At 64.5% G+C, this 42,565-nt stretch carries 37 protein-coding genes; 14 read left to right on the plus strand and 23 right to left on the minus strand.

The window, feature by feature from the left end; translation table 11 throughout:
* Nucleotides 1-650: 650 nt before the first annotated feature.
* On the minus strand, nt 651-1,034 hold the full coding sequence (locus AX729_RS36680; RefSeq protein ID WP_082770643.1) for a hypothetical protein: 384 nt from the start codon (nt 1,032-1,034) through the stop codon (nt 651-653).
* 281 nt (nt 1,035-1,315) lie between these two features.
* Between AX729_RS36680 and bamA the strand changes: the two genes are divergently transcribed.
* A complete protein-coding gene (gene bamA, locus AX729_RS36685) occupies nt 1,316-3,826 on the plus strand; it encodes an outer membrane protein assembly factor BamA (protein ID WP_061029611.1) in 2,511 nt (836 codons plus the stop codon).
* 12 nt (nt 3,827-3,838) lie between these two features.
* On the opposite strand, the gene AX729_RS36690 is transcribed toward bamA, so the two are convergent.
* The 6 genes from AX729_RS36690 to AX729_RS36715 form a co-directional block, all read right to left on the minus strand.
* On the minus strand, nt 3,839-5,071 hold the full coding sequence (locus AX729_RS36690) for a Zn-dependent hydrolase (RefSeq protein ID WP_061029613.1): 1,233 nt from the start codon (nt 5,069-5,071) through the stop codon (nt 3,839-3,841).
* Nucleotides 5,064-5,849, minus strand: a complete 786-nt coding sequence (locus AX729_RS36695; RefSeq protein WP_061029615.1) for an ABC transporter ATP-binding protein — start codon at nt 5,847-5,849, stop codon at nt 5,064-5,066. The genes AX729_RS36690 and AX729_RS36695 overlap by 8 nt, the downstream gene beginning before the upstream one ends.
* Complete coding sequence (locus AX729_RS36700; protein WP_061029617.1) at nt 5,846-6,619, minus strand: ABC transporter permease; 774 nt, start codon at nt 6,617-6,619, stop codon at nt 5,846-5,848. Before AX729_RS36700 ends, AX729_RS36695 begins: the two co-directional genes overlap by 4 nt.
* 71 nt (nt 6,620-6,690) lie before the next feature.
* Nucleotides 6,691-7,635 carry an ABC transporter substrate-binding protein gene (locus tag AX729_RS36705; RefSeq protein ID WP_061029619.1) on the minus strand — a complete coding sequence of 315 codons (945 nt, stop codon included), beginning with the start codon at nt 7,633-7,635 and terminating at the stop codon, nt 6,691-6,693.
* Between the two features lie 105 nt (nt 7,636-7,740).
* Nucleotides 7,741-8,469: a histidine utilization transcriptional repressor HutC gene (gene hutC / locus AX729_RS36710; RefSeq protein ID WP_061029621.1), complete on the minus strand. Its 729-nt coding sequence runs from the start codon at nt 8,467-8,469 to the stop codon at nt 7,741-7,743.
* Nucleotides 8,466-9,824, minus strand: coding sequence for a formimidoylglutamate deiminase (locus tag AX729_RS36715; protein WP_061029623.1), 1,359 nt, complete (start codon nt 9,822-9,824; stop codon nt 8,466-8,468). The genes hutC and AX729_RS36715 overlap by 4 nt, the downstream gene beginning before the upstream one ends.
* Before the next feature lie 99 nt (nt 9,825-9,923).
* Between AX729_RS36715 and hutI the strand changes: the two genes are divergently transcribed.
* From hutI to hutU, 3 genes are read left to right on the plus strand one after another with little or no spacing between them, the layout of a single operon-like run.
* Nucleotides 9,924-11,138 (plus strand): imidazolonepropionase, encoded by a 1,215-nt coding sequence (gene hutI, locus AX729_RS36720; protein WP_061029625.1) that lies wholly within the window; start codon nt 9,924-9,926, stop codon nt 11,136-11,138.
* Complete coding sequence (gene hutH / locus AX729_RS36725) at nt 11,135-12,694, plus strand: histidine ammonia-lyase (RefSeq protein WP_061029627.1); 1,560 nt, start codon at nt 11,135-11,137, stop codon at nt 12,692-12,694. The genes hutI and hutH overlap by 4 nt, the downstream gene beginning before the upstream one ends.
* A 12-nt stretch (nt 12,695-12,706) precedes the next feature.
* Complete coding sequence (gene hutU, locus AX729_RS36730; protein WP_061029629.1) at nt 12,707-14,377, plus strand: urocanate hydratase; 1,671 nt, start codon at nt 12,707-12,709, stop codon at nt 14,375-14,377.
* Nucleotides 14,378-14,384: 7 nt separating this feature from the next.
* Here hutU and AX729_RS36735 read toward each other — a convergent pair whose 3' ends face one another.
* The 3 genes from AX729_RS36735 to AX729_RS36745 all read right to left on the minus strand — a co-directional run bounded on the left by AX729_RS36735 (nt 14,385) and on the right by AX729_RS36745 (nt 18,355).
* Nucleotides 14,385-16,403, minus strand: coding sequence for a putative bifunctional diguanylate cyclase/phosphodiesterase (locus tag AX729_RS36735; RefSeq protein WP_061029631.1), 2,019 nt, complete (start codon nt 16,401-16,403; stop codon nt 14,385-14,387).
* A 264-nt stretch (nt 16,404-16,667) separates the two neighbouring features.
* Nucleotides 16,668-17,798 (minus strand): hypothetical protein, encoded by a 1,131-nt coding sequence (locus AX729_RS36740; RefSeq protein ID WP_061029633.1) that lies wholly within the window; start codon nt 17,796-17,798, stop codon nt 16,668-16,670.
* A gap of 269 nt (nt 17,799-18,067) precedes the next feature.
* A complete protein-coding gene (locus tag AX729_RS36745) occupies nt 18,068-18,355 on the minus strand; it encodes a hypothetical protein (RefSeq protein WP_061029634.1) in 288 nt (95 codons plus the stop codon).
* Nucleotides 18,356-18,507: 152 nt separating this feature from the next.
* Between AX729_RS36745 and AX729_RS36750 the strand changes: the two genes are divergently transcribed.
* The gene (locus AX729_RS36750) at nt 18,508-19,317 is read left to right on the plus strand and encodes an ABC transporter substrate-binding protein (protein WP_061029636.1); all 810 of its coding nucleotides are present in this window, start codon (nt 18,508-18,510) and stop codon (nt 19,315-19,317) included.
* On the opposite strand, the gene AX729_RS36755 is transcribed toward AX729_RS36750, so the two are convergent.
* Nucleotides 19,291-19,989 (minus strand): ABC transporter permease, encoded by a 699-nt coding sequence (locus tag AX729_RS36755; protein WP_061029638.1) that lies wholly within the window; start codon nt 19,987-19,989, stop codon nt 19,291-19,293. The two genes, AX729_RS36750 and AX729_RS36755, sit on opposite strands and share 27 nt — an antisense overlap.
* 316 nt (nt 19,990-20,305) lie before the next feature.
* Here AX729_RS36755 and AX729_RS36760 point away from each other — a divergent pair, with 316 nt between their 5' ends.
* From AX729_RS36760 to AX729_RS36775, 4 genes are all read left to right on the plus strand, one after another.
* Nucleotides 20,306-21,157: a 3-hydroxybutyryl-CoA dehydrogenase gene (locus AX729_RS36760; RefSeq protein WP_061029640.1), complete on the plus strand. Its 852-nt coding sequence runs from the start codon at nt 20,306-20,308 to the stop codon at nt 21,155-21,157.
* Between the two features lie 136 nt (nt 21,158-21,293).
* Nucleotides 21,294-21,758: a group III truncated hemoglobin gene (locus AX729_RS36765; RefSeq protein ID WP_061029674.1), complete on the plus strand. Its 465-nt coding sequence runs from the start codon at nt 21,294-21,296 to the stop codon at nt 21,756-21,758.
* Between the two features lie 232 nt (nt 21,759-21,990).
* Entirely contained in the window at nt 21,991-22,644 is a 654-nt protein-coding gene (locus AX729_RS36770) for a Rieske 2Fe-2S domain-containing protein (RefSeq protein ID WP_061029642.1), read from the plus strand.
* 125 nt (nt 22,645-22,769) lie between these two features.
* Nucleotides 22,770-24,494 carry a methanol/ethanol family PQQ-dependent dehydrogenase gene (locus tag AX729_RS36775; RefSeq protein ID WP_156457410.1) on the plus strand — a complete coding sequence of 575 codons (1,725 nt, stop codon included), beginning with the start codon at nt 22,770-22,772 and terminating at the stop codon, nt 24,492-24,494.
* Between the two features lie 154 nt (nt 24,495-24,648).
* On the opposite strand, the gene AX729_RS36780 is transcribed toward AX729_RS36775, so the two are convergent.
* From AX729_RS36780 to xoxF5, 7 genes are all read right to left on the minus strand, one after another.
* On the minus strand, nt 24,649-24,906 hold the full coding sequence (locus AX729_RS36780) for a hypothetical protein (RefSeq protein ID WP_061029646.1): 258 nt from the start codon (nt 24,904-24,906) through the stop codon (nt 24,649-24,651).
* Nucleotides 24,907-24,960: 54 nt separating this feature from the next.
* Nucleotides 24,961-27,273 (minus strand): xanthine dehydrogenase family protein molybdopterin-binding subunit, encoded by a 2,313-nt coding sequence (locus AX729_RS36785; RefSeq protein ID WP_061029648.1) that lies wholly within the window; start codon nt 27,271-27,273, stop codon nt 24,961-24,963.
* Between the two features lies 1 nt (nt 27,274).
* Complete coding sequence (locus AX729_RS36790) at nt 27,275-27,727, minus strand: (2Fe-2S)-binding protein (RefSeq protein WP_061029649.1); 453 nt, start codon at nt 27,725-27,727, stop codon at nt 27,275-27,277.
* A 629-nt stretch (nt 27,728-28,356) separates the two neighbouring features.
* Nucleotides 28,357-28,920 carry an S-(hydroxymethyl)glutathione synthase gene (gfa, locus tag AX729_RS36795; RefSeq protein ID WP_061029651.1) on the minus strand — a complete coding sequence of 188 codons (564 nt, stop codon included), beginning with the start codon at nt 28,918-28,920 and terminating at the stop codon, nt 28,357-28,359.
* A gap of 32 nt (nt 28,921-28,952) precedes the next feature.
* Entirely contained in the window at nt 28,953-30,062 is a 1,110-nt protein-coding gene (locus AX729_RS36800; RefSeq protein WP_061029653.1) for an S-(hydroxymethyl)glutathione dehydrogenase/class III alcohol dehydrogenase, read from the minus strand.
* 64 nt (nt 30,063-30,126) lie between these two features.
* A complete protein-coding gene (locus AX729_RS36805) occupies nt 30,127-30,615 on the minus strand; it encodes a c-type cytochrome, methanol metabolism-related (protein ID WP_061029655.1) in 489 nt (162 codons plus the stop codon).
* Between the two features lie 111 nt (nt 30,616-30,726).
* Nucleotides 30,727-32,532 (minus strand): lanthanide-dependent methanol dehydrogenase XoxF5, encoded by a 1,806-nt coding sequence (gene xoxF5 / locus AX729_RS36810; RefSeq protein WP_061029657.1) that lies wholly within the window; start codon nt 32,530-32,532, stop codon nt 30,727-30,729.
* A gap of 515 nt (nt 32,533-33,047) precedes the next feature.
* Here xoxF5 and AX729_RS36815 point away from each other — a divergent pair.
* Nucleotides 33,048-34,013, plus strand: coding sequence for a helix-turn-helix domain-containing protein (locus AX729_RS36815; RefSeq protein WP_061029659.1), 966 nt, complete (start codon nt 33,048-33,050; stop codon nt 34,011-34,013).
* Between the two features lie 55 nt (nt 34,014-34,068).
* Here AX729_RS36815 and AX729_RS36820 read toward each other — a convergent pair whose 3' ends face one another.
* The 5 genes from AX729_RS36820 to AX729_RS36840 all read right to left on the minus strand — a co-directional run bounded on the left by AX729_RS36820 (nt 34,069) and on the right by AX729_RS36840 (nt 39,897).
* Nucleotides 34,069-35,112 carry an HD-GYP domain-containing protein gene (locus tag AX729_RS36820; protein ID WP_061029661.1) on the minus strand — a complete coding sequence of 348 codons (1,044 nt, stop codon included), beginning with the start codon at nt 35,110-35,112 and terminating at the stop codon, nt 34,069-34,071.
* Between the two features lie 562 nt (nt 35,113-35,674).
* Nucleotides 35,675-36,664 (minus strand): Bug family tripartite tricarboxylate transporter substrate binding protein, encoded by a 990-nt coding sequence (locus tag AX729_RS36825; RefSeq protein WP_061029663.1) that lies wholly within the window; start codon nt 36,662-36,664, stop codon nt 35,675-35,677.
* Nucleotides 36,665-36,939: 275 nt separating this feature from the next.
* Nucleotides 36,940-37,869, minus strand: coding sequence for a substrate-binding periplasmic protein (locus AX729_RS36830; protein WP_061029664.1), 930 nt, complete (start codon nt 37,867-37,869; stop codon nt 36,940-36,942).
* Nucleotides 37,866-38,222 (minus strand): c-type cytochrome, encoded by a 357-nt coding sequence (locus AX729_RS36835; RefSeq protein WP_061029666.1) that lies wholly within the window; start codon nt 38,220-38,222, stop codon nt 37,866-37,868. Before AX729_RS36835 ends, AX729_RS36830 begins: the two co-directional genes overlap by 4 nt.
* A gap of 10 nt (nt 38,223-38,232) precedes the next feature.
* Nucleotides 38,233-39,897: a methanol/ethanol family PQQ-dependent dehydrogenase gene (locus tag AX729_RS36840; RefSeq protein ID WP_061029668.1), complete on the minus strand. Its 1,665-nt coding sequence runs from the start codon at nt 39,895-39,897 to the stop codon at nt 38,233-38,235.
* A 342-nt stretch (nt 39,898-40,239) separates the two neighbouring features.
* On the opposite strand from AX729_RS36840, the gene lanM reads away from it, so the two are divergent.
* The 4 genes from lanM (at nt 40,240) to AX729_RS36860 (ending at nt 42,500) form a co-directional block, all read left to right on the plus strand.
* On the plus strand, nt 40,240-40,632 hold the full coding sequence (lanM, locus tag AX729_RS36845; protein ID WP_061029676.1) for a lanmodulin LanM: 393 nt from the start codon (nt 40,240-40,242) through the stop codon (nt 40,630-40,632).
* A gap of 139 nt (nt 40,633-40,771) precedes the next feature.
* The gene (locus AX729_RS36850) at nt 40,772-41,107 is read left to right on the plus strand and encodes a hypothetical protein (RefSeq protein WP_061029670.1); all 336 of its coding nucleotides are present in this window, start codon (nt 40,772-40,774) and stop codon (nt 41,105-41,107) included.
* Nucleotides 41,108-41,332: 225 nt separating this feature from the next.
* Nucleotides 41,333-41,413 (plus strand): pyrroloquinoline quinone precursor peptide PqqA, encoded by an 81-nt coding sequence (gene pqqA / locus AX729_RS36855; protein WP_008562446.1) that lies wholly within the window; start codon nt 41,333-41,335, stop codon nt 41,411-41,413.
* A 262-nt stretch (nt 41,414-41,675) separates the two neighbouring features.
* Nucleotides 41,676-42,500: a DUF6662 family protein gene (locus tag AX729_RS36860; RefSeq protein WP_245325521.1), complete on the plus strand. Its 825-nt coding sequence runs from the start codon at nt 41,676-41,678 to the stop codon at nt 42,498-42,500.
* Nucleotides 42,501-42,565: the final 65 nt, after the last annotated feature.

The following is a 42,565-nucleotide window of genomic DNA, read 5'->3' on the forward strand; positions in this document are numbered from 1 at the left end:
GTGTGGTCCTGGCCGTCGTTGCTACGGTCAAGCCCTTGCGAATGCGGCAGTCGCGCCAACCGGCGCGGTGCCGGCGACTTTCGCCGGGGCGAGGGAGGCCAGAAGGAACTCGGCTCCCGGGAGAGCACGGCATAAGCCGTCCGACCATCGCGCAGGGAAGGCCGAGTGATCGGCACCACCTGTATGCTGCTGTGCGGTTCTTCTGCGTGTGCATTTTGCGCAGCAGACCGCGGGTGCGTTGTCAGCACCCGGCCTTCCCTGCGCTCTCTTGGCTCAAGAGGGTGAGCGATGAAGCAAAGCTCGGGTGAAACAAGCCGCGAGAGCGCGAAGGCGTGTGCCTGCGGGCGGAAATGTGCATTGAAGGATGGCGATGCTGCCCCTTGCTCCGTCATTGCGAGGAGCCCTTGCGACGAAGCAATCCAGAATCTTTCCGCGGAAAGACTCTGGATTGCTTCGCTGCGCTCGCAATGACGGTGGAGGCAGCGCGGCGTCTTACCTCGCTTCCGTACCCCGGACGCAGCGCAGCGTTCCTTCGACGGTGCGCTGCAGGGCCGGGGCTCATGTTGCGGCATCGTACCGAGGCCCCTCGGTCCCGGTTCAGCCCCGCAACGCTTGCGCGTTGCAGCTTGTCCGGGACGCGAGAGAGCGGATCACCACGAAATCGGAATCCTCTGCGCGAATCCGCCCAGATCCGAGTCCGGGCTCAGGGGCTGGCGATCGAGCGGCCGGTTGTTGTTGCCGCGCGCGAACGAAGCGCCCGGCGGCAAGGCGTAGTCGGTGAACTTGCGCTCGCCGGGCAGCACCTCGGTCCCGCCATCCAGCCAAGATCGCTTGCTGACATAGATGCGCGTATGCGGACCGGACTGATAGGAGCGGTTGGGTCCGCGCGGACCGTATTCATAGACGGCAGTTTGGGCGGTCTGCTGTCGATCGCGCTTGCCGGTGGTTGCTGCATGCGAGGTGAGGGTAGAGGCGAGGAGGGCGACCAGCACCGTTCCGGTCATGACGAGCGCGTTCATCGGCGAATGCCTCATGCGGGTTCCTGATGACGCCGCCTCTCGCACCGGCTTGAGAGGCTGTAAAGAATTGAGGCGTTGCGCGATGTTGCTGCGCGCTAGCGCGGCCGGGCCGCGAGCGCGGCGACCCGCATGCCGCTCATTCGCCCCTGAAAGCCCGCGGGGTCGTCATGGCGGCCGTACGCTTGCGGCTGATCGGCCAATCAAATTCAACGACCGGAAACAGTACAGCAACATCAAAGCCACACCGCAGCCACAGGCGTCTCGTTTCAGAGTGGGAGGTGCTCTTGAGGTGTGGAATGTCGGTGTTGCGGGCCTTTCTGATCGCGGTGGTGATGGGTGGTGTAACGATTGCGAGTTCAATTCCCGTCGTGTTGCCGCAGCCGGCGGCCGCGCAGACCGTGGAGACGATCGTGGTCGAAGGTAACCGCCGCGTCGAGGCCGAGACGGTCCGCTCGTACTTCCGGTCGGCGGCCGGCGGGCGCCTCGATCAGGCAGCCATCGATGACGGGCTCAAGGCGTTGATCGCGACCGGCCTGTTTCAGGATGTGAAGATCGATCGGGCCGGCGGTCGCATCGTGGTGTCGGTCGTGGAAAATGCCGTGATCGGCCGCATCGCTTTCGAAGGCAACAAGAAGATCAAGGACGAGCAGCTCTCGGCCGAAATCCAGTCCAGGCCGCGCGGGACCTTCTCGCGGGCGTTGGTGCAGTCGGACACGCTGCGGATCGCCGAGATCTATCGGCGCTCGGGACGCTACGACGTGCGGGTCACGCCTGAAATCATCGAGCAGCCGAGCAACCGCGTGGACCTCATCTTCACGGTCGAGGAGGGCGTCAAGACTTCGGTGAAGTCCGTCGAGTTCATCGGCAACAGCGCCTTCTCGGCTTCGCGCCTGCGCGACGTCATCAAGACCCGTGAGAGCAACCTGCTCAGTTTCCTCGGCAGTAACGACATCTACGATCCCGATCGCGTCGAGGCGGATCGCGACCTGATCCGCCGCTTCTACCTCAAGAACGGCTTCGCCGACGTCCAGGTCGTCGCCGCACTCACCGAATACGATCCGGAGAAGAAGGGCTTTCTCGTTACATTCAAGATCGAGGAAGGCCAGCAATATCGGGTTGGATCGGTCGATTTCCGCTCCAGCATTCCCAATTTCGATGCGGGCTCGCTCCGCACTTATTCGCGCGTCGGCGTCGACTCGCTCTACAACGTCGAATCGGTCGAGAAGTCGACCGAAGAGATGCAGATCGAGGCCTCGCGCCGCGGCTATGCCTTTGCCGTGGTTCGTCCCGCCGGGGACCGCAATTTCGAGGCACACACCGTCTCCGTCGTGTTCAACGTCGACGAAGGCCCGCGGACCTATATCGAACGCATCAACCTCCGCGGCAACACGCGCACGCGCGACTACGTGATTCGCCGCGAATTCGATCTCTCGGAGGGCGATGCCTACAACCGCGCGCTGGTAGACCGCGCCGAGCGGCGGCTGAAGAACCTCGACTATTTCAAGAGCGTCAAGATCGTCACCGAGCCGGGCTCCTCCAGCGACCGCGTGATCCTGGTCGTCGACATGGAAGAGAAATCGACCGGCGACTTCTCGATCTCGGGCGGCTACTCCACGACCGACGGTGCGCTGGCCGAGGTCTCTGTCTCCGAGCGCAACCTGCTCGGTCGCGGCCTCTACGGCAAGGCCTCGGTCAGCTATGGTCAATATTCCCGCGGCGTCTCGCTGTCCTTCGTCGAGCCCTATCTGCTCGGCTACCGGCTGGCGCTCGGCCTCGACACCTATTGGCGCGAGCAGAAGTCGAACAGCTATACGAGTTACGGCGTGACCACGCTGGGCTTCTCCCCGCGCCTCGGACTGGCATTGCGCGAGGACCTCACGCTCCAGCTCCGCTATTCGCTGTATCAGCAGAGCATCTCGCTCGCCAGCGCCTACAACAACTGCAACAACAATGCGGCGAATTCCTCGCTGGCCTACAACCCCACTCCCGCCTACATCCAAAACGTGCTGGGCGGCGTCGACCCGACCAACTCAACCAGCTCGGGCGTCTACGGCTATGGCTGCTACGGCGACGGCGAATCCAGCCTGCCGGTCCGCAAGGAGCTCGCGAACGGCGCGACCTGGACTTCGACGCTCGGCTACACGCTGAGCTACAACACCCTCGACAACACCAAGAACCCCACCGACGGCCTGCTGGTCGATTTCAAGCAGGATTTCGCGGGTGTCGGCGGCGACGTCACCTATCTGAAGACGGCGTTCGATACCAAATACTACACGCCGCTGGTGTCCGAGATCGTCAGCGTGATCCACCTTCAGGGCGGCCTGCTCAGCAAGATCGGCGATCAGGACCTGCGCATGCTGGATCACTTCCAGATGGGCCCGAACCTGGTGCGCGGCTTCGCCTCCAACGGCATCGGCCCGCGCGACATTACGTATTGGAGCCTGGGTTCGAGCGGCGACGCGCTCGGCGGCACCAAATATTGGGGCGCCTCGATGGAGCTGCAGATGCCGTTCTGGTTCCTGCCGAAGGAAGTCGGGCTGAAGGGCGCGGTCTACGCCGATGCCGGATCGCTCTGGGGTTACCAGGGGCCGACCTCCTGGTCGGCCACGGGCGAAGTCAATACCAAGGCCTGTCCGACCTGCGGACTGCAATATGACGACGGCAGTGTGGTGCGATCGTCGGTCGGCGTCGGCCTGATCTGGGCTTCGCCGTTCGGGCCGCTGCGCTTCGACTACGCCGTGCCGCTCACGAAGGGCAAATACGACATGGTTCAGGAGTTCAGGTTCGGCGGGGGCACGTCGTTCTAGCAGGCTGTTGCTCTAGCCGCCGAGAATGCGGCGGCAGGCGTCGACGAAGACCTCTGCGCCGGTGACGATATCGGCATCCGCGGTGTTCTCGGTCCAGTGATGGCTGATGCCCCCGATCGACGGCACGAACAGCATGCCCGCGGGCATGACGGTCGCGAGCATCTGCGCATCGTGGCCGGCGCCGCTCGGCATGCGGATGGATCGGCCCCCGGCCAGAGCCTTGCTCGCGGCCTCGATCGCATCCTGGAAGCCGGAATTCATCATTGCGGGCGCACCGGTGCGCAGCTTTTCCACGGTGACGGTGCAGGGACCCTGCGCGTTGACCTCGTCCGCCATCGTGTGCAGCAGCGCTTCCAGCCGCGCGATGACGGCCGGATCGTCGTCGCGGATCTGGAACAGCATCTCTGCGCCGCCCGGAATGATGCTCGGTGCGCCCGGATCGAGCGTGATGCGCCCGGTGGTCCAGACCGTGCGCGGACCGCAGGCGGCCGGGAAGCGTTCGTCGATCGCCACACAGAATTTCGCCAGCGCCAGCCCGGCGTCCTTGCGTACCGCCATGCGCGTGGTACCGGCGTGGTTCTGCTCGCCGGCAAAATTGATCTGGTACTGCCAGATACCGACGATGGAGGTCACGACGCCGATCGCGAGGCGGCCGCTTTCGAGCGTGTCGCCCTGCTCGATGTGCGCCTCCAGATATCCAACGTGCCGGCCCGGCTCGACGCTGACGCGCGGGCGTCCGGCGAGACCCATGTCGGCAAGCGCATCGCGCATGGTGCGGCCGCTGGTGCGGTCGCGCGCGGCGTCGATGTCTGCCTCGGTCACCTGTCCGACATAGGAGCGCGAGCCGAGGAAATGGCCGAAATGTCCCTCCTCGTCGCACCAGGCGGCGACTTCGACCGCGCCTTGGAACGAGGGATCGGTGTTGAGCACGCGTGCGGCTTCGAGCGCGTAGACGACGCCGAGCGGACCATCGAGCCAGCCGGCGTAGTTCTGGCTCTCCAGATGCGAGCCCGCCAGCAGCTTCGGCCCGGGCTTCGTGCTGGTGCCGAGCACGTTGCCGATGCCGTCGATCGTCGCGGAGAGGTTGGCCTCGGGCAGCTTCTGAACGAGCCACTCCAGCGAAAGCTTGTGCGGCTCGGAGAAAGTCGGCTTGTGCACGCCGGTCTTGTAGGCACCCATGGCGCGGAGCGCATGGAGGTCGGCGAGGACGCGATTTCCGTCCGCGCGGGGCTGGGTGTCAGGCATGTTCGGCAACTTTCAGCGCCTCGGTGCGGATCTCCTCGACCAGCCGCTCCTTGAGCTGGACGAATTCCGGCGTGGTCTTGATCTTGTAGGAGCGTGGATGCGGCAGGTCCACATTGATCTCGGCCTTGATGCGGCCGGGGCGCGCGCTCATGACGATGACGCGGCTGCCGAGGAATATGGCCTCCTCGATGTCGTGGGTCACGAACAGCACTGTCTTCTGGTCGCGTTCCCAGATCCCGAGCAGCATCTCCTGCATCAAGGCGCGGGTCTGGTTGTCCAGCGCGCCGAAGGGCTCGTCGAGCAAAAGGATCTTCGGGTCGTTTGCGAGCGCACGCGCGATTGCCGTGCGCTGCTGCATGCCGCCGGAGAGTTGCTTCGGCCAGTGGTTCTCGAAGCCGGACAATCCGACCCGGCGGATGAAGGCGTCGGCGATCTTGTTGCGCTCGTCCTGGGCCACGCCGCGCTCACGCAGGCCGAAGGCGATGTTCTCGCGCACGGTCAGCCAGGGGAACAGCGTGTAGGACTGGAACACCATGCCGCGATCGGCGCCGGGGCCAGTCACCTCGCGCCCGTCGAGCGTGACGCGCCCGCTGGTCGGGCGATCGAGGCCGGCGACGATGCGCAGCAGCGTGGACTTGCCGCAGCCGGACGGACCGAGGATGGTGACGAAGTCGTTGTTGCCGATGGTGAGGTCAGTCGGCTCCAGCGCTCTCGTCGGCGCGTTGCCATGGCGTGCGGGGAAGGTGCGTGAGACCTGCTCGATCTTGAGAATCGTCATGCGAGCTTCCACGGGAACAGCCACGCGTTGAACGCCTTGAACAGGAAGTCCGAGATCAGCCCGATCAACCCGATCACGATGATGCCGAAGATGATCTGGCCGGTGTTGAGCAGCGCCTGGCTGTCGGTGATCATGTGGCCGATGCCGGAGGACGAGCCGATCAACTCGGCGACGATGACGTAGGTCCAGGCCCAGCCCAGCACCAGCCGCAGGATTTCAGCGATCTCGGGGGCGGAGGACGGCAGCAGCACGCGGCGGATGATGCCCCGGTCGCCGGCGCCCAGCGTATAGGCCGCCTCGACCAGGTCGCGCCGCGTGGCGCCGACGGTCACTGCGACCATCAGGATGACCTGGAACACCGAGCCGATGAAGATGACGAGCAGCTTCTGCAACTCGCCGATGCCCGCCCACAGGATCAGGAGCGGAATGAAGGCGGAGGCGGGCAGATAGCGCGCGAAGGAGACGAACGGCTCGAGGAATGCCTCGACCGGCTTGTAGGCGCCCATCAGCACGCCGAGCGGCACCGCAATGATTGCCGCGAGCCCAAAGCCGCCCACGACGCGCCAGATCGTCATGCCGATGTCGAACAGGAAGCCGTGCTTGGTGAGCAGCTCAACGCCCTCCTGCACCATGGTCAGGGGATTGGCGAGGAAGGTTTTCGACACATGGCCGCCAAACGTCGCCCAGGACCAGAGGGCGACGAACAGCGCGAAGAACGCAAGGCCATACGCCGCGCGCTGCCTCGATGTAACAGGGTCCAGGGGACGCATCAGACTGTCTATCCGAGAAGTCGATCATGTGCCGGTCCCGCGCTTCAGCGGAACCGGCGGCTTGAAGACGTTTACTTGATGAAGCTCGCGTCGAAGAGGTCCTCGACCTTCGGCGCGGCCTTGATGATGCCGATCTCGAGCAGGAGGTCGGCGGCCTCCTTGTTGAAGGTCAGGAAGTCGCCGGCGAAGAATTTCTGGTTCGCGGCCTTGTCCTGCCAGCGCAGATATTTTGCCGAGTTCCCGAACTGCTCGGCGGTCTGCTTCACGTCGGCGCCCATGATCTCGTAGGCCTTGGCCTGGTCCTTGGCGATCATCTCGAGCGCCTCGAAATAGCTGTCGGCGAGCGCCTTGGCGGCCTTGGGATTCTCCGTCAGGAACTTCGGTGTGCAGCCAAAAGTGTCCATGACCATCGGGTAGTCGAGCGTGGTGGCGATGATCTTGCCCTTGTCCGGCGCGGCGCGAACCGTCGACAGGTAAGGCTCGTAGGTCATCGCGGCGTCGTTCTGGCCGGAGACGAAGGCCTGCGCGGCGGCAGCCGGCTCCAGGTTCACGACCGTGACGTCCTTCACAGTCAGCCCGTTTTTCTTCAGCATCCAGGCCAGCGCGAAATAGGGCGAGGTGCCGGGCGCGGAGGCCGCGATGGTCTTGCCCTTCAGGTCCTTGATCGCGGCGACGTCGTTGCGCACCGCCATGCCGTCGGCGCCGTAGCTCTTGTCGAGCTGGAAGATCTGCTTGGTCGCAACGCCATTGGCATTCCAGGAGATCCAGGTCTCGACCGTGGTCGCCGCGCACTGGATGTCGCCGGAGGCGATCGCGAGATGGCGGTCCTTCTGCGGAATCTTCTTGATGGTGACGTCGAGGCCGTTCTTCTTGAAGATGCCGGCCTCCTTCGCCAGCGTCAGCGGCGCGAAGCCGGTCCATCCGGAGATGCCGACGCCGACCTTGACGTCGTCGGCGAGCGCGGGAGTTGCGGCCGCGAGGGCAATGATTGTCGCAAATACTTTCGAACTACGCATGTTTGTCGTCCTCTTGCCGATCGATGGATTGACGTCCTGTTGATTACTGCCGGCCCATCTGGGCCGTTGCCCGAAGCGTTGCACGATTTGTGCCGACATATCCTCTCAGCCTCCCTTGAATCGGGCAACAAGGCGGTGAGAGTCACCGGGATAGAGCAGCCGCACGGCCGTGATGGTGCGCGCGCTGCGCCAGGTATAGCGGTCGATCACGAGGCAGGGTGCGCCGACGGCGATGCCGAGTGCTGCCGCGGTGCGATCGTCCGCAACGATCGCGCTGATCGTGTGCTCGGCTTCCGTCCATGGGACATGATGGAGCAGCCATGAGCCGGGTGGTTCGCGCGAGAAGTCCGCAGTCGCGGCATTCGGCACCGACGACAGATCGATCAGCCTGTCCTCGACCGCGAACGGCACGTTGTCGGCACTGTGCCGGCAGGCGATCGCGATCACCTTGCCCGCCTTCTTGACGCCGAGACGGTCGCGGTCGGCAGCCGTGGCCACACGCAGCTTGCGGCCGATCAACTCGTAGCCGTAAGCGCGCCCAAGGGCGGTGATCTCGGCGCGAATGTCGGCGATCTTGAGAACCGCCGATTGATGCTGCGGCCGGCGCACGAAGGAGCCCGCGCGCCGCCGCCGTTCGATCAGGTCGGCCTGCGCCAGCTCCGACAGCGCCTTGTTCACGGTCATGCGCGAGCAGCCGTAGCGGGCCACCAATTCGTGCTCGAATGGAATGCGGTGGCCGGGCGGCCATTCGCCTGTCAGGATGCGCTTCTCGATGTCGGCGCGGATGCGCTTGTAGAGCGTGGGCTTGTCGGTTGCTTCGGCCGCGAGGCTCATGCGACGAGTCTCCGCACCGATGCATTGAAGCGTTCGCGCGCGGCTTGGCGCAATCTGTGTCGTCCGCCCTCCACGACCTTGTCGCCGCCGGCCCAGACGCAATCGATCGCGCCGCCGCCTGCGGCGAAGATCCAGCCGTCGATGATCGTGTCGCCGGCGCGACCCGACAACGAAGGGTGCGACATATCGAGCGTGACGATATCGGCGCGCGCGCCTGGCGTGAGACCGATCGTCCCTTGCGCCAACGCCCGTGCTCCACCCGTGAGCGCATGGTCGAAGAGCGTGCGTCCCGTCGAACGGCCTGCGCCACTGGATAGCACGTTGCGCTGGCGATGCTTCAGCCGTTGGCCGTATTCGAGCTGACGGAGCTCGTCGGCCGCGCCGACCAGCACGTTGGAATCGGTGCCGACTCCGAAGGAGCCCCCCGCAGCGAGAAATTCGGGCGCCGGGAAGATACCGTCGCCGAGGCTCGCCTCGGTGATGGGGCAGAGGCCCGCCACCGCGCCTGTTCTCGCGAACGCAGCGATCTCCTCGTCCGTCGTATGGGTCGCGTGAATGATGCACCAATGCCGGTCGACGGGTGCCTGCTCCAGCAGCCATTGCACCGGCCGGCGGCCCGACCAGGCCAGGCAATCCTCGACTTCCTTGACCTGCTCCGCCGCATGGATATGCACCGGCCCGCCCTCGGCGAGCGGAACGAGTGCTCTCAGCTCGTCCGGCGTGACCGCGCGAAGGCTGTGCGGCGCGATGCCGATATTGGCGCCCGGCAATGTTGCGATGGCCTTGCGTGACGCCGCCATCAGCGTGGCGAACTGGTCGACCGTGCAGATGAAACGGCGCTGTCCGTCATGCGGCTGCGCGCCGCCAAATGAGCCATGCGCATAGAAACTCGGCAGCAGCGTCAGCGCGATGCCGGAAGCTTCGGCAGCCTGCGCAATGCGCGCAGCCATTTCGGCGACGTCCGCATAGGGCGAGCCGTCGCAATCGTGGTGGAGATAGTGGAATTCGCCGACGCGGGTGAAGCCTTGTTCGAGCATCTCGACATAGAGCAGCGTCGCAACTGCGGCGACGTCGTCGGGGGTCATCGCCAGCGCGAAACGGTACATCGTCTTGCGCCAGGTCCAGAAGGTGTCGGTACTGTCGCCGCGTAGCTCCGCCAGACCCGCCATGCCGCGCTGGAAGGCGTGGCTGTGCAGGCTCGCCAGTCCCGGCAGCGCGATTGCGTGGCGTTCATCGCCGGCAACGGGCGCGACATTCGGCGTCACCTCCGCGATCGCGCCGGCGGCGATCACCACCTGCACGTCATTGGCCCAGCCCGAGGGCAGGAGCGCGGAGGCGAAATGCAGTCGGGTCATGATTACACGCCGGCTGGACAGAACCGTCCCACGATTATATGTCTAGACATATAAGTCAAGCATCCTAGGGCGCAGGGACATCCGCGAAGGGACCGTTGCATGGCAGAGCGCTTCGACCGGATCTGGCACAATGCCCGGCTCGCCACGATGCGGGCCGACCGTCCCGAACTCGGCGAGATCGAGCACGGCGCGATCGCCGCGCGCGAGGGCCGTATCGTCTATGCCGGCTCGCGGGCCGACTTTCCGGCGGACGCCGATGCAGCCGAACGGGTCGATTGCGAAGGGCGCTGGATCACGCCGGGCCTCGTCGACTGCCACACCCATCTGGTCTATGGCGGCAACCGCGCGCATGAATTCGAGCTGCGCCTGAAGGGCGCGAGCTATGAAGAGATTGCGCGCGCCGGCGGCGGCATCGTGTCGACGGTGGCCGCGACGCGCAAGGCGAGCGAGGCGGAGCTCGTCGCAAGTGCGCTGCCGCGGCTCGATGCGTTGATCGCGGAGGGCGTCACCACGATCGAGATCAAGTCCGGCTATGGCCTCGATACCGAAACCGAAATACGTCAGCTCTCTGCTGCGCGAAACCTCGGCCGCGAGCGACCAATCGCCATCCGCACGTCCTTTCTGGGCGCGCATGCCCTGCCGGTCGAGGCCGAGGGCGACAAGGACCGCTACATCGATCTCGTATGCACAAAGATGCTGCCGGCCGTTGCAAAGGCCGGCCTCGCCGATGCCGTCGATGCCTTCATGGAGGGCATCGCGTTCTCGGCCGAGCAGACCGCGCGGGTGTTTGAGGCGGCGCGGGCGGTGGGCTTGCCGGTCAAGCTCCACGCCGACCAATTGTCGAATCTCGGCGGCGCTGCGCTTGCCGCAAAATTCTCGGCGCTCTCCGCCGATCATCTCGAGCACACCGACGAAGCCGGCGCTGCCGCGATGGCGAAGGCGGGCACGGTGGCGGTGCTGCTGCCCGGCGCATTCTATTTCATCCGGGAGACGCAGAAGCCGCCGGTCGAAGCATTCCGCACGCATGGCGTTGCCATGGCGCTTGCGACCGACTGCAATCCCGGCAGCTCGCCGCTGACCTCGCTGCTACTCACGATGAATATGGGCGCGACACTGTTCCGGATGAATGTGGTCGAATGCATCGCGGGCGTCACCCGTGAGGGTGCACGTGCGCTCGGCGTGCTCGGCGAAACCGGGACGCTGGAGGCCGGAAAGTGGTGCGATCTCGCGATCTGGGACATCGAGCGGCCGGCCGAGCTGGTCTACCGCATCGGCTTCAATCCGCTGCATCGCCGGGTCTGGAGGGGCCAGTGATGGAGCAGGGGGCGCCGATCATCGTCAAGCCGGGGGCGGTCTGCCTCGAGGATCTCGCGCGCGTGCTCGAAGGACAATCCGTCGTGCTCGATCCGTCGTTCTGGCCGCGCGTCGAGACGGCGGCGGAGATCGTCGCGAGGGCCGCGCAGGCCGACGCCCCCGTCTATGGCATCAACACCGGCTTCGGCAAGCTGGCGTCGAAGCGCATTCCGCCCGACCAGACCGCGCTGCTCCAGCGCAACCTCATCGTCTCGCATTGCTGCGGCGTGGGTCCGGCGACGCCCGAGCCGATCGTCCGGCTGATGATGGCGCTGAAGATCGTCTCGCTCGGGCGCGGCGCCTCCGGTGTGCGCCGGCAGGTGATCGAGCAGTTGCAGGCCATGCTGGCGCGGGGCGTCTACCCGCTGGTGCCGCAGCAGGGCTCCGTGGGTGCCTCCGGCGATCTCGCGCCGCTTGCGCATATGACGGCGGTGATGATTGGTGAAGGGCAGGCGTTCGTTGACGGCGAAACCGTTCCGGGCGCCGAGGCGCTCGAGGCCGCCGGTCTCGCGCCGCTGACGCTTGGGCCAAAGGAAGGCCTTGCGCTGATCAACGGCACGCAATTCTCGACGGCCTATGCCCTCGCCGGCGTGCTGCGCGCGTTTCGCCTGGCGCGCGCAGCGCTCGTCACCGGCGCGCTGTCGGTGGACGCGGCGATGGCCTCGACGGCGCCGTTCCGTCCCGAGATCCAGGCGTTGCGCGGCCATGCGGGGCAGATCGCTGCGGCGGCGACGCTGACGGCGCTGCTCGACGGCAGCGACATCCGCCTGTCGCATCTCGATGGCGATGAGCGTGTGCAGGATCCCTATTGCCTGCGCTGCCAGCCGCAGGTCGCGGGCGCCGCGCTCGACCTGATCACGCAGGCCGCGCGCACGCTGATCGTCGAGGCCAACGCCGTCACCGACAATCCGCTGGTGCTGGTCGAGACCGGTGAGATCGTCTCCGGCGGCAATTTCCATGCGGAGCCTGTCGCCTTTGCCGCCGACGCGCTGGCGTTGGCGCTGTCCGAGATCGGCGCGATCAGCGAGCGGCGGATCGCGACGCTGGTCGATCCCGCACTCAATTTCGGTTTGCCGCCGTTTCTCACGCCCGATCCAGGCATCAATTCCGGCTTCATGATCGCGGAGGTCACGGCGGCCGCGCTCTATGCCGAGAACAAGCAGCGCGCAGCCGCCTGCTCGATCGATTCGACGCCGACCAGCGCCAACCAGGAAGACCACGTCTCGATGGCCGCGCACGCGGCGCGGCGACTGTCCGACATGGCCGACAATCTCGCCGCCATCCTCGGCATCGAACTGTTGGTCGCAGCCCAAGGCATCACATTGCGCGCGCCGCACGCGACCAGCGCGCCGCTCGCTGCCGTGATTGCCGCCCTCCGCGAGCTGGTTCCTGCGCTCGGCGCCGACCGTTACATGGCCGACGATCTCGCCAGGGCCACCGCGCTGATCGAGGCGGACGCGCTGCCCGTGACGGCACTCACAGCGCTTTCGTCCGATCCGTTTCCGAGACTCGACTGAAGAGGTATTGGCATGAACCGCCGTCTGGACAACGACCGCATCATCCGCGCGCCGCGCGGCAGCGACATCAGCGCGAAGAGCTGGTTGACGGAAGCGCCCTTGCGCATGCTGATGAACAATCTCGATCCTGACGTCGCGGAGCGCCCGAGCGAGCTCGTCGTCTATGGCGGCATCGGCCGCGCCGCGCGCGACTGGGAAAGCTTCGACCGGATCGTGGCGGCCCTGCGCAAGCTCGAAGCCGATCAGACGCTGCTGGTCCAGTCCGGCAAGCCGGTCGGCGTGTTCCGGACCCACACCGATGCGCCGCGCGTGCTGATCGCGAACTCCAACATCGTGCCGCATTGGGCGACGCTCGACCATTTCAACGAGCTCGATCGCAAGGGTCTGATGATGTACGGCCAGATGACGGCAGGCTCCTGGATCTACATTGGCAGCCAGGGCATCGTGCAGGGCACCTACGAGACGTTTGTCGAGGTCGGCCGCCGCCATTATGGCGGCAGCCTCGCCGGCAAGTGGATCCTCACCGCCGGCCTCGGCGGCATGGGTGGCGCGCAACCGCTGGCCGCGACCATGGCCGGCGCCTCGCTGCTCGCGGTCGAATGCCAGCCGAGTCGAATCGAGATGCGCTTACGCACCGGCTATCTCGACCGCCAGGCCGCGACTCTCGACGAAGCGCTCGCGATCATTGCAGAGGCAGCGAAAACGAAGAAGGCGGTCTCGGTCGGGCTGCTCGGCAATGCCGCGGACATCTTCCCCGAGCTGGTGCGCCGCGGTGTCAAGCCCGACGTCGTCACCGACCAGACCAGTGCACACGACCCGATCAACGGCTACTTGCCCAAGGGCTGGACGCTCGCAGAGTGGGAGGCGAAGCGCGCTTCCGATCCGAAGGCGGTCGAGCGCGCGTCAAAAACCTCGATGGTCGACCACGTCCAGGCCATGCTGGACTTCCACGCCCAGGGTATCCCGACGCTCGACTACGGCAACAACATCCGCCAGATGGCGCAGGACATGGGCCTCAAGAACGCGTTCGATTTCCCGGGCTTCGTACCCGCCTACATCCGTCCTCTGTTCTGCCGCGGCGTCGGACCGTTCCGCTGGGCTGCGCTCTCGGGCGATCCCGAGGACATCTTCAAGACCGATGCCAAGGTCAAGGAGCTGATGCCCGATGACAAGCATCTGCACAACTGGCTCGACATGGCCAAGGCGCGGATCAAGTTCCAGGGGCTGCCGGCACGGATCTGCTGGGTCGGTCTCGGGGATCGTCACCGCCTCGGCCTCGCCTTCAACGAGATGGTGGCGCGCGGCGAATTGAAGGCGCCCATCGTGATCGGCCGTGATCATCTCGACAGCGGTTCGGTCGCTAGTCCCAACCGCGAGACCGAGGCGATGAAGGACGGCTCGGACGCTGTGTCCGACTGGCCGCTGCTGAACGCGCTGCTCAATTGCGCCAGCGGCGCGACATGGGTGTCGCTGCACCATGGCGGCGGCGTCGGCATCGGCTATTCGCAGCACGCCGGCATGGTGATCGTCGCCGACGGCACGCCGGAAGCCGCCAGGCGCATCGAGCGCGTGCTCTGGAACGACCCTGCGACCGGCGTCATGCGCCACGCCGACGCCGGCTATGAGATCGCGATCGACTGCGCCCGAGACAAGGGGCTGGATCTGCCGAGCCTGGCGAGATAGTCGCGCCTCAGGCGACGACCTTGGCCGCAGGCATTCCGCTGCCGTCGAGGCGAAGTCGTTCCTTCGCGAGATAGTCGCTGATCGCGTCGCCCGGCATGGGTCTGGCGAAGTAATAGCCCTGGATGAAGTCGCATCCCAGGCGGCGCAAGCTGTCGAGCTGGGCGCGGGTCTCGACGCCCTCCACGACGCAGGCGATCTCCATGTCGTCGCACAGGCCCGTGAGCGATTTGATGATCTTGTGGCTGACGGGATTTTCGTTGATGTCGGAAACGAAGCTGCGGTCGACCTTGATCTTGTCGAGCGGCAGCCGGTGCACGTGGCTCAGCGACGAATAGCCGGTGCCGAAATCATCGAGCGAAATGCCGCAACCCATCGCCTTCAACGTCGCGATCGATTGCTGCGCGCGCACGAAGTCGAAGGTGACGGCCGTCTCGGTGATCTCGAAGTCGATCCGGTGCGGCGGCAGCCCGCTCTTCTCGATGATGGAGATCAGCGGCAGGATGCCTTCGGCCGCGCAGACGTCGTGGGCGGAGAGATTGAACGATAGCCGGATGTGATCGGGCCAGGTCCTGGCGGTCGCGAGCGCGCGGACCAGCAGCGCTTGCGTCAGTGGCCGGATCAGGCCGATGCGTTCGGCGGCCGGAATGAAATCGGCCGGAGAAACCAGGCCGAGACGGGCGCTGCGCCAGCGCGTCAGGACCTCGAAACCGGCGGTGTGCTCGCTCATGGCATCGACGATCGGCTGGAACACGAGATCCATCTCGGTGCTGAAATCGGCGGTGCGGAGCAAGTTCTCGATGACGCCGCGACTGCGGATCTCGGCCTCGAGCTCGCTCGAGAAGATCACGGTACGGCCGCGCAGATGGCGCTTGGCGTGATAGAGCGAATAGTCGGCACACTCGTACAGCGCTTCCCATGTCGTCGCGGAGTCCGGGAACAACGCGAAGCCGATCGAGCAGGACAGCCCGGTATGGGCGGTGTCGAGCTGGTAAGGCAACCTGACCTGGCTGCCGATGCGCTCGCCGAGGCGCATCAGATCCGCACCGTCGGGATCGCCGCACACGACGAGGCCGAACTCGTCGCCGCCGAGCCGGGCAAGCTCCACCCGTTGCGGGCCAAAGCCTTCGCAGACTTCGCGGATGCGCCGGCCCGCCTCGATCAGGACGCGGTCGCCGACGGAATGGCCGTAATTGTCGTTGATCGGCTTGAAGCCGTCGAGATCGATGATGCCGACCGCGACGCGAACGCCTCTGCGCTCGGCGTCGGCGAAGGCGTTTGACAGCTCGGCGAAGAAGCGGCGGCGGTTCGGTAGTTCGGTGAGGGAATCGAGATTGGCGAGGCGGAAGTTCTCGTCCGAGAGCGCCTGCGTCGCCGCCTGCTGGGCGAGCAGCGACTTGCGGCTGGCGACGAGATCTGCGAAGTCGCGGTAGTAGATGAACAACACCGTCACCATCGCGCCGGAAACCAGGAGGTTGTTGACGGCGATCGCCTTCAGCGTCGGTTCGCCCGTGGCGAAGAAGAACAGCACATAGGGCACGTCGACGATCAGCGTCACGATCAACGCCGCCGAGCGAAGATGCATCAGCGAGAAGATGCAGCCGATCACCGTGACCGCCATGTAGAAGGCGACTTGGCTCTTGGCAAAGGGATCGCCGTAGGGGTAGAGCGCGAAGGACCAGGCGGTGAAGCCGGCGCCGATCGGCAGAGTCAGCCAGTTGGTGGCGCGCAGGTTGCGCAGGATGTCGGCATCGCTGCGCACGAGGCGACGCTGGCGCAGCCACCAGAAGGTTCGCAAGCCTGCGAGCACGGTCAGCACGCTCGGCACGATCATCGTCAGCCAGTCCGGCGCCAAGTTCACATAGGTGTAGGCGACCGCGATCGTGTTGGTCATGAGGATGAAGTAGAGCAGCGGGATCTGCTTGGAGAAGGCGTCGAACTGCGCGCGTGTCAGGTCCGGGTTGTCGGCCGGAACGCGAAACAACCGCATTGCGGCGTCGAGATGAGACTTCAAATCGGCAACAGGCATTGAAATACGGGCCCCGGATGTCCTGAAAACGTCGGCGATCTTGCATGGCGCGGGTAAAGGGCGCGTTAGATCGGACCTCGCGGGGCAGGCCGGCACAGGTTGTGCGCAACCTTAGGATTGTCAGGCCGCATGGATTGGTGAGGTCTCGTTAAGGATATCCGGCGGCAGGGGCGTACGCCTCGGGCACAAGCCAGCGCCGCTACGGTCTGCTAACCATGGCGTCAGCCGGTACGTTCGGTCCACCTCTCGGTGGCCGCCGCAAGATCAGGCGAGAGCGGCCTGCCGCTCCCGCGTCGGTTCGCGGACCCGTTCGATGTTCCGCGGTTCGACGAGCCGGGTAAAGCTGCGCTGGTTCGCCTGCGGGGGCGCCTCGACGATGACGCCCTCACAGATGATCTGTCCGCCGAGCATCTTGAATTCCAGCTTGTCGTAGCGCGGCATTGTCTCGCCGGGCGCCGGCGGCAGCAGCCCGACGCTTCCCTGGATGTTCAGCGCGGCCTCGCCGGTGCCGTGAAGCCGCGGATTCCACATACGGATTCCTGTCTCCGCCCAGCGCTGCCGGATCAGCGCGGTGCGATCGGCCGGCTCCGCGGCTCTCGCCTGGGCCTTCGGTGCGCTGCGGATTTCTGGAGCAGGGGGCTCGATCGCCGGAGCCGGTTCGATCTCGATGACAACCCTGGCAGCTTCGATGGCCGCTGTCGCAACGGCCGTGACGACAGGAGCATCGCTTGCAGGGGCCGGCGCAACCTCGACGGCGAGCGCCGGGCCGCTGTCGGCTCTGGCTTCGGAAACGTCAGGTGCGACGCTACTGGCATCGCCGAGGAGGACCGGGATCGCTTCGACGGTGACCGTTTCGACCTCGGCGGAAACGTTGGGCGAGGGGGCCGCATCGATAACGGCATCCGGGACGTCAGTCGAAGCGGTCGCGACGTCAGATGATAAAACCACATCCTCTTCTGCGACCACGGAATCGATCTCGGCGGGCGATGCGTCGCCCATGATGGCGAGATCAGCATCTGCAACCGGCTCGTTCTGCGCGTCGGTCGGTGAAGCCAACACCGCCTCGGCGACTGGCGGCGTCGCGGGCGCCTCGATTTCAGTCACTCTCTTCGGAGATGAGTCGTCGGCGATACAGATATCGTCGGACGGATTCTCCGCAAAGACAACCACAGCCGTATCGTTCTCCGCGACTGGAGCCTGGGTGGTGAGGTCAGCGTCGTCGCGCACCGGGGCGGCGCTGATCTCCGCGATTGGAGCTTGAGCGGTGGCGGCGACGTCTTCGATGATAGCGGGCGAAGCATCTGCGGCGATCGGGGCGACGTCGGTGCTGCCGCCGTGCGGCACGGGCCGAAGCCGGGTAAACGCCCAGTTCACCGCAGGGATGCGGCGCAGCAACGATATCAGTCTCGAAAGCACTGGGAGTTGTCCAAGAGGTACTCGGCGTGAGGCAATCGCTGATTCGCCAGCAATGAGAAAACCTGCCCCGGCCGTCACACTTGTGTCAATGTAGGCAGGACCAATTGCAGAACATCCACGCGATATCCGCGCGTCCAGTCCACGGGTGAATTTCATCCCGCCTTGCGAATTGCAGTTCGCGATTCCTCCATCGAACGCACGGAGTGAGAGGGGACAACTGTCCCCTCTCGGGATCTTTGATCGTCAGCTCATTTGCCAGAGCCAGCGCCGCCGGAGCCCGCCCCGCCGCCGGCCTGGCTGCCCATGTTGTTGGTGTTGCTACCGCCGGCAGATGGCGATTGCGCGCCCTTGCTGTCGCTGGCCTCGTTCTGCATGTTCGACGTACGTCCGGTCGTCATTCCCTTGGTTGCCGGGCCGCGCGACGAGGGACCGACGTCGCCCTGACCGGAGGAGCCGGGGGCGGGTTGTGTCTGCGCGAAGGCGCCACCTGTCGCCATCGCCACGATGCATGCGGATGCCAGGATGATCTTCTTCATCGGATTCTCCTTGATTTACATGTCCGGACAACCAGCCTGTGCCGGCGCCGTTCCTGCCTGTCGCATCAACTCTCATTGCAGCCGAGATTGGGGTTCCCGTCGTGATCGCCAGCGGCTATTCAGGACCGTCATTGTCTGGTCGGAGACGGCGCATGAGGAAGCTTGCCACGATCGGAGCGGCTCTGCTCTGGTCCACCATCGCGTTCGCACAGGATCGCACCATCACCGTGGCCTCGACCACCTCGACGGAGCAGTCGGGGCTGTTCGGTCATTTGCTGCCTCTGTTCGCGAAGGCGGAGGGTATCAGCGTGAAGGTCGTTGCCGTCGGCACCGGCCAGGCGCTGGATATCGGACGGCGCGGGGATGCCGACGTGGTGTTCGTCCATGACAGGCCGGCCGAGGACAAGTTCATGTCCGAAGGGCAGGGCGTGAAGCGCTTCGACGTCATGTACAACGACTTCGTCATCATCGGGCCCAGAAGCGATCCAGCGCGGATATCAGGCAGCAAGGATGTGGTCGAGGCGCTGCGCAAGATCGCGGCGGCCAAGGCCCCGTTCGTCTCGCGCGGCGACAAGTCCGGTACGCATGCGGCCGAGCTGAGGCTATGGAAAGAGGCGGGCGTTGACCTCAGCGCCGGCAAGGACAACTGGTACCGCGAGATCGGTCAGGGCATGGGCCCGGCGCTGAACATGGCCTCTTCGTCGAACGCCTATGTCCTGTCGGACCGCGGCACCTGGCTATCGTTCAAGAACCGTGGCGAACTCGCCATCCTGACCGAGGGTGACAAGCGGCTCTTCAACCAGTACGGCGTCATGCTGGTGAATCCGGCCAAGCATACGAACGTGAAAGCGAAGGACGGGCAGGCCTTCATCGACTGGCTGGTTTCGCCGAAGGGGCAGGAAGCGATAGCCGGGTACAAGGTTGGCGGCGAGCAGCTATTTTTCCCCAACGCGTCCAACTAGCACGAAGGCGACGGTCGACACCGCCACGCTGAGCGCGAGCAGGATCAGTCCGAGTCCGAGCGCCAGCGGCAGGTCGCCTTTGCTGGTCTCCAGTGCGATCGCCGTCGTCATCGTGCGGGTGAAGCCGCGGATGTTGCCGCCGACGACGATGATGGCGCCGACTTCCGCAATGGCGCGCCCGAACGCCGCGAGAAAGGCCGTCAGCAGCGAAGTCCGCCCGAGCGCGAACAGCAGGCCGATGCTGCGCAATGTCGATAGCCCGTCGATCCGCGCCAGGTCGCCATACTCCGCCCAGAGCAGGCTCGCCGGCCGGTGCACCAGCGCAACCACGATCGGCGTCGCCAGCAGCGTCTGCGCGATCACCATCGCCGCCGGGGTGAACAGCAGGCCCGCAGCCCCGAGCGGCCCGGACCGCGACAGCAGGAGATAGAGCGCGAGCCCCACCACGACCGGCGGAAGGCCGAGCAGCGCATTGGTGAGGATGATGATGAGTTGACGCCCCCGGAAACGGGTGATCGCAAGCAGGGCTCCGAACGGTGCGCCGATCAGGAGCGCGACGATGCTGGCGGTCAGGCTGACTTGCACCGACAACGCGACGATGCCGAGCAGCTCGGCGTCGGCCTCGGCGATCAGAGTGAGGGCGGAGCCGATGGATCGTGCAAAGTCGTTCATCCGGCCTCAGGCAACTCCGTTCCGCGGGGCTCCCGCGACGTGCGTTCTCGCCGCTGCGGCTGCCATAATCAAGACCCGCCAGGGGGCGGAAGCCGGGACTGGGCTGCCGCGGGAGGGCACCGAGGTCACAAATCGCCGTCCGCGCGCCCGAAGACGGCGTTTGAAGCCTGTCGGGCCGCTTTATTCCGTCCATGGATGCTTTAAGGGAGGGGCAGGATCGGGTCGCAGCCGCCTTGCGGCGGTGCTAGACCTGATGCGGAAACAATGGCGCCGGGCCATGCTGGCACCGGCCGCAGGATGAGAAGGATATGAGGCAATGATCCAGACGGTTGGCATCATCGGGGCAGGGACCATGGGGAACGGCATCGCGCAGGTCTGCGCCGCGGCCGGACTTTCGGTCGTGATGGTCGACATTTCCGATGCGGCGGTGAACCGCGGCCTTTCGACCGTCGGCGGCAGCCTCGAGCGCCTGGTCAAGAAGGAGAAGATGTCGGCGGCCGATCGCGAGGCGGCGCTCAAGCGCATCACCGGCACCACCGACCGGTCGAAGCTGTCCGATTGCGATCTGGTCATCGAGGCCGCGACCGAGAACGAGGAGCTCAAGGTCAAGATCCTGAAGGACCTCTGCGCGACGCTGTCGCCGCGCACGCTGGTCGCGACCAACACGTCGTCGATCTCGATCACCAAGCTCGCTGCGGCGACCGATCGTCCCGACCGCTTCATCGGCATGCACTTCTTCAATCCGGTGCCGGTGATGGCGCTGCTGGAGCTGATCCGCGGCCTGCAGACCTCCGACGACACCCACGCCAAGGCGCTGGATTTCGCCAAGCGCGTCGGCAAGGTGGCGATCACGGCCAAGAACAGCCCGGGCTTCGCCGTCAACCGCATCCTGTGTCCGATGATCAACGAGGCGATCTTCGCGCTCCAGGAAGGGATCGCAACCGCGGAAGAGATCGACGCCGGCATGAAGCTCGGCTGCAACCACCCGATCGGGCCGCTGGCGCTGGCCGATCTCGTCGGGCTCGACACCATGCTTTCGGTGATGGAGGTCTTTTACAAGGGCTTCAACGATCCTAAATACCGGCCAGCCCCGCTGCTGAAGGAGATGGTCGATGCCGGCCATCTCGGCCGCAAGACCGGGCAGGGCTTCTACACCTATAGCGCCTGATGAAGGCGTCGGCGGCGGGCACTCAGAGCCCGCCGTCCGATCCCGCGATTTGCGCTGCGACAAAGACGTCGTGCGCGATTGGCCCGACAATGTCGAACGGGCGGCCTGCGGGAACCATGGAACGGATAGCAAGGATATGTCGGATCGACTGAAGGCCGAGCGCGAGGCCGCGGCTGCGCGGCGGAACCTGCTGACCCAGGATGCGATCGAGCGCACCGGGATCACCGAGGAGATGATCGGGGAGCTCGTCACCCGCTTCTACGGGCGCGTGCGCGAGGACGCACTGCTCGGTCCTGTCTTTGCGGTCGTCCAGAACTGGGACGAGCATCTCGCCAAGCTCAGGGATTTCTGGTCGTCGGTGGTGCTGATGAGCGGCCGCTATCACGGCTCGCCGATGCGGGCGCATCTGCCGCTGAACCTTGTTGGAGATCATTTCGACCGCTGGCTCGATTTGTTCGAACAGACCGCGCGCGAGGTCTGTTCGCCTTCGGCGGCTGCGCTGTTCATCGACAAGGCGCGTCGTATCGCCGACAGTTTTGAAATGGCTTCGGCAACTGTCGCGGGTCGTATCGCATCGCCGCGTCACGTGCTCCGCTCCTGAAGCGAGCCGCTCCGCCTTTGCCCGCAACGAGCGAGCGCGCTGCAGCAATTCCAACATCATCGGTCTGATCTGCAAAAACTTCATGCAGATCGCGCGGTGCGACGTTGAAAGTGCGAAAACGCCTTGGATGGCTTCGATGATCGTACAATCAAAGCGAGCAAAGCCATATTGATGCGCTGCGGCGCCAACTCTTCGCCTTTTTTTCGGCAGAGTCGCAGCGCCTGCTGGTTGCATGTCGAGCGCATCGTTCAACACCAATTCCACGTCCGCCGAGAGTGCTGCGGAACTCGAAGATGACGCGGGCATGGAGCATACGCGGCGGACGCTGCTGCTCGGCGCGCTTGCGACCACCGCTTGTCTCGGCTGCTCCGTGCCGGCGCGTGCAGGCGAGGATCCGCCCGGCTCCGACGAACGGCCGCAGAAGGGCGATCTGCTCGTCTTCTCCGAAGGCGAGCAGGAGGGGAAAATCATCACCGCGGCCGATCTGAAGGCCGGCGGTCCGCCGCTCCATGCCTGGCCGAAGGATCCCAACACATCGGTGGTGCGCAGCGCCTCGCGGCTCAACGAGATCCTGATCATCAAGCTCGATCCCGCCGACCTCGACGAGAAGACCCGCGCGCGCGCCGTCGACGGCATCGTCGCCTATTCCGCGATCTGCTCGCATGCGGGCTGCCCCGTCACCGCCTGGGTGAAGAGCGATGTCGGCGACAAGGAGGTGTTCAAATGCATGTGCCACAACTCCGAATTCGATCCGCGCGCCGGCGCACAAGTCGTGTTCGGACCGGCGCCGCGACGGCTCGCCGCGCTGCCGCTGGCGCTGGCTGACGGTTCGCTCAGCGTCGCCGGCAATTTCATGGGAAAGGTAGGTGGCGCGCAGCCAGGATGATGGACGGTTGCGGGCCGGGCCCGCGTCACGAAAGGCCGCATCCGCCAACGGCGGACGAGGGACGACAAGAATTCACAACAAGAATTCAAAACGGATGAAAAAGGGGAACGTCCATGAAAACGTCCATGACCAGGAAGCAATGGTTACTGTCCGGCTTCGTCGCCTTCACGTGTCTTGCATCCACTGCCGCCGTGTCCGGCCCGATCGAGAATTATTCTCCGGTCACCGCACAGCGATTGGAGAATCCGGAGCCGAACAACTGGATGCTCTACCGGCGTACCTATGACGGGCACGGCTACAGTCCGCTCGACCAGATCAACACCTCGAACGTGAAGAACCTCACGCCGGTCTGGACCTTTGCCACCGGCGTGGTCGAAGGCCATCAGGCGCCGCCGATCGTCAACAATGGCGCGATGTTCGTGACGACCCCAATGGGTCAGGTGATCGCTCTGAACGCGAAGACCGGCGACGAATACTGGCGCTACAAGCGGCAGCTCCCTGACGATCTATTTCAGCTGCATCCGACCAACCGGGGCGTCGGCCTGTGGGAGGACAAGCTCTACCTCGCCACCACGGACGACCACGTGGTCGCGCTCGATGCCAAGACCGGCAAAGTGGTTTGGGATACCAAGGTGCAGGACTACAGGAAGGGCCAGTACTTGACGCTGATGCCGTTGATCGTCGACGGCAAGGTCATCGTCGGCGGGTCCGGCGGCGAGTTCGGCGTACGCGGCTATGTCGTGGCCTATGATGCCAAGGACGGCAAGGAGCTGTGGCGGACCTACACCATCCCCGGCGAAGGCGAGCCCGGTCACGACACCTGGCAGGGCGACGACTGGAAGAACGGCGGTGGTTCGGCCTGGATGACGGGCAATTACGACAAGGAGACCAGGACGATCTATTGGGGCATCGGCAACGCGGCGCCATGGCCCGGCGAAACCCATCCCGGCGACAACCTCTACACCGCATCGGTGCTCGCGCTCGATCCCGACACCGGCAAGATCAAGACCTATTTCCAGTACCACCAGAACGATTCCTGGGATTGGGACGAGGTCGAGGCGCCGATGCTGATCGATCTGCAACGCAACGGCCGCACCATCAAGAGCCTGGTCCATCCGGGACGCGACGCGATCTTCTGGGTGCTGGAGCGGACGCCGACCAAGATCAACTATGTCGCCGGTTGGCCGTTCGTCTATACCGACGTCTGGAAGGGCATCGACGAGACCGGCAAGCCGATCGTGGACCCAGCGCACAAGCCGGTGATCGGCAAGCGCGTCGAGTTCTGTCCGTCGCTGTGGGGCGGCAAGGATTGGCCGTCGGCCGCCTATAGCCAGAGGACCGGCCTCGTCTACGTGCCTGCCAACGAGAATTTCTGCGGCGGATTCACCGGCGAGAAGGTACCGCTCAAGCCGGGCGAGCTATGGCTCGGCACCAAGCCGGAAGACATCGGCCTGAAGACGAGGCCGGGCGCGGATCATTTCGGCGAGCTCCAGGCCTGGGATCCCTCCACGGGCAAGAAGGTGTGGCAGCACAACTTCCCCAAGTCGCAACTGTTCGGATCGGTCACGGCGACGGCGGGCGATCTCGTCTTCGTCGGCGGCACCAACGACCGCAACTTCCGAGCCTTCCACGCCAAGACTGGCGAACTCCTGTGGGAGCAGAAGACCAATTCCGGCATCGTCGGCATGCCGGTGTCCTACGAGATCGACGGCACGCAGTACATCGCGATCCAGTCGGGCTGGGGCGTGGACGCGCAGCGCATCCAGGATGCGCTGGTGACCAACAATATCGGCATCGAAGCCAATGTGCCCCAAGGCGGCGTCGTCTGGGTGTTCGCGCTGAAGAAATAGCTCCGCGGGCGGATCGAAAGTAGCGGAGCAGCAAGGGGGGTGGTGAATGCGGCGGACGGCAACGTCCGCCGCATTCTCGCTTGTGTGGTGGCGGGCCGAGAACGTCCCCTTTTCCCCTTGTGGCAGTAGCTGGCGATGCGCAGTCGTCAAACCGCTACTTGCCGACGCGCTCGACCTTGTCCTTTTCCTTCTGGTTCATCTCACGAATCTTGGGATCCTGGTTGTGCTGTCCCGTCGTCTGCGTGGTCGAAGCGGGTGGGGCATTGGCGTTGGGAAGCGAAGTCTGGTCCGGCGTGGTGGGGCGTGTCGCGGTTGCCGGCGGAGTCGTGCTGCTCTGCGCGAACACTCCGGTGGTGGTCAAAAGAAAGGCGCCCGACAGCAAGACTGCGAGCGCCCTTGAGATGTTGGTCATCGATCTGCTCCTTTCAGATCGATGAGAACGGCGCGAGGCCGCTTGTGTTCCGTCTCACGCCTCCAATTGCTTGCCGATCGGAAGTGAGCGTATGCGCTTTCCCGTCGCAGCGAAGATCGCGTTCATCAGGGCCGGCGCGAACGGGGGAACACCGGGTTCGCCGACGCCGCTTGGCGGCGTGTCGGGCCCCGGCGGCACGATGTAGACGTTGGTCACCGCAGGAGATTCGTCGATCGTGACGACCCGGAAGTCGTCAAAATTCTTCTGCTGCACCTTGCCGTCCTTGAAGGTGATCTCGCCGTATTTGGCGAGACTGAGGCCCATGATCGCCGCGCCCTCGATCTGCGAGGCGATGCGCTCGGGGTTGACGTAGGTGCCGCAATCGATCGCGGTGTCGACCCGCGGCACCGTCAGCTTGCCCTTGTCGTCGACGGCGACCTCGACGATGGTCGCGATGTAACTGACGAAGCTGCGGTGCACGGCGATGCCGAGACCGTGGCCCTTCGGTACCTTGCGACCCCACTCGCCTTTCTCCGCAACCAGCTCGACCACCTTGCGCAGGCGCGCGGTATCGATCGGGTAGCTGTCTTGGGGCTCGCCATAGTTCCAGAGATCCTTCACGTTCGGCTTGACGATGCGGGGCGAGCCGATCAGCTCGAGCAGCATGTCTTTCTGGTCCCGGCCGGTCGCCTGCGCGATCTCGCCGACCATCGATTGCACCGCGAACGCCCGTGGGATGTTCGAGACCGAGCGGAACCAGCCGATGCGGGTGTGAGCGGCCGCTTCCGGATTCTCGCAGGAGATGTTGGCGATCTCGAACGGCAGGTCGACGAGGCCCATGCCGATCTCGAACGGGGCCTGATGCACGGCGCCGGCGGCAAAGGTCGAGGCGATGCTGGGAGCCACGCTGCGGTGGCGCCAGGCGATCACTTTGCCGCTCTTGTCGAGGCCGGCCTCGATCCGCTCGACCGAGACGGTGTGCAGGAAGCCATTGTGAATGTCGTCTTCCCGCGTCCACTGCACCTTCACCGGCGCGCCGAGCTCCTTCGACAGCAAGGCGGCTTCGAGCGCGAAGTCGCATTTCGACTTGCGTCCGAACCCGCCGCCCAGCAGCGTGACGTTGACGGTGACGTTGCCTTCGGGGATGCCGAGCGTCTTGGCGACATCCTCGCGGGTGCCGCCGGGGCTCTGCACTGGCGCCCAGATATCCGCCTTGTCGCCCTTGACGTCGGCGACCGCGACCGGCGGCTCCATGGCGACATGGGCGAGATGCGGGAGGTAGTACTCGCCGACGATGACCTTGTCGGCGCTCTTCAACGCACCGTCCGCATCGCCCTCCTTGCGCAGCACGAGGCCCGGCTTGCGTGAGGCCTCCTCGAGCTCCTTGCGATAGGCAACCGAGTCGTATTTGGCGTTGGGGCCGTCGTCCCACACCAGCTTCAGCGCATCGCGGCCCTTGATCGCCGCGCCGGTGTTGCGCGCGATCACGGCGACGCCGCCGAGAGGCTGGAACTTCGATGGCCACGGCCAGCCGCGCACCTGCATCACCTTCTCGACGCCGGGGACCTTCAGCGCCGCCTCCGGATCGAACGAGACCAGCTTGCCGCCCGTCACCGGCGGCCGCGCGATCACGGCATATTTCATATTGGGCAAGCGGACGTCCGCGCCGTAACGCGCCTTGCCGGTCGTGATATCGTGCAGATCGACCATGCCGATCTGGCCCTTGCCGAGGTAGCGGAAATCCTTGGGATTCTTCAGCTTGAGGCCTTCGATAGCAGGCACCGATTCCTTGGCGGCATCCGCTGCGAGTTCGCCGAAGCCGAGCTTGCGGCCGCTGGCGCTGTGGACGACCTCATGATTGACCGCCTTGACCTCGGTCGCCGGCACGCCCCAGCGCTTCGCCGCGGCCTGCTCCAGCATGGTGCGGGCGGAGGCGCCGATCTGGCGCATCGGCATCAAATAGTGCCGTGTGCTGCGCGAGCCGTCAGTGTCCTGGTTGCCGAACTTGACCTCGTCGCCATGGGCTTGCTGCACCTTGACCCTGTTCCAGTCGGCTTCCATCTCCTCGGCCACGATCAGCGGCAGGCTGGTGCGCACGCCGGTGCCCATTTCCGAACGGTGCCCGACGATGGTGACGATGCCGTCCGGGGCGACCGAAACGAACACGCGTGGATCGACCACGACACCGTGGGGCATCTGGCCGGCGCCGGTCTCATAGGCCAACGCCTGCCGCGACATCACGGGGGCGGCGAGGACGAAGCCGCCGGTGACGCCGAGCCCCTTCAGGATGCTGCGGCGCGAGACCTTCTCGACCCTGATATGCTTCTCGAAGCCGCGAAGCTTGCGGGGACTGTCGATGAAATTCATGTCACACTCCCGTCGATGCGAGATGGACGGCGTTTTCGATGCGCTGATAGCAACCGCAGCGGCAGATGTTGCCGGACATCGCCTCGCGGATCTGGTCGTGCGAGGGTTTGGGATTTTCGATCAAGAGGGCTGCGGCCTGCATGATCTGGCCGGCCTGGCAGAAGCCGCATTGGGGCACGTTGACCTGGCGCCAGGCCTTCTGCACCGGGTGATCGCCGTTGGGGTGCAATCCCTCGATCGTGGTGACCTCCCGTCCGGCGACGTCGTTCACCGACGTGACGCAAGCCCGTACGGCCTGCTTGTCGACGATGACGGTGCAGGCGCCGCACAGGGCCTGGCCGCAGCCGTATTTGGTGCCGGTCAGCCCGGCCTCGTCACGCAGGAACCAGAGTAGCGGGAGATCCGGGTCGCCGTCCCAGCTCTGTTCCTGGCCGTTGATCTTCACCTTGATCATGATCGTCCCTCGCTCTTCATAAGCATGCCAAATTCAAAGCTCGCCGACGCCGGTAGGCGACGGTTCACGCATCGTCTCGCCGCACTCTGCCGTTGTCCCGCGCGGGCAAATCCCGGAGGGGGCAGAAATGTCAATGGCGATGTCTGGATGTGCTCGATACCTCCCGTCTTGTTCTTGATTGATTGTATTCGCGTGGCATCGTGACGCAGCAATCGTAACAGAGATCGCTCCGTCCCGGCGTTCACAGCCGAGTGTTCTCACCGGGAAAAGATTGCATCGATGGTTTGTCAAAAGCAGGGCGCGGTCATCGCGCAGCGCGCCTGTTCAACCGCCCGACGCAAAAAAGCTTCGTCCGCCAGGAAGACTGCGCGGACGAAGCAGGATGCCTCAGTCGAGGGAGGGAGAAACGCAAGCACCGCGAGCTTCAAGCCGGAAGCGGGCGGTCCTGCGCAGTCATTCAGAGACCAGGACTGAGGAACTGACGGCGCTCATTCACGTGTGGCGCAGAAAAGGCGGCATCGCCGCGCTGGTCCCAGGAGGGGGACCGGCCCGGATTGGTGGGCGCGGCAGGCGCCAGCGAGCAGAGGGGGGCCGGCGAAGGGTTCGGCGGCCCCGCTCAAGAGGCTTTCTCAGGCGGCCTTGGCTTTCGCCACATGGGTTGCGATCGCGTCCATCAGCGCCGGCGACAGGCAGTCATAGGGCTCGAGCCCGATCTCCTTCAGCCGCGAACGGATACCGGCCATCTGCTCCGGCTTCACGCCGGATTCGATGACCGAGGAGACGAAGGCGGCGAATTGCGGCGCCTGCGAGCCCTGCTCCTGGAACAATTCGGGGTGGATGAAGTCGAGGCCGTAGAACGGATGGCCCTTGTTCTCGATGCGGCCGTACATGTGCGTGCCGCAGGCCTTGCAGGCATGGCGCTGGATCACCGCGGAGGGATCGACGATCTGGAGCTTGTCGCCGTTCTCCAGCACGGTGACGTTCTGCCGCGGCACCACGGCGACGACGGAGAAGGTCGCGCCTTGCGGCTTCCAGCACTTGGTGCAGCCACAGGCGTGGTTGTGGGCGACGTCGCCCTTGATGCCGACCTTCACCGGGTGGTCGCTGCATTTGCAGACGAGCGTGCCGCCGGCGAAGCTGCCGCTGCCCTGCTTGAGGCCCTTGTCGATCGATGGATGGAGTGCAACAGTCATGGGTCGATCCTCCTTGGTGTGATGGCTGCGAGCTAGAACACGACGACGGAACGGATGGATTTGCCCTCGTGCATGAGGTCAAAGCCCTTGTTGATCTCCTCGAGCTTGAGCACGTGGGTGATCATCGGATCGATCTGGATCTTTCCGGTCATGTACCAGTCGACGATCTTCGGCACGTCGGTGCGGCCGCGCGCGCCGCCGAAGGCGGTGCCGCGCCAGTTGCGCCCGGTGACGAGCTGGAATGGACGGGTGGCGATTTCCTTGCCGGCTTCAGCGACGCCGATGATGATCGAGGTGCCCCAGCCGCGATGGCAGGCTTCCAGCGCCTGGCGCATCACGGTTGTATTGCCGGTGCAGTCGAAGGTGTAGTCGGCTCCGCCGTCGGTGAGGCCGACGAGGTGCTGAACGATGTCGCCGGTGACCTTCTTCGGGTTGACGAAGTGGGTCATGCCGAACCGCTTGCCCCACTCCTCCTTGGAATCGTTGATGTCGACGCCGATGATCTTGTCGGCGCCGGCCATCTTGGCGCCCTGGATCACGTTGAGGCCGATGCCGCCGAGACCGAACACGACCACGTTGTCGCCGGGTTCGACCTTGGCGGTGTTGACCACTGCGCCGACGCCGGTCGTGACGCCGCAGCCGATGTAGCAGCTCTTGTCGAACGGTGCGTCCTCGCGGATCTTGGCGACCGCGATCTCCGGCAACACGGTGAAGTTCGAGAAGGTCGAGCAACCCATGTAGTGGTAGATCGGCTTGCCCTTGTAGGAGAAACGGCTGGTGCCGTCGGGCATCACGCCCTTGCCCTGCGTCGCACGGATCGCGGTGCAGAGATTGGTCTTCCGGCTGAGGCAGCTTTTGCACTGCCGGCATTCCGGCGTGTAAAGCGGGATGACGTGATCGCCCGGCTTGACCGAGGTCACGCCCGGCCCGATCTCGCGGATGATGCCCGCCCCCTCATGGCCCAGGATCGACGGGAAAATCCCCTCGCTGTCGAAGCCGTCGAGCGTGTAGGCGTCGGTATGGCAGATGCCCGTCGCCTTGATCTCGACCAGGACTTCGCCGGTCTTCGGGCCTTCCAGATCGACCTCGACGATTTCGAGCGGTTTCTTGGCCTCGAAAGCGACGGCGGCACGTGTCTTCATCGTCAAACTCCTCAAATTCTCGTAGGACGCCAAGAGGTAGTCTCGGCAGTCCTCGCAGCGTTCATTACTTGCCCATGCAGGCGTCTTCCGCCTTGGTATAGGCCTCTGTCTTCTCCTCCTTCTTGGAGGGACGTTGCCGGCCCCATGCTTCCGTGGAGCGGGCACGCAGATAGACGTAGAGATCGTCCATGTAGCAGGCCACGTTCGGATTGTCGCCGAAGGCCGGCATGACGTTTTCCTGCGCCGTCGAGATGTTCTTCCGACCGGAGGCGACCACGCCGAGGAAGTCGCCATAGCTCATGGACTTGACGGAATCCTTCAGCGCCGGCGCGTAGGTGGAGCCCATGCCGTCCGGACCGTGGCAGACGTGGCAGTCGGAGTGATAGCGGCGGTATCCGGAATAGGTGAACCAGTCGACGGTGCCGTCCGCCGAAATCTTGTAGGTCGGAATTCCATCCTTATCGAGCCATTTTCCGTCGTCTTCCTTCTTCACCGCGGCCGGGTCTCCCGGACCGTCCGCGGCCGCAATCCCGCCGGACGCAACGAAGATCATCGCAGCAATGACAGAGCAAATTTTACGCAAGAGATTGTCCTCGAAGGCGTTCGGTGGAGACGAGCCGGCGCGTGGGGGTGATCCACGCGCCGGAGCGATGCTGAGCGAGGCCTAGTTCGGCAGCGAGAACACGGTCAGCGTACCGCCGAGCGCCGTGTAATTGCTGAGGGCCGCGTAGCCGCCGACGGCGCCGAGACCTGCGGTCGGATCGGTCAGACCTGCCGCCAGCCCGATGCCGGCCCAGCCACCGACGCCGGAGAGCACGGCAACGTACTGCTTGCCGTTGTTCTCATAGGTGGTGACGTTGCCGATGATGCCGGAGGGAGTCTTGAACTTGTAGAGCTCCTTGCCGGACTTGGCGTCGACCGCCTTCAGGTAGCCTTCGAGCGTGCCGTAGAACACCACGCCGCCTGCCGTTGCGAGCGCACCCGACCAGACCGAGAACTGCTCCTTGTTCGACCAGACGATCTTGCCGGTCTTGTTGTCCCAGGCGATGAAGTTGCCCATGTGGGTTTCACCCTGGGGCGGGTACATCGAGAGCGTCGCGCCCACGTACGGCTGGCCCGCGGTGTAGCTCACCTTGAACGGCTCGTAGTCCATGCAGACGTGGTTGGTCGGAACGTAGAACAGCTGCGTGTCCGGCGAGTAGGCCGCCGGCTGCTGGTCCTTGGTGCCGAGCGCGGCCGGGCAGATGCCCTTGGTGTTCTTGTCCTCGCCGCCGTGCTCGGTCGAGTATTGCGCGACGACCTTGGGACGGCCGTAGGTCGGCGAGTTCTTGTCCATGTCGACGCCGCTGGTCCAGTTCACCTTCGGGTCATACTTCTCGGCAACCAGCAATTCGCCGGACTCGCGGTCCATGGTGTAGGCGAGACCGTTGCGGTCGAAGTGCGTCAGCAGCTTACGGTTCTGACCGTTGATCTGCTGGTCGCTGAGGATCATTTCGTTGACGCCGTCATAGTCCCATTCGTCATGGGGCGTCATCTGGTAGACCCACTTCGCCATGCCGGTGTCGGCATCGCGCGCGAAGATCGTCATCGACCACTTGTTGTCGCCGGGACGCTGCTTCGGGTTCCAGGTCGAAGGATTGCCCGACCCGTAATAGACGAGGTTCAGAGCGGGATCGTAGGAGATCCAGCCCCAGGTGCAGCCGCCGCCGATCTTCCACTGATCGCCCTGCCAGGTCTTCACCGAAGAGTCCGGGCCGACCGGCTTGCCGAGCGCCATCGTCTTGACGGGATCGACCTTGACCTGATCGTCCGGGCCCACGGAATAGGCGCGCCAGGCCTGCTTGCCGGACTTGAGGTCGTAGGCGGTGACATGGCATTGCACGCCGAACTCGCCGCCGGAAATGCCGACCAAGACCTTGTCCTTGACGACCAGGGCCGCCGAAGTGCCGGTCTCGCCCTTTGCCGGATTGCCGTTGGTGGTCGACCACGCGACCTGACCGGTCTTGGCGTCGAGCGCGACCAGGTTGGTATCGGCCTGATGCAGGATGATCTTGCCGTCGCCGTAAGCCAGGCCGCGATTGACAGTGTCGCAGCACATCACGGGGATGACGTTGGGATCCTGCTTCGGCTCGTACTTCCAGACGATCTTGTTCTCCTGCGAAAGGTCCATAGCGTAGACCTTGTTCGGGAACGGGGTGTGGACGTACATCATGTTGCCGATGATCAGTGGCCCGCCTTCATGGCCGCGCAGCACGCCGGTCGAGAAGGTCCAGGCGACCTGGAGCTTGCCCACGTTTTGCGCGTTGATCTGGTTCAGCTTGGAATAGCGGGTGTTGGCGTAGTCGCCCGCCGGCATCACCCAGTCCTTTGGGTTCTGCGACATCTTGATCAGCTCGTCATTGGCTGAAGCGCTGCCGACGGCGAGAGCCGCCGCCGAACCAAGACAGGTCGCCAGTAGCACCTTGCGCATAGTCATTCCTCCGTTGGTCTCGTTTATTGTTTCCGAAGCATTGCTCAACCGCCGGGCTTCTCGTCCGGCGTCTGCTCGTGCAGGGCGGTCACGATTGGGACCAGAAACGATGCTGGGCTGTTTCCTCCTCCTGATGAGAGCCACGGGTCCACGTGCAGGAGCGGCCCGTTCTTGTTGTTCCTGCCGCAATCCCTAACGGCTTCGCCATCGGGAAACTTGCCCAAGAGAGAAGCCGGTTTGCTCGACAGCGCACGGGGGCAAAGATTTTGATTTTGCAGTAGCGAATTCAGTCGTTTCCGCGCCGCGTCGGGCCGCGCCCGCCGCTCAGGTTCCCCTTGACGGCGCTGCAACTAAGGCGGAGGATTGAGCTTCAGGGCGGCAATGGAACGGTGGCGCTTGTTCCACAAGATCGCTCAAGTTCGAGGTAAACGCTGACGCAATCACGGCTGAGGGCTCCAGCAGCGCTGGTCGCGATTCGCATCCACTCTCCGGATCAAAAACCAGTGGCTGGATAAATGTCCGACACCATTCACACGCTCTCGACGGCCGGAATGACGCCGAAGCGGCAGATCCAGAGCTGGATCGATGGGCTGACGAGCCTGTGTGGGCATTTCGACGTCGATCCGCTGGAGGCGTCCTCGCTGGAAGGCCGCATCGACTACACCAGCGTCTCTCGCCTGAAGCTCTGCCAGATCGAGGTGAGCCAGCATCGCATCGCGCACACGCTGGCGCGCGCCAAGGCGAACGAGCACCCCTACATCAAGATCCACTTCCAGACCTACGGGGTGTCCTACTTCGAACAAGAAGGCCGCCACATTGAAATCAACCCCGGAGACATCATCGCCTATGACGTCTCCTGCCCGCATTCGATCATCAGCCCGGCCTTCACGCGTCACGACGTGGTGATCGTGCCGAAGGCACTGCTGCGCGACCGCGGATTCCCATCGCAGCGGATGCAAGCCTGCAAGCTGTCGTCGAAGACGGGTACGGGGCGGATCGCCCATGATTTCGTCCACGCGACCTTCGACGAGGCGGCAAAGCTGTCGGCGAACAGCGCGGTCGGCGTCGCCGATTCGCTGATCGACCTGTTGTTGCTGCCGCTGCGCGAGGCCGACACGATGTTCGATCGTGTCGGGCCCGAGGCGATGTATGTGCGCGCACAGTTCTTCATCCGCGAGCATCTGCGCGATCCGGATCTGTGCATCGACCAGATCTCGGCCGAGCTCGGCTGCTCCAAGCGCTACCTGCACATGCTGTTCTCCGAGCGCGGCACCACGGTGAGCGACTACATCTGGCAAGCGCGGTTGCAGAACTGCCGCCAGGAACTCGAGGCTCACGCCGGCAAGACCATCACCGACGTGGCGTTCTCCTGGGGCTTCTCCAGCTCATCGCATTTCAGCCGCGTGTTCCGCAAATATTTCGGCGTGGTGCCGTCCTCGATCCACAAGGCGCATCATTCCGCGGGTGCGGACAAGCACTGATCGCGCCGGCATTGGCCGGGCCTGTTCGTGTTCTCCCGCCGATCGATCGGCCGCCTCACAGCGCCAGAGCGACCCTGCCGAAGGCTCTGACCAGCGCGCCTTCCAGCTTTCCGTCCATGTTGCAGAGGATCTTGTACGCGTCCGGGTAGGACATGGGCGGCTTGTAGGCCCTGCGTTCGATCAGGGCCGTGAAGATGTCCGAGATGGTCAGCAGTCTGGTCAGGTCGGAAATCTCGTGACCGGCGAGCCCGTCGGGATAGCCGGAGCCATCGAGGAGTTCGTGGTGGTGCCTGACGCAGTCCAGCAGCTCCGCAGTGACGCCCGGATTGTCCTTCAACGCCTCGTAACCGACGACCGGATGCGTTCGTATGATCTTCTCTTCGTCCGGGTCGAGACGGCCCGGCTTGTCGAGGATCGACAGGGGAATGTTCGCCTTGCCGATGTCATGGAGAGTCGCCGCCATTCCGAGCCGCTTCACGTCGCGCTCGGCGAAGCGAAGGGCGGAGGAAAAGCCGACCGCCAACCCGGTGACCAGCAGGCAGTGCTGGAACGTGCCCTCGTGGTGGCGCCGGACGTCCTCCAGCCACGGGCTGAGGCCGGTTTTCTCGATGCCGTTGATGATCCGCACAGTGACGGTCTCGGCATCTGCGATGTCGATCGGCCGACCGCTTCGCATGGCGGAGAACATCGATGCGAAGGCTGCCGCGCTCTCGGTGCTATCAGGAACGGCAGATGGCGGAGCGGCGGATGCGGCCTTGGCGGTCGCTTCGATCTGCGACAGCTTCTGAACGATTTCGCGCGGCCGGGAAACGATCGCCGTCGCGCCCAGCGCGCGCGCCTGCGTGACGAGATGGTGAATGTGCTTCGGGACGACGAACAGGCGGTCTCGAACGGTGCCGAGCTTCTGCAGGACGTCCTTGATGTGCTGAATGCTCACGAGCTTGCGCAGATCGGCGTCGAACATGAGCACGGCGCAATTGCCCCGCATCTCCGTGTCGCCGCTGCCGAGAACCCGCGGCACGACCACGTGATGCGGCTCCAGCATCTGGCGGGCGCTCGCAACCTTTCCGGGTTCGTCGGTGATGAAATCAACGTACATAAGATGATCTGGTCGATGGTATCGCAACGGCTCGACCCGCCGAGTATGTGGGGGCGACGCCCGGCAAAGATGCAAATGATCCGTTCTCGCTGATTGGGAGGCGAGCCGGCCATATGGATGTTGCAGGACTTTGGCCGGCCATCCGCGAAGTCCGGGTTAATCCGATCCGAGAAAGTCGGCCCTATCTCGACAATGATCGCGACGAATTCTGACGGCCCGTTGCAAAGCCGCGGCTTACCGGCGCTTAACCAAAATTGTACGGCTGTACTATGCAGCTTCCGATCGTCAAGCGCGGCAAACGGCATCGCGCGCGGACCGGTGTTGATCTCACCTCGGCGGGGATCCTCCTCCCGGTATCGGCGAGATTGAGGGCTCGTGCGGGCGGTCGACGGGGGAGGCCGGCCCGTCGGCACACTCCGCGATGCCGCTGTCGTCCGTGAGCTCGGTCGGCGCGTCGTCGGCGGCTGCGATCAACGAGGAATCGCGGCAGCGGCCGATATTGCGGCGATCGCCGCCGATCGGGCCGTGACAGTCCGCTGCGCCGCCGCCGCCATCGTCTCCGTCAGGCCGGCTCGAGTCCGAGCGATTTTGCGCTCTCGATCCAGATCGGCAGCTCGCGCTGGTACAGCGCGTTGGTTTCCTTGAAGCCGATTGCAGGTTCGAGCACGAATGTCGCCAGAACCTCCTTCACCTTCGGATCGTTGTTGGCGGCAACGCAGAGCTCGGCCAGGCGATCGACCACCGGCTGCGGCGTCGCCTTCGGCAGGGCCCAACCGGTGAACCCGCTCACGGTGAAGAATTTCGAGGTGGCGCCCTGCTCGGGAAGCGTCTTGATGGCCGGGATTGCGTCGACCTTCTTCGAATGCACGGCGAAGACTGTGCCGCGGTCACTTTGCAGGACCGACTGCGCGGCCGTGTAGCTTCCCATGGCGGCGTCGAGCGTGCCTTCCAGCATTCCCGTCCACATCGGCGCTTCACCGCGATAGTGGACCGGCTCGATATTGAGGCCGTACTGCTTGTTGAGCTCGTTGATCGTCATGTGGGGGGCCGAGCCCGCGCTGTAGGTGCCGAAGTTCACCTTGCCGCTCTTGCGCGCGAAGGCGACGAAATCCTCCAGCGTCTTGACCCCGGTTTTCGGGTTCGCCACCAGCAGCAGGCCTGCACCCGGAATGACGCTGACCAGCGTCAGATCCTTGTCCATGTCGTAGCCGGGATTTTTCATGACCACCCGGTTCATGATGTAGGTGGTCGAGATCGAGCACAGGATGGTGTGGCCGTCCGGCTCGGCGCGGGCGACCTCCGCCGTGCCGATCGCGCCGGAGGCCCCGGGCTTGTTCTCGACGACGACGGTCTTGCCGACCTGCTTGGAGATGAATTCGCCATAGGCGCGCGCGAGCAGGTCGGTCTGCCCGCCGGCGGGATAGCTGCAAACCATGCGGATTTGCCGCGACGGCCAAGCGCCTTGCGCGGAGGCGTTGCGCAGGACGAACGGCATCGCCAGTGCAGTGGTACCGGCGGCGATGAAGTGGCGGCGATCGAGCTTGGCGGACATGATTCTCTCCCGTATTTTTGCGGAACCTACTGCATAAGGCTTGCGCGGGGCATGGTCGGCAGGCGAGACAGATTGGCGCATCAGCTCCATCTGCCGTTCCAGGATGCGTGCGCGGCGCGCAGGGAGTTCGTGCCCGGACTCAGCGCAACGCGACTTCAGCGGTGCGCTGCTGCGCCCGAGCCTTGGCCGAAGCGAACTGTCTGGCGTGCCGGATCCCGGCTCCGCGGAGCGTCACGGCGTGCCGCGCCGCGCCCGGGATGAGAGAGCCCTTCCAATCACCGCTGAATGATTTTCGTCCAGACGTCGCCCAGAATCGCTGGCTCCCGCGGCGGCAGATAAGTGAGGCCGGCCTGTTTGCCGAATTCGGCGATTTTGCCTTCGGCGGCAAGCTGGCCGAGCGCCTTGTTGACGGCCTCGATCAGCGCGCCATCGCTGGCTAGCCCGACATAGCCGCGATTGGCTCCGATCGGGTAGTAATAGCCGGACGCCGTGATCGCCGTGTCCGGGTGGGCGGCGCGATGGGCGTCGAACCGGGCGAGATCGATCAGCGTCGCGTCATGGTCGCCGCGCTGGAGCGCGCCGAGGAGGTCGTCGCGGCCGGGGACGAGATGGGTGATGCTGTCGATCAGGCGGCCCTTGTCGAAGGTCATCAGGATGGCGTCGCCGAGCGACCCGCTTTCGATCACGAGACGGAGGCCGGCGAGATCGCCGATGTCGCCGATCTTGCGGCCACGGGCCTTCGGCCCGAGTACCACCGTCATCGGCGAATAGACGTAAGGCTGGCTCGGCGCGAGCACGCCCAGCGGGACGCGGCGCCGCCGGTCGTCGCGCGTGGCGCCGGCGAAATCCGGCAAGCGCGCCGTCTTCATGCCGGGGACGACGAGCGAATCCTGCGTCAGCGCGTAGCCGCCGACCAGCGAGCAGCGTCCATCCGAGAGCAGCGCGTTGGCCTCGAGCTGCGGGCTCGCATCCTCGTCCAGCTTGCTCTCGAACCACTGGATCGTCAGCGGCCGTCCGAGCCGCTCCGCGATCGCCTTGGCCAGCAGCACGTCGAAGCCTGCATCCGGCTTGCCGCGCTGATGCACCGACAGCGGCGGCCGGTCCTCGTCGAGACATATCTTCAGGGGATCGTCGGCCGCAAGAGCGGCCGACGCCATCGTGGCAAGCGCGGCTGCAACGCTCCAGGCAGTGAATCGGCTACTCATGGCTTCCTCCGACTGGATATGAAGGCCCAGAGATCGCCGATCTGGTCGTCGCTGAGGATGTCGCCCCAGGGCGGCATCTTGTTGTTCTTGCCGTTCTTGACCGTGGTGACGAAGCGCGTCTCGTCGTCGGGGATGGCGCGCAGGTCGGGCGTGATGGTGCCCGAGTTCATCAGATTGGGCCCGTGGCAGTGTGAGCATTTCTCGGCATAGGTCGACTTGCCGTGGTCGATCCGCGCTTGCAGTGGATTGCCGCTTGCGTCGTCCGCGGCGCGAACGGTCGCCGCAAGCGCGACCGTCAGCACCGCGACGGTGGCGATCGTCGCCACCGTCCTGTGTGATACTTCTCTCAGCATCGTGCCGTGTTTACTGCTTGACCGCAAAGACCCACAGCGAGCCGCCGGGCGGCACCTTGGCAAGCCGCTCGTCGCCGGAGAACAGCGAGTAGACGCCGCCATAGCCGCTCGTCACCGCAACATACTGCACGCCGTCCTGCTGCCAGGTCACCGGCTGTCCCTCGATGCCGGACCCGGTCTGGAACTGCCAGAGCTTCTTGCCGGTGTCGGCGTCGAAGGCCTCGAACTCGCCGGTCAGCGCGCCCGTGAACACGACGCCGCCTGCGGTCGACAGCACGCCCGAGAAGCGCGGAATGTCGCTCGGCGCCTCCCATTTCGACTTGCCGGTCATGGGGTCGATGGCCTTGAGGTGGCCGCGCGGTCCGTCTCCGAACTCCCAGGGATCGGTCAGGTCCATGCCGAGATACCATTCACCCTGCTTGAAGGTGACGGGCTCCGCCTTGTACTTGCCGCCGAAGTTGAGCGTGTTGGCATAGGCGAGGCCGGTCTGCGGATTGAACGACATCGGCTCCCAGTTCTTGCCGCCGAGGATCGACGGATAGACCGTCACCTTCTTGCCCTCGCGCGCGTCCTTCGAAACGTCGGTCTCGAGCGGACGTCCGGTCTTCATGTCGATCCCTGTCGCCCAGTTGACCTTCACGTACGGATTGGCTGCGAGCAGCTTGCCGTTGGTGCGGTCGAGCACGTAGAAGAAGCCGTTGCGGTTGGCGTTCATCAGCGTCTTGGTCGGCTTGCCCTCGACGTTCACATCGGCGAGCACCATCTCCGCCACGGCGTCGTAGTCGAACGGATTGTTCGGCGAGAACTGGTAGTGCCACTTGATCTTGCCGGTCTTGGGGTCCAACGCCAGCACGGAGCAGGTGTAGAGATTGTCGCCGGGACGCACCGCCGAATTGAACGGACCGGGATTGCCGGTGCCCCAATAGACCGTGTTCAGCTCCGGGTCATAAGAACCCGTGATCCAGGTCGAGCCGCCGCCGAGCTTCCAGGTGTCGCCCTTCCAGGTGTCGCCGCCGGGCTCGTCCGGCGAGGGGATCGAGTGGGTGCGCCAGAGGCGCTTGCCCGTCGCCGGGTCCCAGCCGTCGATGAAGCCGCGGGTGCCGAACTCGGCGCCGGAGACGCCGGTGATGACGACGCCGTCGGCAACCAGCGGGGCCACCGTCATCGAATAGCCTTCCTTGATGTCGGCTGCCTTCTGCCGCCACAGCTCCTTGCCGTTCTTCGCGTCGATTGCAATCACATGGGCATCGAGCGTCGTGCGGAACAATTTGCCTTCATGGATCGCGACGCCGCGGTTGATGATGCCGCAACAGACGATTCTCGGCGTCTCGGCGGGATACTCGATCTTGCTCTTCCAGATCTGCTTGCCGGTCTTGGCATCGACTGCCATGGTGGCATTGTGCGAGGTCACGTAGATGACGCCCTGATAGACAATGGGCTGCGATTCCTCGCTACGATCGTCATTGAAGCTGTAATTCCAGATCGGGACGAGGTTCTTGACCGTGTCCTTGTTGATCTGGTTCAGCGTCGAGAAGCGCTGGAGATGATAGCCCATTCCGTAATTGAGAACGTTCGACGTGTCGGTCGCACCCTTGACCAGCTGCTCGGTGGTTTGTGCATTTGCACAGGTTGACGCAAGCATGACGAGGCCTGCGGCCATCGCAAAGCGTTTCATCCGTTCCTCCCAATATGCGCGCCTTTTGACGCTGCGACTGCAACACTCCGCCTGAAAGCAAAACACGTCAATACGAAAGTCGTAAGTGCCGTGCCGATATCGCTGGCGTGGTGCCGGTCACCTTACGGAGACCTTACGCAGGCAGCTGCACTTGTGCGGAGACGCTGAGAAGTTCCGCGGTGCAAAGCAGTCCCGGGCGGCGCAAGTCGCCGGGCGGCACGGCCGGGTCTTCCGGGTTGTCGCGCGCACAAGTTGCAAGTCGGGACTTGAACCAAGGTCCGCTTGCGGATTTATGTCGTTTCTGCCCCCGTCGATTCGGGGCTCTTCGTCAGGGAGGTCCAGATGATTTCGCGTCGTTCAATTGCCCTAGCGCTTACGATTGCATTGTCCGCCGGTCCGGCGTGGTCCGCCTCCGGCAACGCGGTCAAGTCGTTCGACACCGACAGTGACGGCACGCTCGATCTTGCCGAGGTGAAGAAGGCGGCCGCCGCAATGTTCGCAAAGCTCGATCCCGATCGAGACGGCACGCTTGATGCGCGCGAGTTGCGCGGACGGCTATCGGCGAAAGAGCTCGCTGCCGCCGATCCCGACCGCGACGGGACTCTCACGCTCGATGAATATCTGTCCGTGGTCGAGCAGCGATTCAACGCAGCGAATCCCGACAAGGACGGAACGCTTGATGCGAAGGAGCTGAACTCGCGCACCGGCCGTGCCCTGCTGCGATTGTTGCGGTGAGCACCGCAATCGGAACCGACGTGACGATGGCCGCATCTGCGATCATTCTGGCCTGACGCTCGGGAACATCGGGCTGCTCGGCCTGTTTTCTCCGCAACGTCCTGCCTGGCGCCGGGGCTGCGCGGCGGGAGAAGAGGAGATGCAGATGAACACGAAACGTTCCGTTCTTGCTGCCTGCGCCATCCTGACATTAAGCGCCGGCGTCGCCGTCGCCGGCCCGTGCAACACTGGCAGCGCCAGCACCGACAAGGATGCTGGCTCTGGTCCTGTGACCGTGGGCTCCGCGCAATCGCACTCGTCCAGTTCAACGAGTGACGCTGGCCAGCATCCGCCGACCAGCACGATGAATCGTGCAAGCGGTGAAACGCCGGCTTCGTCCGAAGATGCGCAGCGGCAAATGCAGAGCGAGCCGACGGCGGCTCAGCGCGCCGAAGGTGCCAAGCCGAATGCCGTAACGGCCGACAAGGGCTGCTGACGGCGCCGTTCTGTCGTTTCCGATTCGACGCGCGGTGCGTTGCACAAGCTGGTGTCGCGTTGGTCGTATTGACCAAGAGAGAACTGGCTTTGTCCGAGAGAGAAATGTTGCCGCGAAGAATCGACACAGACGCGCTAAGCGGTCGAATCGAGGCTTGAACTGCACTTGGCGCAGCCCTAGGTTTTGGCCCGCGCGATGTCGCGCTCAGTACCTTGGGAGACCCGAATGGCTTGGAAAGCTCCGAAGATCGTGGAAGTGCCGGTCGGCATGGAAATCAACATGTACGCCTGCGCTTCGCGCAAATAAGGCCGACGACCTGCCGCGGCTTCCTTGGCAAACGCCGCCGAAGCCGTGGCAGTGTCGGATCAGGGCCTCCCGTCGTTGAGCCTCGCACTCTACTGCTGAAACGAAGCTGCGAGCCGTTTCAATCCTCTCGATGAAAATCCAGATCGCGATTTGCGGCTGTGTGTTACGCTGATGCCTCCTCAGCGCCGCATCAGGTGGCGCACGCCTTCGGGGGTATGGGATGCGCGGCGGGGCTGGCAAGTTCGGGTTGGCGGTCGCATGCATGGCCGTGCTGGCACCAGCATGCGGCAGCGCCGAGGGCTTCGATACCGAGCACATCTTCGGCTTCATGATCGGCACCGATGTCGGCAATGTCGGCGAGCGCGAATTCCAGATCGAGACGACGGGGCGCTTCGGCAAAGGCGGGGTAACCTATCGCGCCCTCTCGCACGAGGTCGAGATCGAGGTGGTGCCACTGCCGAACTTTCGCATCGAGATCGGCGGCACCGCCAGCTTGCACGACATCACCGGCGTCCCTGAAATCGACGATCGCCGCCAGTTCAACTTCCAGGGCGCTTCGCTCGACCTGCGCTATCGCCTGCTCGACCGGGAGCGCGCGCCGTTTGGCGTCACCGTCGCCGCCGAGTTGCATGGCGAGCGCATCGACGAGACCAGCGGCGCCAAAGGGCGAATGTATGGCACTGAATTCACGCTGGCTTTCGACCGCGAGCTGGTTCCGAATTTCGTCATCGGTGCGCTCAATCTGATCTATCAGCCGGAATGGGCGCGCCTCGAGATGGCTGGGCAGTCCGAGAAGAGCTCGACGGTCGGCGCGGCGTTTGCCGGCCTGGTGCGCGTACGACCGAATCTTCTGCTCGGCGGGGAGATGCGCTATTTCAGGCAGTATGAGGGAATCGGCCTCGGTCAGTTCTCAGGGCAGGCCCTGTTCGCCGGCCCCACCGCCTACTTCCAGATCTCGGAGCGTTCGCGGCTGACCATGAGCTGGAGCATGCAAGCTTGGGGACGTCCAGCCGGATCGAGGGCCAATCTCGACCTCGTCAATTTCGAGCGGCATCAGGCACGTCTGGTATTTGGAGTTAACTTCTAGGACGGGATCTTTGATCTTCCCCCGATAAAGTGGACGGGTTAAGCGGCTTTTAGCTCCATCTCGAT

The organism is Bradyrhizobium sp. CCH5-F6, assembly GCF_001556045.1.
Lineage (GTDB): Bacteria > Pseudomonadota > Alphaproteobacteria > Rhizobiales > Xanthobacteraceae > Bradyrhizobium.

Bases quoted from the DNA above. Each gene is read 5' to 3' on its own strand.
- AX729_RS36680 (WP_082770643.1), bottom strand. From the start codon at position 1,034: ATGAGGCATTCGCCGATGAACGCGCTCGTCATGACCGGAACGGTGCTG.
- bamA (WP_061029611.1), top strand. From the start codon at position 1,316: ATGTCGGTGTTGCGGGCCTTTCTGATCGCGGTGGTGATGGGTGGTGTA.
- AX729_RS36690 (WP_061029613.1), bottom strand. From the start codon at position 5,071: ATGCCTGACACCCAGCCCCGCGCGGACGGAAATCGCGTCCTCGCCGAC.
- AX729_RS36695 (WP_061029615.1), bottom strand. From the start codon at position 5,849: ATGACGATTCTCAAGATCGAGCAGGTCTCACGCACCTTCCCCGCACGC.
- AX729_RS36700 (WP_061029617.1), bottom strand. From the start codon at position 6,619: ATGCGTCCCCTGGACCCTGTTACATCGAGGCAGCGCGCGGCGTATGGC.
- AX729_RS36705 (WP_061029619.1), bottom strand. From the start codon at position 7,635: ATGCGTAGTTCGAAAGTATTTGCGACAATCATTGCCCTCGCGGCCGCA.
- hutC (WP_061029621.1), bottom strand. From the start codon at position 8,469: ATGAGCCTCGCGGCCGAAGCAACCGACAAGCCCACGCTCTACAAGCGC.
- AX729_RS36715 (WP_061029623.1), bottom strand. From the start codon at position 9,824: ATGACCCGACTGCATTTCGCCTCCGCGCTCCTGCCCTCGGGCTGGGCC.
- hutI (WP_061029625.1), top strand. From the start codon at position 9,924: ATGGCAGAGCGCTTCGACCGGATCTGGCACAATGCCCGGCTCGCCACG.
- hutU (WP_061029629.1), top strand. From the start codon at position 12,707: ATGAACCGCCGTCTGGACAACGACCGCATCATCCGCGCGCCGCGCGGC.
- AX729_RS36735 (WP_061029631.1), bottom strand. From the start codon at position 16,403: ATGCCTGTTGCCGATTTGAAGTCTCATCTCGACGCCGCAATGCGGTTG.
- AX729_RS36745 (WP_061029634.1), bottom strand. From the start codon at position 18,355: ATGAAGAAGATCATCCTGGCATCCGCATGCATCGTGGCGATGGCGACA.
- AX729_RS36750 (WP_061029636.1), top strand. From the start codon at position 18,508: ATGAGGAAGCTTGCCACGATCGGAGCGGCTCTGCTCTGGTCCACCATC.
- AX729_RS36755 (WP_061029638.1), bottom strand. From the start codon at position 19,989: ATGAACGACTTTGCACGATCCATCGGCTCCGCCCTCACTCTGATCGCC.
- AX729_RS36760 (WP_061029640.1), top strand. From the start codon at position 20,306: ATGATCCAGACGGTTGGCATCATCGGGGCAGGGACCATGGGGAACGGC.
- AX729_RS36765 (WP_061029674.1), top strand. From the start codon at position 21,294: ATGTCGGATCGACTGAAGGCCGAGCGCGAGGCCGCGGCTGCGCGGCGG.
- AX729_RS36770 (WP_061029642.1), top strand. From the start codon at position 21,991: ATGTCGAGCGCATCGTTCAACACCAATTCCACGTCCGCCGAGAGTGCT.
- AX729_RS36775 (WP_156457410.1), top strand. From the start codon at position 22,770: ATGACCAGGAAGCAATGGTTACTGTCCGGCTTCGTCGCCTTCACGTGT.
- AX729_RS36780 (WP_061029646.1), bottom strand. From the start codon at position 24,906: ATGACCAACATCTCAAGGGCGCTCGCAGTCTTGCTGTCGGGCGCCTTT.
- AX729_RS36785 (WP_061029648.1), bottom strand. From the start codon at position 27,273: ATGAATTTCATCGACAGTCCCCGCAAGCTTCGCGGCTTCGAGAAGCAT.
- AX729_RS36790 (WP_061029649.1), bottom strand. From the start codon at position 27,727: ATGATCAAGGTGAAGATCAACGGCCAGGAACAGAGCTGGGACGGCGAC.
- gfa (WP_061029651.1), bottom strand. From the start codon at position 28,920: ATGACTGTTGCACTCCATCCATCGATCGACAAGGGCCTCAAGCAGGGC.
- AX729_RS36800 (WP_061029653.1), bottom strand. From the start codon at position 30,062: ATGAAGACACGTGCCGCCGTCGCTTTCGAGGCCAAGAAACCGCTCGAA.
- AX729_RS36805 (WP_061029655.1), bottom strand. From the start codon at position 30,615: ATGATCTTCGTTGCGTCCGGCGGGATTGCGGCCGCGGACGGTCCGGGA.
- xoxF5 (WP_061029657.1), bottom strand. From the start codon at position 32,532: ATGCGCAAGGTGCTACTGGCGACCTGTCTTGGTTCGGCGGCGGCTCTC.
- AX729_RS36815 (WP_061029659.1), top strand. From the start codon at position 33,048: ATGTCCGACACCATTCACACGCTCTCGACGGCCGGAATGACGCCGAAG.
- AX729_RS36820 (WP_061029661.1), bottom strand. From the start codon at position 35,112: ATGTACGTTGATTTCATCACCGACGAACCCGGAAAGGTTGCGAGCGCC.
- AX729_RS36825 (WP_061029663.1), bottom strand. From the start codon at position 36,664: ATGTCCGCCAAGCTCGATCGCCGCCACTTCATCGCCGCCGGTACCACT.
- AX729_RS36830 (WP_061029664.1), bottom strand. From the start codon at position 37,869: ATGAGTAGCCGATTCACTGCCTGGAGCGTTGCAGCCGCGCTTGCCACG.
- AX729_RS36835 (WP_061029666.1), bottom strand. From the start codon at position 38,222: ATGCTGAGAGAAGTATCACACAGGACGGTGGCGACGATCGCCACCGTC.
- AX729_RS36840 (WP_061029668.1), bottom strand. From the start codon at position 39,897: ATGAAACGCTTTGCGATGGCCGCAGGCCTCGTCATGCTTGCGTCAACC.
- lanM (WP_061029676.1), top strand. From the start codon at position 40,240: ATGATTTCGCGTCGTTCAATTGCCCTAGCGCTTACGATTGCATTGTCC.
- AX729_RS36850 (WP_061029670.1), top strand. From the start codon at position 40,772: ATGCAGATGAACACGAAACGTTCCGTTCTTGCTGCCTGCGCCATCCTG.
- pqqA (WP_008562446.1), top strand. From the start codon at position 41,333: ATGGCTTGGAAAGCTCCGAAGATCGTGGAAGTGCCGGTCGGCATGGAA.
- AX729_RS36860 (WP_245325521.1), top strand. From the start codon at position 41,676: ATGGCCGTGCTGGCACCAGCATGCGGCAGCGCCGAGGGCTTCGATACC.